At 60.4% G+C, this 57,671-nt stretch carries 46 protein-coding genes (1 of these 46 running past the window's edge); 28 read left to right on the top strand and 18 right to left on the bottom strand.

Translation table 11 applies throughout. The annotated features are described in order from the left end of the window. Positions 1–298: the 3' end of a cytochrome c1 gene (locus U1700_RS09780; RefSeq protein WP_332752399.1), read on the top strand. Its footprint begins 674 nt before the window's first position; the window shows 298 of its 972 coding nt (coding positions 675–972); its start codon lies off the left edge, out of view; it ends in the stop codon at positions 296–298. A gap of 101 nt (positions 299–399) precedes the next feature. Here U1700_RS09780 and U1700_RS09775 read toward each other — a convergent pair whose 3' ends face one another. After that, positions 400–849, bottom strand: a complete 450-nt coding sequence (locus U1700_RS09775; RefSeq protein WP_332752397.1) for a MaoC family dehydratase — start codon at positions 847–849, stop codon at positions 400–402. 96 nt (positions 850–945) lie between these two features. Here U1700_RS09775 and U1700_RS09770 point away from each other — a divergent pair, with 96 nt between their 5' ends. Continuing rightward, entirely contained in the window at positions 946–2,538 is a 1,593-nt protein-coding gene (locus U1700_RS09770) for a M20/M25/M40 family metallo-hydrolase (protein ID WP_332752395.1), read from the top strand. Positions 2,539–2,750: 212 nt separating this feature from the next. Here U1700_RS09770 and ychF read toward each other — a convergent pair whose 3' ends face one another. After that, the gene (gene ychF, locus U1700_RS09765) at positions 2,751–3,851 is read right to left on the bottom strand and encodes a redox-regulated ATPase YchF (protein WP_332752393.1); all 1,101 of its coding nucleotides are present in this window, start codon (positions 3,849–3,851) and stop codon (positions 2,751–2,753) included. A 143-nt stretch (positions 3,852–3,994) separates the two neighbouring features. Between ychF and U1700_RS09760 the strand changes: the two genes are divergently transcribed. After that, a complete protein-coding gene (locus U1700_RS09760) occupies positions 3,995–5,755 on the top strand; it encodes a sensor domain-containing diguanylate cyclase (protein WP_332752391.1) in 1,761 nt (586 codons plus the stop codon). Positions 5,756–5,793: 38 nt separating this feature from the next. On the opposite strand, the gene U1700_RS09755 is transcribed toward U1700_RS09760, so the two are convergent. The 4 genes from U1700_RS09755 to U1700_RS09740 form a co-directional block, all read right to left on the bottom strand. Further along, positions 5,794–6,393, bottom strand: a complete 600-nt coding sequence (locus tag U1700_RS09755; RefSeq protein ID WP_332752389.1) for a TIGR02466 family protein — start codon at positions 6,391–6,393, stop codon at positions 5,794–5,796. A gap of 57 nt (positions 6,394–6,450) precedes the next feature. Beyond that, positions 6,451–7,923: a hypothetical protein gene (locus U1700_RS09750; RefSeq protein ID WP_332752387.1), complete on the bottom strand. Its 1,473-nt coding sequence runs from the start codon at positions 7,921–7,923 to the stop codon at positions 6,451–6,453. A gap of 46 nt (positions 7,924–7,969) precedes the next feature. Beyond that, positions 7,970–8,539: an aminoacyl-tRNA hydrolase gene (gene pth / locus U1700_RS09745; RefSeq protein WP_332752385.1), complete on the bottom strand. Its 570-nt coding sequence runs from the start codon at positions 8,537–8,539 to the stop codon at positions 7,970–7,972. 80 nt (positions 8,540–8,619) lie between these two features. Next, on the bottom strand, positions 8,620–9,279 hold the full coding sequence (locus U1700_RS09740; protein WP_332752383.1) for a 50S ribosomal protein L25/general stress protein Ctc: 660 nt from the start codon (positions 9,277–9,279) through the stop codon (positions 8,620–8,622). A 205-nt stretch (positions 9,280–9,484) separates the two neighbouring features. Between U1700_RS09740 and U1700_RS09735 the strand changes: the two genes are divergently transcribed. The 4 genes from U1700_RS09735 (at position 9,485) to U1700_RS09720 (ending at position 13,391) form a co-directional block, all read left to right on the top strand. After that, complete coding sequence (locus U1700_RS09735) at positions 9,485–11,497, top strand: acetyl/propionyl/methylcrotonyl-CoA carboxylase subunit alpha (RefSeq protein WP_332752381.1); 2,013 nt, start codon at positions 9,485–9,487, stop codon at positions 11,495–11,497. Continuing rightward, the gene (locus tag U1700_RS09730; RefSeq protein WP_332752379.1) at positions 11,494–12,285 is read left to right on the top strand and encodes a phytanoyl-CoA dioxygenase family protein; all 792 of its coding nucleotides are present in this window, start codon (positions 11,494–11,496) and stop codon (positions 12,283–12,285) included. Before U1700_RS09735 ends, U1700_RS09730 begins: the two co-directional genes overlap by 4 nt. A gap of 60 nt (positions 12,286–12,345) precedes the next feature. After that, entirely contained in the window at positions 12,346–12,735 is a 390-nt protein-coding gene (locus tag U1700_RS09725; protein WP_332752985.1) for a VOC family protein, read from the top strand. 65 nt (positions 12,736–12,800) lie between these two features. After that, a complete protein-coding gene (locus tag U1700_RS09720) occupies positions 12,801–13,391 on the top strand; it encodes an NADPH-dependent FMN reductase (protein ID WP_332752377.1) in 591 nt (196 codons plus the stop codon). On the opposite strand, the gene dcd is transcribed toward U1700_RS09720, so the two are convergent. Then, complete coding sequence (gene dcd / locus U1700_RS09715; protein WP_332752375.1) at positions 13,388–13,942, bottom strand: dCTP deaminase; 555 nt, start codon at positions 13,940–13,942, stop codon at positions 13,388–13,390. The genes U1700_RS09720 and dcd overlap by 4 nt on opposite strands. Before the next feature lie 93 nt (positions 13,943–14,035). On the opposite strand from dcd, the gene U1700_RS09710 reads away from it, so the two are divergent. Beyond that, entirely contained in the window at positions 14,036–15,526 is a 1,491-nt protein-coding gene (locus U1700_RS09710; RefSeq protein ID WP_332752373.1) for a replicative DNA helicase, read from the top strand. A 9-nt stretch (positions 15,527–15,535) separates the two neighbouring features. On the opposite strand, the gene astD is transcribed toward U1700_RS09710, so the two are convergent. Further along, positions 15,536–16,957: a succinylglutamate-semialdehyde dehydrogenase gene (astD, locus tag U1700_RS09705; RefSeq protein ID WP_332752984.1), complete on the bottom strand. Its 1,422-nt coding sequence runs from the start codon at positions 16,955–16,957 to the stop codon at positions 15,536–15,538. Positions 16,958–17,001: 44 nt separating this feature from the next. Next, positions 17,002–18,393 carry a protein adenylyltransferase SelO family protein gene (locus tag U1700_RS09700; protein WP_332752371.1) on the bottom strand — a complete coding sequence of 464 codons (1,392 nt, stop codon included), beginning with the start codon at positions 18,391–18,393 and terminating at the stop codon, positions 17,002–17,004. Between the two features lie 39 nt (positions 18,394–18,432). On the opposite strand from U1700_RS09700, the gene U1700_RS09695 reads away from it, so the two are divergent. Continuing rightward, the gene (locus tag U1700_RS09695; RefSeq protein ID WP_332752370.1) at positions 18,433–19,308 is read left to right on the top strand and encodes an alpha/beta fold hydrolase; all 876 of its coding nucleotides are present in this window, start codon (positions 18,433–18,435) and stop codon (positions 19,306–19,308) included. A 176-nt stretch (positions 19,309–19,484) separates the two neighbouring features. On the opposite strand, the gene U1700_RS09690 is transcribed toward U1700_RS09695, so the two are convergent. Continuing rightward, positions 19,485–20,528, bottom strand: a complete 1,044-nt coding sequence (locus U1700_RS09690; RefSeq protein WP_332752368.1) for a rod shape-determining protein — start codon at positions 20,526–20,528, stop codon at positions 19,485–19,487. 1,032 nt (positions 20,529–21,560) lie between these two features. Here U1700_RS09690 and U1700_RS09685 point away from each other — a divergent pair. From U1700_RS09685 to U1700_RS09675, 3 genes are read left to right on the top strand one after another with little or no spacing between them, the layout of a single operon-like run. Then, positions 21,561–22,523 (top strand): HamA C-terminal domain-containing protein, encoded by a 963-nt coding sequence (locus U1700_RS09685; RefSeq protein ID WP_332752366.1) that lies wholly within the window; start codon positions 21,561–21,563, stop codon positions 22,521–22,523. After that, positions 22,520–25,129: a DEAD/DEAH box helicase gene (locus U1700_RS09680; protein WP_332752364.1), complete on the top strand. Its 2,610-nt coding sequence runs from the start codon at positions 22,520–22,522 to the stop codon at positions 25,127–25,129. Before U1700_RS09685 ends, U1700_RS09680 begins: the two co-directional genes overlap by 4 nt. 11 nt (positions 25,130–25,140) lie before the next feature. Then, positions 25,141–25,437 carry a DCL family protein gene (locus U1700_RS09675; protein ID WP_332752362.1) on the top strand — a complete coding sequence of 99 codons (297 nt, stop codon included), beginning with the start codon at positions 25,141–25,143 and terminating at the stop codon, positions 25,435–25,437. A 398-nt stretch (positions 25,438–25,835) separates the two neighbouring features. On the opposite strand, the gene U1700_RS09670 is transcribed toward U1700_RS09675, so the two are convergent. Together U1700_RS09670 and U1700_RS09665 are read right to left on the bottom strand one after the other, a co-directional pair. Next, complete coding sequence (locus U1700_RS09670) at positions 25,836–26,786, bottom strand: hypothetical protein (protein WP_332752360.1); 951 nt, start codon at positions 26,784–26,786, stop codon at positions 25,836–25,838. A 17-nt stretch (positions 26,787–26,803) separates the two neighbouring features. Next, the gene (locus tag U1700_RS09665; RefSeq protein WP_332752358.1) at positions 26,804–26,944 is read right to left on the bottom strand and encodes a hypothetical protein; all 141 of its coding nucleotides are present in this window, start codon (positions 26,942–26,944) and stop codon (positions 26,804–26,806) included. 137 nt (positions 26,945–27,081) lie between these two features. Here U1700_RS09665 and U1700_RS09660 point away from each other — a divergent pair, with 137 nt between their 5' ends. The 5 genes from U1700_RS09660 (at position 27,082) to U1700_RS09640 (ending at position 33,850) form a co-directional block, all read left to right on the top strand. Continuing rightward, positions 27,082–27,738 (top strand): S24 family peptidase, encoded by a 657-nt coding sequence (locus tag U1700_RS09660; protein ID WP_332752356.1) that lies wholly within the window; start codon positions 27,082–27,084, stop codon positions 27,736–27,738. A 182-nt stretch (positions 27,739–27,920) separates the two neighbouring features. Continuing rightward, positions 27,921–28,109, top strand: coding sequence for a hypothetical protein (locus tag U1700_RS09655; protein ID WP_332752354.1), 189 nt, complete (start codon positions 27,921–27,923; stop codon positions 28,107–28,109). A gap of 71 nt (positions 28,110–28,180) precedes the next feature. Next, a complete protein-coding gene (locus U1700_RS09650; RefSeq protein ID WP_332752352.1) occupies positions 28,181–32,524 on the top strand; it encodes an RHS repeat domain-containing protein in 4,344 nt (1,447 codons plus the stop codon). Between the two features lie 638 nt (positions 32,525–33,162). Beyond that, entirely contained in the window at positions 33,163–33,477 is a 315-nt protein-coding gene (locus U1700_RS09645) for a hypothetical protein (protein ID WP_332752350.1), read from the top strand. Positions 33,478–33,550: 73 nt separating this feature from the next. After that, entirely contained in the window at positions 33,551–33,850 is a 300-nt protein-coding gene (locus tag U1700_RS09640; RefSeq protein WP_332752349.1) for a hypothetical protein, read from the top strand. A gap of 526 nt (positions 33,851–34,376) precedes the next feature. Here the strand turns inward: U1700_RS09640 and U1700_RS09635 are convergent. Next, entirely contained in the window at positions 34,377–38,147 is a 3,771-nt protein-coding gene (locus tag U1700_RS09635) for an SIR2 family protein (RefSeq protein ID WP_332752347.1), read from the bottom strand. 446 nt (positions 38,148–38,593) lie between these two features. On the opposite strand from U1700_RS09635, the gene U1700_RS09630 reads away from it, so the two are divergent. Together U1700_RS09630 and U1700_RS09625 are read left to right on the top strand one after the other, a co-directional pair. Continuing rightward, positions 38,594–39,259, top strand: a complete 666-nt coding sequence (locus U1700_RS09630) for a hypothetical protein (RefSeq protein WP_332752346.1) — start codon at positions 38,594–38,596, stop codon at positions 39,257–39,259. Beyond that, complete coding sequence (locus U1700_RS09625; protein WP_332752344.1) at positions 39,249–39,995, top strand: hypothetical protein; 747 nt, start codon at positions 39,249–39,251, stop codon at positions 39,993–39,995. Before U1700_RS09630 ends, U1700_RS09625 begins: the two co-directional genes overlap by 11 nt. A 287-nt stretch (positions 39,996–40,282) precedes the next feature. Here U1700_RS09625 and U1700_RS09620 read toward each other — a convergent pair whose 3' ends face one another. Next, positions 40,283–41,587 (bottom strand): hypothetical protein, encoded by a 1,305-nt coding sequence (locus U1700_RS09620; protein WP_332752342.1) that lies wholly within the window; start codon positions 41,585–41,587, stop codon positions 40,283–40,285. A 285-nt stretch (positions 41,588–41,872) separates the two neighbouring features. Beyond that, positions 41,873–43,396, bottom strand: coding sequence for a Shedu immune nuclease family protein (locus U1700_RS09615; RefSeq protein WP_332752340.1), 1,524 nt, complete (start codon positions 43,394–43,396; stop codon positions 41,873–41,875). Between the two features lie 241 nt (positions 43,397–43,637). Here U1700_RS09615 and U1700_RS09610 point away from each other — a divergent pair, with 241 nt between their 5' ends. The 3 genes from U1700_RS09610 (at position 43,638) to U1700_RS09600 (ending at position 47,333) form a co-directional block, all read left to right on the top strand. After that, positions 43,638–45,236 carry an ATP-dependent nuclease gene (locus tag U1700_RS09610; protein WP_332752339.1) on the top strand — a complete coding sequence of 533 codons (1,599 nt, stop codon included), beginning with the start codon at positions 43,638–43,640 and terminating at the stop codon, positions 45,234–45,236. Positions 45,237–45,294: 58 nt separating this feature from the next. Continuing rightward, a complete protein-coding gene (locus U1700_RS09605) occupies positions 45,295–46,299 on the top strand; it encodes a UvrD-helicase domain-containing protein (RefSeq protein ID WP_332752338.1) in 1,005 nt (334 codons plus the stop codon). A gap of 500 nt (positions 46,300–46,799) precedes the next feature. Next, positions 46,800–47,333, top strand: a complete 534-nt coding sequence (locus tag U1700_RS09600; RefSeq protein ID WP_332752336.1) for a hypothetical protein — start codon at positions 46,800–46,802, stop codon at positions 47,331–47,333. Positions 47,334–47,557: 224 nt separating this feature from the next. On the opposite strand, the gene tcmP is transcribed toward U1700_RS09600, so the two are convergent. Continuing rightward, entirely contained in the window at positions 47,558–48,064 is a 507-nt protein-coding gene (gene tcmP, locus U1700_RS09595) for a three-Cys-motif partner protein TcmP (protein ID WP_332752334.1), read from the bottom strand. Between the two features lie 437 nt (positions 48,065–48,501). Here tcmP and U1700_RS09590 point away from each other — a divergent pair, with 437 nt between their 5' ends. The 5 genes from U1700_RS09590 to U1700_RS09570 all read left to right on the top strand — a co-directional run bounded on the left by U1700_RS09590 (position 48,502) and on the right by U1700_RS09570 (position 54,814). Further along, on the top strand, positions 48,502–50,202 hold the full coding sequence (locus U1700_RS09590) for a serine/threonine protein kinase (RefSeq protein ID WP_332752332.1): 1,701 nt from the start codon (positions 48,502–48,504) through the stop codon (positions 50,200–50,202). After that, a complete protein-coding gene (locus U1700_RS09585) occupies positions 50,199–51,509 on the top strand; it encodes a hypothetical protein (protein ID WP_332752329.1) in 1,311 nt (436 codons plus the stop codon). The genes U1700_RS09590 and U1700_RS09585 overlap by 4 nt, the downstream gene beginning before the upstream one ends. Positions 51,510–51,946: 437 nt before the next feature. Then, entirely contained in the window at positions 51,947–53,413 is a 1,467-nt protein-coding gene (locus U1700_RS09580; protein ID WP_332752327.1) for a DNA modification methylase, read from the top strand. Continuing rightward, on the top strand, positions 53,406–53,819 hold the full coding sequence (locus tag U1700_RS09575; protein WP_332752325.1) for a DUF5681 domain-containing protein: 414 nt from the start codon (positions 53,406–53,408) through the stop codon (positions 53,817–53,819). The genes U1700_RS09580 and U1700_RS09575 overlap by 8 nt, the downstream gene beginning before the upstream one ends. Before the next feature lie 428 nt (positions 53,820–54,247). Then, complete coding sequence (locus U1700_RS09570; protein ID WP_332752323.1) at positions 54,248–54,814, top strand: hypothetical protein; 567 nt, start codon at positions 54,248–54,250, stop codon at positions 54,812–54,814. Between the two features lie 110 nt (positions 54,815–54,924). Here the strand turns inward: U1700_RS09570 and U1700_RS09565 are convergent, their stop codons facing one another. Then, on the bottom strand, positions 54,925–55,467 hold the full coding sequence (locus U1700_RS09565; protein WP_332752321.1) for a hypothetical protein: 543 nt from the start codon (positions 55,465–55,467) through the stop codon (positions 54,925–54,927). 256 nt (positions 55,468–55,723) lie between these two features. On the opposite strand from U1700_RS09565, the gene U1700_RS09560 reads away from it, so the two are divergent. Then, positions 55,724–55,927 carry a helix-turn-helix domain-containing protein gene (locus U1700_RS09560; RefSeq protein WP_332752319.1) on the top strand — a complete coding sequence of 68 codons (204 nt, stop codon included), beginning with the start codon at positions 55,724–55,726 and terminating at the stop codon, positions 55,925–55,927. 864 nt (positions 55,928–56,791) lie between these two features. Here U1700_RS09560 and U1700_RS09555 read toward each other — a convergent pair. Beyond that, a partial coding sequence (locus U1700_RS09555; protein WP_332752317.1) for an RHS repeat-associated core domain-containing protein occupies positions 56,792–57,671 on the bottom strand: 880 nt, incomplete at its 5' end.

Genomic DNA, 57,671 nt, shown 5'->3' with positions numbered 1-57,671 from the left:
CAGCTATGCTGACGGGACCAAGTCGACGGTCGACCAGAATGCCAAGGACGTCGCCGCGTTCCTGACGTGGACCGCCGAGCCCAAGCTCGAGACTCGCCACGCGGTCGGGGTGACGGTGCTGATCTTCCTGCTGATCGCGACCGTGCTGGCTTACATGAGCTACACCGCGATCTGGGCCGACGCGAAGCGCCAGGTGGCGCCGGTGGGGCCGCTCGATCCCGATAATATGGAGAAGCGGGCCGAAGCGCGGGTTGAAGCCGGGATCGCCGGCGGGCCAGAGCCTGGGGCCGGGCACTAAAGGCAAAGAGGGCGGTCGTCATCTCGGGCTTGACCCGGGACCCGCCTGCTTCCTGCGCTTAAGATAAAAAGGCTGGCCCCGGATCAAGTCCGGGGTGACGACTAGGGCGAAGGGCGGCGCTTGATCAGGACGATCGAGGTGAACCGCATCACCTCGACGCCGTCCTGGTTGGTGACAATGGCTTCGGCGCGGAAGCTGCCGAGATCGGGCTTGGAGCGCGATGGGGTCTTGTCGAGGATAGTCGTGCGCGCGGTCAGGCGATCGCCGGGGTAGACCGGCTTTAGCCAACGCAATTGATCGAGCCCAGGGGAGCCGAGCGTCGCGCGGGGTTGTGCCACGCCCTGTGCCACGGTCAGCGCCATGACCATCGACGCGGTGTGCCAGCCGCTCGCCGCAATCTTCCCGAAATGGGTCTTGGCGGCTTCCTCGTCGGACAGATGGAACGGTTGCGGGTCATAGCGGCGCGCAAACTCCAGCACTTCCTCGCGCGTGACGTCGACATGGCCAAGTTGCGTCGTCTGGCCGGGCTCAAGGTCTTCGAAATAGATCATGTCGTCGTGATGCCGTCCGCCGTTGGTCGAAGCAAGGCTTGTCAGACGCGAAGCCCCCTGCTCGATTGCGCGGCGAGACAGACGGGGGAGTATTTCATGCGTGGATGGATGTTGGCCGGGGTCGCGGCGATGATGGCGAGTGGCGCGATGGCCGAGCCGCCCGAGACCGCCCGGATCATCGACGAGGGTCTCAACCGCAGCCAGCTGATGACCAACGCTTCGCAATTGATGGACGGGATCGGCGGGCGGCTGACCAATTCGCCGAGCCTGCGCCGCGCCGAGACATGGGCGATGGGCAAGTTCAGCGGCTATGGGCTGGCCAACGTCCACAAGGAGGCGTTCGACTTTGGCCGCGGGTGGGAATTGATCAGCCGGTCGGGCCGACTGGTCGAGCCGAGATCGCGCCCGCTGATGCTGATCCCGGTGGCGTGGACCGCGCCGACCAATGGCGTGATCAGCGCCCCGATCGTGGTCGCGCCGATGTCGAAGCCGGAAAATTTCGAGGCGTGGAAAGGGAAGCTGGCCGGCAAGATTGTGCTCATCAGCCTGCCGGGGACGACCGATGAGGCCAAGGAAGGCGCGTTCAAGCGCTATTCCGATGGCGATATTCACGACCTCGACAAATATGACCTGCCCAGTTTCGACCCCGACCGGGCGGCCTTGCGCGCCAAGCGTCGCGGGTTCAGCCTGAAGCTCGATGCCTTCCTCAAGGCCGAGGGCGCGGTGGCGTGGATCAAGCGGGGTTATCGCGACAATGGCCTGGTGAGCGGCGAAGGCTATGATTATGCGGTCGGTACGTCGCCGAGCCTGCCCGGGTTCGACATGGCCGGGGAGGATTACCGGCTGCTCGCCCGGCTGGCAGTGACGGGGGCCAACCCGGTAGTCGAACTGTCGAGCAATGTCCGCTTCGACGACAGCGACCGCAACGCGCACAACATCATCGCCGAGATACCGGGGCGCGACGCCAAGGCTGGCTATGTCATGGCCGGGGGCCATTTCGACAGCTGGATCGCGGGCGACGGGGCGAGCGACAATGGCGCGGGCAGCGTGGTAGTGATCGAGGCGGCGCGGATCCTGCGCTCGCTCGGCGTGGCGCCGAAGCGAACGATCCGCTTTGCCTTGTGGGAAGGCGAGGAGCAGGGATTGCTCGGCAGCCGAGCCTATATCGAGCAGCATCTGGCAGCGCGCCCGCTGCCGCCCGGGCTGACCGGAATCGAGGCCTATTCGGCGTGGAGCAATGCTTACCCGATCACCAAGAAGCCCGGCTATGACGCGCTCAAGGCCTATTTCAACATGGACAATGGTTCGGGCAAGCTGCGCGGGCTTTATGCCGAGCAGAATGGTGCCGCTGCGCCATTGTTGAAAGAATGGCTGTCACCGTTCGCGTCGATGGGGGCGGGCAGCGTGGTGACGAGCAAGACCGGGGGCACCGACCATGTGTTTCTCCAGGCAATCGGCATCCAGGGCTATCAGTTCATCCAGGACCCGCTCGATTACGAAAGCCGGGTTCACCATTCCAACCTCGACACGCTCGACCATATGCGGCCCGACGACCTGCGCCAGGCGGCGGTGGTGCTGGCGGGGGTGTTGTGGGCGGCGGCCAACAGCGACAAGGAATTGCCGCGTCCGCCGTTGCCGAGCCGCCCGGTGGTAACCGACCCGTTCAGGGTGGCGGATCCGAACGAGTGAGGTGATCTTCACGGCGAGGGACGACGCGGAGTAAATCCGCGCCGCATTTTGTCTGTGACGCTACGCTGGTTCGGAACCGGCCCACTCCCCCACCCGACCTCCCAAACAGTTTACGCTGTGGGAGGTCGGCCATTTCCCAGAGTGTCCCCCGGACACTCTGTTTCATAGCGGGGAGCGGGCCGGTGCCGTTTTTCGCAAACAAAAACTGTGCTTCAGACGTTAAACTTGAAGTGGAGGACGTCGCCGTCCTTGACGACATACTCCTTGCCTTCCTGACGCAGCTTGCCGGCGTCGCGGGCGCCCGCCTCGCCGTTCAGCGCGACATAGTCGTCATAGGCGATGGTTTCAGCGCGGATGAAGCCGCGTTCGAAGTCGGAGTGGATTTCGCCTGCGGCCTGAGGGGCCTTGCGGCCTTTTTCGAGGGTCCAGGCGTGGGCTTCCTTGGGGCCGACAGTGAAGAAGGTCAGCAGGTGGAGCAGGTCATAGCCGGAGCGGATGACGCGGGCGAGCCCGGTCTCGTGAAGCCCCATCTCCTCAAGGAAGACCAGCCGTTCATCCATTTCCATGGTGACAAGGTCGGCCTCGATCGCCGCCGAGACGACGACAGCGTTGGCACCCTCGGCCTTGGCCTTGGCGAAGACAGCTTCGGACAGGGCATTGCCCGCGGCGGCCTCGTCCTCGTTGACGTTGCAGACATAAAGCACCGGTTTCGCTGTGATCAGCTGGGCCTGGGCGAAAGCGCGTTCTTCCTCTTCGTCCTTTGGGACGGTCAGGCGAGCGGGCTTGCCCTCGCGCAACAGTTCGAGCGCCTGGCCAAGGACCGAGGCGGCAATCTTTGAGTCCTTGTCGCCCTGCTGGCCCTTCTTGATCAGGTTGGGGACTCGTTTTTCGAGGCTTTCCAGGTCGGACAGCAATAATTCGGTCTCGACGATTTCAGCGTCGGCGATCGGATCGACCTTGTTGGCGACGTGCTGAATGTCGTCATTTTCGAAGCAGCGCAGGACGTGGACGATGGCGTCGACTTCGCGGATGTTGCCGAGGAACTGGTTGCCGAGGCCCTCGCCCTGTGACGCGCCCTTCACCAGCCCGGCGATGTCGACAAAGCCGAGCTGGGTGGGGATGATCTTGGCCGAGCCGGCAATCTTGGCCAACCTATCGAGCCGCGCGTCGGGGACCGATACCTGGCCGACGTTGGGCTCGATCGTGCAGAACGGATAATTCGCCGCCTGCGCTGCCTGCGTTTCGGTCAGCGCGTTGAAGAGGGTCGATTTGCCGACGTTGGGCAGGCCGACGATGCCGCATTTGAAACCCATGAAATCCGTCCGTGATGATGGTTGGCGTCTCCCTAGGGGTGGGCGGGCGGGAAGGCCAGTGCAGCAGCGGTTGCCGTTCAATCGCCACCACAACGGACAAAGTGGCAAGACTCCGGCAAAGCCGTGCGCCGTACGCCCCGGGCATGAACTTTGTTCACCGCCTTCGCCCGGTCGCACCGATCGGCATCGCCTACTTCCTTGCGGCGGTCGTGAGCCTGTTTCTGGCCAAGCTCAACAATGGCGTACCGTTCCTGTGGCTTCCCGCATCGATCATGTTCGCGTGCCTGCGGGTCCGCGCTCGGGGTGACTGGGCCCCGACCGTCGTTGTCTGCGCCATCGCCCTGTTCATGGTCAGCGGCTTGCTTGAAGGCCGCTGGCTGATGGCCGGACCAATGACCGCGTTTAACATGACGGAAGGGTTGGCCGGTGCGTGGTTCCTGACTCGTGCGCGGGCATTCCACAATCCTCTGGGCTCGGTCGGGTGGATGCTCGAATTCGTCATCCCAATCGGCCTGATCGCACCCGGTGTGGTTAGCGGTCTGGCGTGGGTGACATGCTATGCATTCGGCATCGATGGGTCGCAAATCGCGCTCCAGCTATTTTGCGGTCACGCGATCGGCAATTTGATGTTTACGCCGCTGACCCGGTTAGTGGCGCGGGATGGTTTTGCCTCGATCCGCGAGGAGCTTCTCCAGCATGGTCTAAGCGAGCTTGTTGGGCTGGTCGCGGCGGTTGCCGTCGTGACAATTGTTGTCTTTTGCCAAAGCGCCACCCCACTGCTGTTCCTGCCGTTCGTACCGATGATCCTGCTGGCCTTTCGCCTTGGATTTCCGGGAAGCGTGATCGGCCTGATGATCATCGCTGCCATCGCCGGCGCATTCACCGTTCACGGCTATGGCCCGGTCAACCTGATGAACGTCGACACCGACCTGCAGATTCATTTTCTGCAATTCTACCTCGTCGCTATCGTCCTGACGGTACTTCCGGTTGCCGCCGATTTGAAGAACCGCACCGACCTCTTGCGGACGCTGCAGCTCAGTGAGCAACGCTATCGCCTGGTGGCAGAATATTCGGACGACATACTGATGCATCTCGAGCTTGATGGCCGGATTCGGTATGTCTCCCCGTCGATCAGCCGAATTACCGGTTTCGAAGCGGCGGACCTGAATGGATCCGTTGCCCGCAACCTTGTTGTACCCGAAGCTCTGGGCGTCGTTCGGCAAGGGCATCTGGCGACGCTTGCCGCCCGCGGCAAGACGCATAGTTACGAATATCTGGCCAAGACCACGACCGGAAAACAGCTATGGCTCGAAACGCGGGGGCGGGCGCTGATCGACGAGAACGGGGTGATCGAGAGCACGCTGTGCATCATTCGCGATGTCACGGCGCGCAAGGAGGCCGAGCGCGAGTTGAGCGATGCCGCGCTGACCGATCCGCTGACCGGGTTGCCCAACCGCAGGTCGTTCGAAGGCGAGGTGAAGAGGCGGGCGGCCGAGGCGGTATCGGGCGAGAGCGATTGCGTCGCGATGTTCGACATTGACCGGTTCAAGCTCGTCAATGATCGTTTCGGTCATGATGCGGGGGACGCGGTGCTCCAGACCTTTGCGCGGGTTCTGCGCAACGTCATTCGCCAAGATGACATCATTGCCAGGCTTGGTGGCGAGGAATTTGCCGTGCTGTTCCCGTGCACCGAAGTGCCTCAGGCGCTGCTGGTGTGCGAGCGACTGCGCGAGGAGATGGGGCAGACGCTGACCGAAGTCGGCAGCCAAATTATCGGAGTCACGGTCAGCGGCGGGGTGTCGATGCTTGGCCCGCGCGGGCTGGAGCATGCGTTGAAGCAGGCCGATCGGGCGCTCTATACGGCCAAGCGCGGGGGACGTGACCAGATGGCGCTGGCGGCGTGACTTGTTGCGAAGAACTGTAGTGCACGCTCACTCGCCAATTACGCGAAGTTGAAACTGACGCTCAGCCGTTCGGCCTTGGCGGTGCCAGGGAGGACTTCGTGGCGCACATAGCTTTCCCACAGCAGCAGCTGGCCGGGGCGCGGGGCAACGGTGACGAACGGGCGCATTTCCTCGGGCGCGTCGGCGCGGCGGGTGGGGGCGGCCATCATCAGGGGGAGGCGCGGATCCTCGAACCGGATCGCGCCGGCACCGGGCGGAACTTCGACGTAGAAAGTGCCCGAAAGGATCGAATGGGGGTGGATGTGGGCGCTGTGGTGGCCGGCGCTTTTCAGGAAATTGACCCACAGGCTGTCGAGCCTTGGCTTGCGCGGCAGGTCGAACGCGAGCGCGTCGGCGAAATGCGCGGCGTGTTTGAGAATGATGCGCGCGAAGTCGGCGAAAACCGGGTCGCGGCGGGGCAGGTCATTGAGCGAGGCGTAGCTGGTATAGCCCTTGTAGCCATGTGTCCGACTCCAGCGGCGCCCGGCCTCGTCGTCGCCTGCGAGCGTGCGGATCGAGTGGGCGAGTTCGGCGAGCAGCGCCGCATCGGCGAGATCGGCTTCGTAGAGCGGGGTGGCGAAGAGCTGGCGGATGGTCATGGACCCGCCGACGCATAGGCGAGCGGTAGCAGTGCGCCTAGCCATCCCGGGCGGCAACTAAAGCCGAACCCATAGTTCGATGTCGTTGGCGACGGCGGCGCGACGATAGTGGACCATTGCGCGCCGAATTCCGGCATCTGTGATGAGCCAGCGGTAATTTGCCTGCTCGACCAGGATGAGGTCGGGCCGTTCGCGCGCAACGTCGGTGCAGAAGGTTGCAAGGTCGGCGGCATACCAGCGGCCAAGGTCGGTCCCGGCCGGGGGTGTAACCCCGCCGCTCCGAGAACGCGCGCCTGCCGCCGCCGTCAATGCAGCATAGGTGCCGACCCAGCGCCCCTCGACGAGCCGCGTTGCGGGGTGGCCGGTGGCGAGCCCGGTGCCAAGCGTGATGATCGACGGGTGCGGCGGGGCAACCTGTTCGATCGCGTCCACCAGGCCCGGGGGTGGGCGAAGGGCGGCGAACTGAACGAACAGCGACGCGGTCATGAACAAGGTCGCCGCAGCAAGGAGGGGGCGGAACGACGGGCGCGACGAGGGCTCGCCGAACAGGATGATGACCGCCACTAGCGCCAGCGCGATTCCGGGCAGGGCATGATTGAAATAGCCCTTGCCCTGGATCAGGCCGGCCACCACGAACCCGGCCGAGCCGCACAGCAGGGTGACGCTGAGCGTCGGCCATGCGCGGGGGGCGAGCGCGCGGGCGACAATTGCGAGCGACAGGGGCGAGAGCAGCATCGCGCTCTGCAGCAGCCGGAGCGGGGTTTCACGCATCGGCAGGTAGAGCTGGCCAAGCATCGGCACGAGCGCAAGATAGGCGTCGGCAAATTTCAACACGGCCAGCGCGTAGAAGGTTACGAGCGCGAAAGCGGTGATTGCGGGTGTCAGGAGGCCGGACAGGGAGCGACTGCGCCACGCTGCCCAGCCTGCCGCAGGGAGGATTACGAGGGCGAAATGTGGCTTGATGATAATCACCATCGCCGCCGCTGCGCCGACGAGGAGGGCTTGCCCCAGCCCGAGCCGACGCCGGTCTGCAACAAGCGAGAGGGCGGTCAAGGCGGGAAGTGCGAAGAGCAGCGCGAAATGCTCTCGCTGGGCGAACAGGCCCGCAGGGAAAACCATGGTCACGAATGCCAGCACGGCGATCAGGGGACGTGGTGCCGGGGGGCGGGACAGGCCACTCGCGAGGCGGGCGGTGCCCCACGTCGAGGCGGTTGCCAGTAACAGCGTGACGATCACCACGACCGCCTCGACCTTCACCGCCAGCATATGCGCCAGCCATACCATCGGCAGATAGAGCCATACCGAGGCCGGCGGGTTTACTTCGATGATGTCGATGTACAGCCGCTTGCCGGCCAATACCTGTTCGCTCGCGGTCAGTAGCCATGAGACGTCGCAATCGAGCGGGATGACCAATGACTGGAGTAACGCCGCCACCACCAGTGCAGTGACGATCACCCCCGTTTGACGGGTGGCCCGGGCCTTGCTTTTAAGCGTATCGGCAAGCGGGAACGGGGCGACTGGCGACAGCATCGGCCCGGTCTAGGTGGGCGAGCCTAAAAAGCTGTTAACCATCGCGTCACTGGTGGAGCCGCAGCGCAACGTCGTTCATGAAGCGGACGTCGTCGCGGTCGGCGAGCCATTCGGCTTCGGCGGCGACGGCGCCGAGCAGGTCGGACAAGGGCTCCATTTCGCTTTTCGCGTAATTGCCAAGCACATAGCCGGTGACGCGATCCTTGTTTCCCGGATGACCGATTCCAATCCGCAAGCGGCGAAAGTCGGGGCCCATCGCGGCGTCGATCGAGCGCAGGCCGTTGTGCCCGGCAAGCCCGCCGCCGGTGCGGACCTTGACCTTCATCGGGGCGAGATCGAGCTCGTCATGGATGGCGGTCAGCGCGTCGATCGGCAACTTGAAGAAGTGCAGCGCGGCCTGAACGCTGTCGCCGCTGTCATTCATGTAGGTTTGTGGTTTCAGCAGCATCACGCGGTTGCGTCCGATGCGGCCTTCGCTGACCAGCGCGCGGAATTTCTTGGTCCACGGGCTGAAATCATAGGTCGCGGCGATAGTGTCGGCGACCATGAAGCCGACGTTGTGGCGGTGGAGCGCATATTGCGTTCCCGGATTGCCGAGGCCGGCCCAGATTTGCATGCCATGGTCCTATAACAAAACCGCCCGCCCTGACATGCAGGACGGGCGGGCTTGATCGATCACGAAGTCGAAGGAGAGGTTCAGGCGTCCTCGCCGCCTTCAGCTTCTTCGCCGACGACGGGCACTTCGCTCGCCGACGGGGCTTCATCGCTGTCGCCTTCCTCGGACTTGAGCGCAGACGGAGCAACAATCGTGGCGATGGTGAAATCGCGGTCGTCGATCGCCGACTTGGCGCCCTTGGGCAAGGTCACGTTGGAGATGTGAATCGAATCGCCGACATCGAGGCCCTTGAGGCTGATGTCGATCTGCTCGGGGATTTCGGCCGCGTCGCAGACGAGTTCGAGATCGTGGCGGACCAGGTTGAGCACGCCGCCACGCTTGATGCCCGGCGAAAGCTCTTCGTCGATGAAGTGGACCGGCACGTTGACGTGCACCTGGCTATGTTCGCCGATGCGCAGGAAATCGACGTGGATCGGACGGCTCGACACGGGGTGGAACTGCACGTCTTTGGGGAGCGTGCGGTGCGGCGTGCCGCCGGCGTCGATCATGATGACCGAGTTCATGAAGTGGCCCGTCGAGAGCATCCGTGCGAGCAATTTTTCCTCGACGTGGATGGACACGGCTTCCTTCTTGTCGCCATAAATTACGGCGGGGACCCGACCGGCGCGGCGAAGTTCACGGGAGGCTCCCTTGCCAGCCCGGTCGCGCGATTCGGCGGGCAGCGTCAGCTGTTCGCTCATTGGATATTCCTTACAGTCATGTTGTCGCCCGCCCCGACGCCTCCAGGGATGGTGTTCGGTGGGCAGGCGGGCCTGTAGCGAAGGGGCGCCGCGAAGGCAAGGCGGAGCCAGGCAAGACGAGGGGGCTGCTTGGCAGGGCCGGGGGTTTCGTGCCACGGCTTTCCGAGGGGGTCCGTACCGGGGCCGATGATTACAGGGACTGCCGATGTTTTCGAAAATCCTGATTGCGAATCGCGGCGAGATTGCGTGCCGGGTGATGCGGACGGCCAAGCGGATGGGGATCAAGACTGTCGCGGTCTACTCCGACGCCGACGCTCGAGCGCCGCATGTGACGATGGCCGATGAGGCGGTCCGGCTGGGGCCGGCGCCGGCGGCGGACAGCTACCTGAAGGCCGATCTGATTATTGCCGCGTGCAAGGCGACTGGGGCCGAGGCGGTTCATCCGGGTTATGGCTTTTTGTCCGAGCGCGAGAGTTTCGCCAAGGCACTGGCCGAGGCAGGGATCACATTCATCGGGCCGCCGCCGGGCGCGATCGCGGCGATGGGTGACAAGATCGAATCGAAGAAGCTGGCCAAGGCCGCCGGGGTCAATGTCGTGCCGGGGTTCCTCGGCGAAATCGAAGATACCGATCATGCCGTGAAGATCGCTGGCGAGATCGGCTATCCGGTGATGATGAAGGCCTCGGCCGGAGGCGGCGGCAAGGGGATGCGGCTGGCGTGGTCCGAACAGGACGTGCGCGAGGGGTTCGAGGCGACCAAGCGCGAGGGGCTGGCGAGCTTTGGTGACGACCGGGTGTTCATCGAGAAGTTCATCGAACAGCCGCGCCATATCGAGATCCAGTTGCTTGGCGACCAGCAAGGCACGATCCTTTACCTGGGCGAGCGCGAATGTTCGATCCAGCGGCGCCACCAGAAAGTGGTCGAGGAAGCGCCATCGCCGTTCGTTTCCCCGCAGATGCGCCAGCGGATGGGCGAGCAGGCAGTCGCGCTGGCCCGCGCGGTGGGCTATTATTCGGCGGGGACGGTCGAGCTGATCGTGTCGGGCGCGGACAAGACCGGGGAGGGGTTCTACTTCCTTGAGATGAATACCCGGCTGCAGGTCGAGCATCCGGTGACCGAGGAGATTACCGGGCTCGACCTGGTCGAGCAGATGATCCGGGTTGCGGCGGGGGAGAGGCTTGGCCTGACGCAGGATGATGTAGTGCTCAATGGCTGGGCGGTCGAAACGCGGGTTTATGCCGAGGATCCCTATCGCGGCTTCTTGCCGAGTACGGGGCGTCTGGTGCGCTATTGCCCGCCTGCCCAGAGCCGGGCCGAAAGCAGCCCGGTCGTGCGCGTCGACGATGGAGTGGCCGAGGGGGGCGAGGTCAGTATGTTCTACGACCCGATGATCGCCAAGCTGGTCACCTGGGCGCCGAGCCGGATCGAAGCGATCGACGCGCAGGTCTCGGCGCTCGACGCGTTCCAGATCGACGGGATCGGCGACAATCTCGATTTTCTGTCGGCCCTGATGCAGCACCCGCGGTTCCGCTCGGGGGAGATCACGACGGGGTTTATCGCCGAGGAATATCCCGACGGCTTCCACGGTGCCCCGGCGAGCGAGGAATTGCTTGAGGATCTCGCTGCGATCGCGGGCTATGTCGCGGCGGCGAGCGAGACTCGCGCGGCGCTGATCGACGGGCAGCTTGGCGGGCCGGTCTATCCCGATGGCGACTATGTCGTTCGCGTGTCGGGAACCGAATTTGCCGTCGCGGTCGAGCCCTATGAGGGCGGGCTGCTAGTCAGCGTCGATGGCGAGGAGGAGGTCGACCTGATCGCCGACTACGTCCCGGGGCAGCGGCTGCTGGTGGCCGATCTCGACGGGCGGCGGCGGATCGTGCGGATCGCGAAGGAAGGGCGCGGGTGGCGATTCACGACGCTGGGTGCGCGGCATCATGTCGAAGTGATGGCGCCGCATGTCGCGGACCTCACCCAGCACATGATCGAGAAGGTAGCGCCCGACATGTCGCGCTTCCTGCTGGCACCGATGCCGGGGCTTCTGACCCGGCTCGAGGTCAAGGCCGGCGACAATGTCGAGGCCGGCCAGCCGATCGCGGTGATCGAGGCAATGAAGATGGAAAATATCCTCCGCGCGACGAAGGCCACTACGATCAAGGCCACCCCGGCAGCGGCAGGCCAAAGCCTGGCCGTCGACGAGGTGATCGTCGAGTTCGAATGATGTTCGATCGGCTCGCAAGCGATGGTTGCCTGGTGTTCGACACGCTGTTCGATCCGGCCCTGATCAAGCGCGCACACGACGAATATGAGCGGCAATATGGCACGTTCGACGTGGATGAATTGCCGCTCCACATGAACGTCGGTGATCGGCGGCTGCACTTGCCGATTGCGCTGACGGGCGCGCTGCTCGATCCGCTGCTCTATGCCAATCCATTGTTGATGATGGCGCTGGGGACGGTGTTCGGCGAGCCCTATCTGATTGACAATGCGACCGTGGTGACCGCGCTTCCGGGCGCCCAGCCCCAGCGATTTCACCGCGATCACCCGGCCCTGTTCGCCGAGCAGGCGGGGCTGGCGGTGACCCTGCCGCCCTATGCGATCACGGTTGCAATCCCGCTGATCGATCTCGACCCGGCCATTGGGACGACCGAATTATATCCCGGAAGCATGGCGCTGAGGCTGGACGACGCGGGTGGTTTTCCCGAATTCGGCAACGCAACACTCCCTTACGTCAAGCGCGGCGGCTGCTTCCTGATGGACTATCGCCTGTGGCACCGCGGGTTGGCCAATATGTCAGACCGACCGCGTCCGATCCTCTACCTGATCTATACGCGCGAGTGGTTTACCGACGTGCGGAATTTCAAGAAGCATGCCCGGCTGCTGGTCAGCCGCGAAGACGCCGAGGCAATTCCGGTGGAGCATCGGCCGCTCTTCCGGCGGTTGGCGGGCAAGGGGCTGCTCGACGTTACGATAAAGGAATTGAAGGCCGAACCGCCCAAGCGCGGTTGAGCTTGGCGAGAAGGGCCTGGCATGGCATCGAAGCGCGAGACAGGAATCAGGGAGAGCGAAATGTACAGCCACATGATGGTCGGGTCGAACGACATTGACCGGTCGAAGAAATTTTATGACGCGCTGTTCACCGCGACCGGCGGGAGCGAAGGGCGGATCGATCCCAAGGGTCGGCTTTTGTATATGAAAGACGGCGGGATGTTCATTGTCACCCCGCCGATCAATGGCGAACCGGCGACCCATGGCAATGGCTCGACGATCGGTTTTGCAGTGACTGGGCCTGAGCAGGCCCATGCGTGGCACGAGGCGGGGGTTGCCGCTGGTGGCACGGCGATCGAGGACCCGCCGGGCAAGCGCAGCGGTGGCGGCATGAACCTGTATCTCGCCTATCTGCGCGATCCCGACGGCAACAAGCTGTGCGCATTGCACCGGCTTCCCGCCGACGCGTAAACGGGCACTAGGCATTTTTACGGCGCGGCTTCATTGAGGGGGTAATCTTTCAAGGAGTCGCGCCCGTGACCAAGCATCGCATCGCCTTTCTCAACGGATCGCTCCGCAAGGATAGTTTACACAAGCGTCTGGGGCTGGCGATCACCGCAGCGACGGCTGGGCGGCTGGACATCGTGGCGATCGAGATTGGTGACTTGCCGCTCTACAACCAGGACAAGGATGGCGACGCGGCGCCCCCGCAATATGCTGCTTTCCGCGAGGCGATCGGCGGCTGCGACGGGCTGTTGTTCGGCAGCCCTGAATATAATCGCGGGATCACCGGGGCGCTCAAAAACGCGATCGACGTGGGCTCGCGCCCTTATGGCAAGAGCGTCTATTCGAAGAAACCCGCCGCGGTGTTTTCTGGCTCGCCCGGGCTGACCGGCGGGTTCGGGTCAAACCATGCGCTGCGCCAGGCATGCGTCTTCCTCGACGTGCCGGTGATGCAGCAGCCCGAAGCCTATTGGGGCATGTTGTCGGACCAGAAGATCGCCGCCGACGGGACGATCAGCGACGAAATGCTCGGAAAGTTCGTCGCCGGATTCGCCCATGCGTTTGCCGACTGGGTCGACCTCATCGCAGCGGGTCGGGCGAAACTTGCGGAGAACCCGGCCTAAAGCTTGGGCAAGGTGACGCCGCGCTGGCCCATATATTTGCCGGCGCGGTCTTTGTAGCTCGTCTCGCAGCGCTCATTGCCTTTGAGGAACAGGAACTGGCAGGCGCCTTCATTGGCGTAGATCTTCGCGGGTAATGGGGTCGTGTTCGAAAATTCGAGCGTAACATGGCCCTCCCATCCGGGCTCGAGCGGAGTGACGTTGACGATGATCCCGCAGCGAGCATAGGTCGACTTGCCAAGGCAGATCACCAGCACATCCTCGGGCACGCGGAAATATTCGACCGTGCGGGCGAGTGCGAAGCTGTTGGGCGGGATGATGCAGCAGTCGGTCTTGCGATCGACGAAGCTGTTGGCCGAAAAATCCTTGGGATCGACGATCACCGAATCGAGGTTGGTGAAAATCTTGAACTCGTCGGCGACGCGCGCGTCATAGCCATAGGACGACAGGCCATAGCTGATGCAGCCATCGCGGCGCTGGGCCTCGACGAACGGTTCGATCATCGCGTTGGTGGTGGCTTGCTCGCGAATCCAGCGGTCGGAAAGAATGCTCATATCGCGGACGTAGCGAACTTACCCACAGGGCATCCACACATATCTCGTCGCAACCCGCTGGAGCCATCGCGGCAAGAGGTGTAAACCGGGCCCATGGCCGAAATCCTCCGTATAGCCGGGTCGCACGACGCCCCCCACGCCCCTGTCCTCCCCGCCAATGTCGAGGCCGAGGCGGCGCTGCTTGGCGCGTTGATGATCGACAACCGAATCTGCGAAGACGTCCAGATCCGCTTGAAGGCGCATCATTTCTTCGAGCCGCTTCACGGGCGGATCTATGACGCGATCCTTCGCCTCAACGACAAGAACATGATCGCCAATCCGGTCACGCTTCGCCCGATGTTCGACGGCGACGAGGCGATGAAGGAAGTCGGCGGACCGGCTTATCTGGCGCAGCTGACCGGATCGGGCGCGGCGGTGATTGGGGCGCGCGACTTTGCCGTGCAGATTTATGACCTCGCGTTGCTGCGGGCGCTGATCGGAGTCGGGCGCGAGATGGTCGAAGGCGCGCTCGATACCAGCGAGGATGTTGCTCCGCTGGCCCAGATCGAACGCGCCGAGACCGAGCTGTACCGCGTTGCCGAAGAGGGTGGGAGCGAGGGCAAGGTCAAGAGCTTCGCCGAAGCGTCGATGGAGTCGATCAAGAATATCGAGCTTGCGCTTCAGAATGGCGGGCATTTGTCGGGTATCACCACCGGCATCGACGGGATCAACGCCAAGATTGGCGGGCTTCACCGATCGGATCTGACGATCCTTGCCGGACGCCCGGGCATGGGCAAAACCAGCCTTGCCACCAACATCGCCTTCTCGGCCGCGCAGCGCTACGCGCGTGACATTGAAGACGGGATCGAACCGGGCAAGTCGGCCGGCGCGGCGGTGGCCTTCTTCAGCCTGGAAATGTCGGCTGACCAGCTGGCGACGCGAATCCTGGCCGAACAGTCGAATATCAGCTCGGAGAATCTGCGCACCGGTCGGATCAGCAAGCAGGAGTTTCAGCAGCTGGCACGGGCGTCGGGCGAGCTGTCGGGGTTGCCGCTGTATATCGACGACACGCCGGGGCTGACGATCGCCGCGCTGCGGACGCGGGCGCGGCGACTGAAGCGACAGAAGAATGTCGGCATGATCGTGGTCGATTATCTGCAACTGCTCCAGGGCAGCGGCAAGGGCAGCAACGATAATCGCGTCCAGGAAATCTCGGAGATCAGCCGCGGGCTGAAGCAGCTCGCCAAGGAATTGCACGTGCCGGTACTGGCGCTGTCGCAGCTCAGTCGCGCGGTCGAGCAACGCGAGGACAAACGGCCCCAGCTGAGCGACCTTCGCGAATCGGGATCGATCGAACAGGATGCCGACATCGTGCTGTTCGTCTATCGCGACGACTATTACCTCGCCGCCAAGCAGCCCTCGGACGACCATCCTGATATCGACTCCTGGCGCGAAGAGATGGCTCGAGTCTATGGCACCGCCGAGCTGATTGTGGCGAAGCAGCGCCACGGTTCGACCGGCAAGATTCGCATGCGCTTCGACGCCCGGGTGACCAAGTTCAGCGATGCGGCGAACGAGGAATATCTGCCCGACATGCGCGATTGAGTAGCGCGTTCAGCGATTCCCCTCGGGGTCCCTGAGCCCTTCGCCGATTGTTGCCCGCGCTATGTCGGCTTCGACGCTCGTCACCGGGTAGGCGCAATAATCGGCGGCGTAATAAGCGCTCGGACGATGATTGCCTGACAGGCCGATGCCACCGAACGGAGCGTTGCTGGGCGCGCCATTGGTCGGGCGGTTCCAGTTGATCACGCCCGAACGGATGTTTGCCCAGAAGCGGTCGTACATTTCGGGCGTGCCGCCGATCAGGCTGGCGGCAAGGCCGAAGCGGGTGGCGTTGGCCTCGTCGATCGCGGCGTCGAAATCCTTGACCCGGATAATCTGGAGCACGGGGCCGAACAACTCCTCATCAAGCCGGTCCTTTGCGTCGGTCATGTCGATCAGCGCGGGGGTTAGATAGGGCCGCTCCTCATAGGCGCGGTCGAGCCGGCGGATGGCCTTGCCGCCCTTCATCATCAGGCCGAGGAAGCGATCCTGGAGGATGTCGGCGGCGATCAGGTCAATCACCGGGCCCATGAACGGCTGGGGGTCGGCGCGGGGTTCGTCGACGATGATCCGGTCGATCAGCCGGGTGATGGCTTCTAGCAGCGGGCCCTCGGTTCCGTCTTCGACGATCAGTCGGCGACAGGCGGTGCAGCGCTGGCCGGCCGACAGATAGGCCGACTGGACGATCATCACCGCTGCGGTCTCGATGTCCTGCACATCCCACGCCACGATGGGATTGTTGCCGCCAAGCTCGAGCGCGATGATCTTGGCCGGCGTTTCGGCGAACTGGCGGGCGAGCGAGGCGCCGGCGCCGGCCGAGCCGGTGAACAGCAGCCCGTCGATGCCGGGGTCGGCGGCAAGCGCCTTGCCCTCGTCGACCCCGCCGATCAGCAGGCGCAGGACACCGTCGGGGACGCCCGCCTCATGCAGGCAATCAACTAGAAACTCGCCGCTAGCCGGGGTTTTTTCCGAAGGCTTGAAAACCACGGCGTTGCCGGCGAGGAGGGCGGGGACGATATGGCCATTGGGCAGGTGCGCGGGGAAATTATAGGGACCGAGCACGGCGAGCACGCCGTGCGGCTTGTGGCGCACCGCGACCTTTGCGCCCAGTGCGCCCTCCATCTTTCGCATCGGCGTGCGCTCGGAGTAGGCGTTGACTGAAATGTCGACCTTGGCGATGACCGAGGCGACTTCGGTCTTGGCTTCCCAGAAGGGCTTGCCGGTTTCGCGCGCGATGAGGTCGGCGAAGACGTCGGCCTTGGCGCGGACGACATTGGCAAAGCGGCGCAGCGTTTCGATCCGGTAGCTGACCGATTGCGCGGCCCAGGCGGGCCAGGCGGCGCGAGCGACGGCAACCTCGACGGCAGCGTCGCCAAGCGGCCCCGACCATAGCTCGAGGCCGGTCGCGGGTTCAGTCGAAATCAGCCTGTCGATGGTCCCTGTCACGGTGAGGGTGCTGGCCTGTTCGTTAACCAAGGTCAAGCTGATGAGTTCTGCACCATGGCCTCGCCCATGCGGCGGATGGCGGCGAGCTTGGCGTGGAACAGGGACCAGTCGTCGTTGGCGGCGATGGGGGCCCAGAGTGCCTCAACCTCCTCGATCGGCATCGAGCAGGGGGCGGGGTCGGACCAATAGTCATGGGTCGGCGGGCGATCACGACCAGCAAGGGCGGCGGCGAGGGCGCGGAAGGGCGGGGCGGAGTAGGCCTCGCCGCCGGGATCGCGGCCGCCGTGCCAGTCAAAGAACAGGCGGTCGATGGTGACGGCTTTCGACTTGAGCGCGGTCAGGAGGACAGCGGCGAGGGCGCGGTCTTCGTCGGGGGTTTTGGGATCGACCCCGAGGCGGGCGACGAGGGCGGCGGTGAGGGCCGCCTGGAAGCGATCGGGCCAGCCAAGGAGAGACGCTTGGACACGGTCAGGATCGCAAATTAAGGCAAGGCAACCAGCAAGTTGCGCCAGGTTCCAGTGGATCGCTTCGGGCTGTTTTCCAAAGGCGTAAAGACCGGTCTCGTCGAAGTAGGCGGCGGTGAAATCCTCGTCCCAATAGGTTGCAAATCGCCACGGACCATAGTCGAAGCTTTCGCCTGAAATTGCGATATTGTCGCTGTTGAGGACCCCGTGGACGAAGCCCGCGGCGAGGTAGGAGGCGGCGAGGCGGGCGGTGGCGGCACAGACGAGGTCGAACAGGCGTTCGGCGTTGGCGGCGGGGTCTTTTGCGGGGTTTTCATTGTAGAGGTTGGCGAGGCAGTAGGCGGTCAATTTGGCGATATTGTCGGTCTCGCCGAGGTAGGCCAATCGTTGGAAGTTGCCGATGCGGATATGGCCGTGACCGAGGCGGGTGAGCACGGCGGAGCGGGTCGGCGACGGCTCATCGCCGCGCCACAATTCTTCGCCGGTTTCGAACAGGGCGAACGTCTTGGAGGTGTTGACCCCGAGCGCTTCGAGCATCTCGGTCGCGAGGATCTCGCGCATCCCGCCCTTGAGGGTCAGGCGACCGTCGGCCCGCCTACTCCACGGGGTTTGCCCCGACCCCTTGGTGGCGAGGTCGAGGAGGCGGTCGGCGGGATCGCGAAGCTGGGCGAAGAGGAAGCCGCGGCCGTCGCCGAGGTTCGGGTTGTAATGGCGAAACTGGTGGCCGTGATAGCGCAGCGCAAGCGGTTGCGGGAGATTGTCGGGCAAGGGCGAGAAGCGCGCGAAATGGGCCACGCGCTCGGCCTGATCGAGCTCGCCGAGCCCGATTTGCGCAGCCCAGCGCGCATTCCAGAAGCGTATGATCGATTTCGGAAAGTCGGCGGGTGCCACGACATCGTAAAATGCGTCGCCCAGGGTCAGGATGGCGGGGTGGGGGCGATAGGCTTGCGAGAGCGGCATTGCCCCGCGATAGATGCTTCACGCGCAAAGAGGAACCACATGGCGACCTATACCGATCGAAGCTGGAACAGTCCCGACGGTCTGCGCCTCCACTATCGCGATTATGACGGGCCGCATGAACGGCCGCCGATCCTGTGCATCCCCGGGCTGACCCGCAACGCGCGCGATTTCGAGCCCGTTGCAGAGCGGTTCGCAGGCAAATGGCGCGTGATCGTGGTCGACTTGCGCGGACGGGGATCAAGCGAACATGATCCGAACCCGGCCAATTATGTGCCGCAGGTCTACGCCGCCGACCTGTTGAAGCTGCTCGACCAGTTGGGCATTGCCGATGCAGTGTTCGTCGGCACCTCGCTTGGCGGGATCGTGACGATGGTCATGGCGAAGCGCGACGTCGAACGGATCGCGGGGGCGCTGCTTAACGATATCGGCCCCGAAATCGATCCGCGCGGGCTGGCGCGGATCGGGTCGCATGTCGGCAAAGCGGTCGACTATGCGGATTTCGCCGAGCTGGCGCGCGACCTTGCGACGCGCAACGGCGATACATTTCCCGATTATACGCCCGAGCAATGGGAGAAGTTCGCGCGCACCCTGGCGAGCGAGCAGGACGGGCGGGTCCGGTTTGATTATGACATGGCAATCGCCGGCGGGTTCGAGGCGAGCCGCAGCGCGCCTCCGGCGGATATCTGGCCCTATTATCGCGCGCTGGCGGGACGCCCGGTAACGCTGTTGCGGGGCGAACTGACCGATTTGCTCGAGGAGAAGGTCGCGCAGCGAATGGCGAGCGAGATTCCCGATGTCGAGCTGGTGACGATCCCCCGGGTCGGCCATGCCCCGGCGCTCGATGAGCCCGAGAGCCTGGCGGCAATCGAGCGATTGCTGGGACGGGTATTGGCGCGGGAAGAAGAGCACGCTTAGCTCTGCGAGTCTTTGTTTCGAAGAACTGTGCCAGCCCGCACCCGCCTTAAGTTTGAACGTCCGGGGGACGTTCAAGGCTTTGGCCCGACCAACCCACACGGTAAACTGATTGGGTTGGTCGGGAGGGGGTGCGGGCTGGCACAGAACCAGCGAAGCGACGCGTAGCGCCAACAAAATCACCTCTGTGTCAGGGCCCCTGCATATTCCGGGTCTTCGAGCGCGCGGCCCGCGCCTAATGCGACGCACATCAGCGGGTTGTCGGCGATGGTCACCTGCAATCCGGTTTCGTCGGCCAGCAGCCCATCGATCTGGGGCAGGAGCGAGCCGCCGCCGGTCATCATGATCCCGCCGTCGATGATGTCGGCAGCGATTTCAGGCGCAGTGTTTTCGAGCGCACGGCGGACCGCCTGCATGATCTGACCGACGGGATCGCGAAGCGCGTCAACCAGCTCGTCCTGGCTGATCTCGATCTCGCGCGGGACACCGCGCGCGACGTCGCGGCCACGGACCAGCGCTCGGCGACTTTCGGTCCCGGCGGGAACGCGCGCGGTGCCGAGTTCCTTCTTGATCTTCTCGGCGGTGGCGTCGCCGATCAGCAGGCCGTGGTTGCGGCGGATCGCCTGCGCGATGGCGTCGTCCATCTTGTCGCCGCCGACGCGGGCCGACATCGAATAGGTCAGTCCCTTGAGCGAAATGACCCCGACCTCGGTCGTGCCGCCACCGATATCGACGACGAGCGAGCCGGTCGGGGTGGTCACTGACAGGCCCGCCCCGATCGCTGCGGCGATGGGTTCAACCAGCAGCGAGACCGAGCTTGCCCCGGCGTTGGAGGCGGCGTCACGGATCGCGCGGCGCTCGACCTGGGTCGACCCCGAAGGCACGCAAATGACGATCTGCGGCCCGCGCGTGAAGCGGCTGTGCCCGCCATTCGCCTTGTGGATGAAATGCTTGATCATCTGCTCGGCGACTTCGAGGTCGGCGATGACGCCGTTGCGAAGCGGACGGATGGTCTTGAGATAGGCGGGGGTCTTGCCCATCATCAGCTTGGCATCGGCGCCGACCGCACGGACCCGGCGAACGCCGTCGTGCATCTCCATCGCGACCACCGAGGGTTCGTTGATCACGATCCCGCGACCGCGCGCATAGACGACGGTATTGGCGGTCCCAAGGTCGATCGCGAGATCGGTCGAGGCAAGCTTGAAGAAATGGCTGAAGGCCATGGAGAAACGTCTTTCCACCCCCATGAATGAGGAGTTTACCCCGGCGGCATGGCGACGGTCAGCGCAACCCCGCCGGCCGCCATTAGCGGCGGTTAAAGACGAGGGGAGGGGTCACTGCGATGAACCGGAGAAAATGGAGGTGGATACAGTTTAGTGATCACTTGTCTCCGACCGCAATTTCCTGCGAACAGGGAAAATACAGGGAAAATCGAAAAAAGAGCGATGAAGGCCGGCGTTCAGCCAGCTATAAGCGACTGATTTTCTGAACCTTCTTCTTCAATTTCCCTGCCTACGGAGCAGGGAAGTTTCTTGCGATAGCAGAGAAGCATATCGAGTCGAGCAGGGGCCTTAAGCCGCATTAGACTAGCCAAGGATGCTTCGACCGGGAGGGCGGCGGCCGACGTCTCGTACGTCGCCGAGTAAGCCCCCGTGACCGGCATAGAGTGGGCCGACTCCCGGCTCCAAGCCGTCGATGCCCTGTTTGACCGACGTGGGGGAAGGCGTTGGGGCTAGGGCTTCCGAGCGGTTAACATACTATTTCTTTCACCACACATCAGCCGTTCCTCCAATCGCGCCGGCAGTAACGAAGCCGACACTGGAAGTGACGACCTCATGATACCGCAAGGTTCGACGGTCGCGCGTTCCGGGTAGCGTCTTCCGAAGGAAAGAAGTAGCGTGATCTCTAGGAGCCGGACGGGATATAGGTCATGACGGCGTCACGAAGCGACTTTACGTGTGGGGGTGCTCTTGGTGAGTAATGCTCTGCCCGCTTCTACGTAACAGGTGCAACGAGGTGGGGTGTCCAATCAGGCGATCGGTGCGGCAACAACGCGCCCAATCTCGGCTGTTGAAGCCGCGTGCCGGGGAACCCCTAAGCAGACCATCGTTCAGCCTGACTCGATATCCGCTAGTGGTGGGATTACGGCTCGGCCGCTTGATAGTGCGCGGGCTCGATCCAAAAGCCCTGTAGACGCCATCCGTTGAAGGTCCTAATCTCAGCGATTGGCCCGTCCGGACGCGATGGGTTGAGAGGTGGGGGTCTCTCTGTCGAACATTACCGCGACTGATCTTGCTTCTACGCTGACTGGCGATCCGGAAGCTCTCGACGTCCATCTTACCTTGGTCGAGAGCGACGTCTCGATCAAAGGTCATGCAATCAAGGTTCACTGCTATTGCCTGACCGTGGATGGAAATGGGCGCGTTCAACCGCATCGACTGGCGGAATTCATGCGCAACGCCGTCGTTGACTATGCCATCCCCCGCTCGAAGGTTGCCGAAGCGAAGGCCCGGGACCTCAGGTTCAACAGCACCGCCGCCGTCGCCGAACTCGTCGAGCGCGCTAAGCGCTCGTTCACCGATCTTGCACGGAGTGGCGAAGGCGGCGAGATGCTGCTCTTCCTGCTGGCCGAGCGCTTCCTTAAGTTACCCCAGATCCTCTGCAAAATGGATCTCAAGACCGACACCAGAATGCACTATCACGGCGCAGACGGCGTCTATGCTGGCGTTTCGCCCGACGGCATTCTGAAGCTCTACTGGGGCGAGTCAAAAGTCTACAAGAAGGTTGCGGCCGCGCTCAGCGATTGCTTGGCGTCCTTGGCACCGTTTCTCGTTGAGCCCGACCACGAAGGTGCCGATCGCGAGCGCGATCTGATCCTCCTGAGCGACAAGGCCGACCTCAGCGATCCAGAGCTGACCGGCGCCCTCAAGCGCTATTTCGATCGCTCATCGGTGATGTCGGCCCGCGTCCAATATTGCGGCGTGGCGCTCGTGGGCTTCGACGCGCCCTTCTACCCGGCCGATAATGTCAAGGCGATTGCGGACGACATAGCTGATGGCGCTCGCAAGGCGCTGACCGACTGGAGCGACAACATTGGTAAGCGCCTGGTGGCTGAGAAATTAAGCGACATAGAAATTCAGCTGTTCTGCATCCCGATGCCCTCAGCCGAGGGCTTCCGGAGCGCTTTTCTGACGGCGATGGGGATCGCCACCGCATGAGTTTGAGCGACTTGCAGTCCTGGCTGCGCACCGATGGGATACGCGAGGATCTCGACGCGATCACCCGCATGACCGTGCGCACGGAGATCGACAATCTCCAGCTCGAAGAGACCGATCCCGAAATTGATTGGCCTCGCCTGTTGCTTGCTGGCAGCGTTCTGGCCCGTTCGACCGAGCGCATTGATCAGGACGCGGCCCTCCGGATCGCAACGGGGGCCATTGCATTTACCGGTGAGCCGCGGATCAGGGACGCGGGCGCGGTGCTCTTGGGCAAGCTATCCAACTTTCGTGCTGTTGAGCTCGCGAGCAAGCGCGGCTTGCTGGAAGACGGGCTTGAAGAACGTCTCGGCGTCGCGCTGCGTTTAGAGGCACAGCGACGTGAGATGGAGCGATCAATCCTGGTCGAATCAAGCGGGGCATGGCTCCAAGTTAACGACTTCCAGGAGCGCTTCTGGACCAATGCCAGCCGGCCCAACTGGTTGTCTGCGTCGGCCCCGACGGCATCAGGAAAGACGTTCCTGGTCCTTCAATGGCTTGTCGATCAGATGCGGATCGGTACGGCGCGCCTTGCTATTTATCTCGCCCCGACTCGCGCGCTCGTGTCAGAGATCGAGATCAGCCTGTTGTCCCTACTCGGTAAGGACGGCCCGGTCGACGTGTCGTCGCTCCCGCTGCGCGAGAAGTTCGACTCCGCCCGCTCGGGCGGCAAGAGCCTGATCCTGGTGTTCACCCAAGAGCGTCTGCACCTGCTCGCCAATCTGCTCGGCGTTGATTTCTCTACTGACCTGCTCATCGTCGATGAGGCGCACAAAATCGGCGACAATCAGCGCGGCGTGATCCTTCAGGACGCGATCGAGCGCGCGACCCGGGCAAACCCTAAGCTTAAGATAGTTTTTATTAGCCCTGCAACCCAGAACCCCGAAGCACTTTTGGCCGATGCGCCCGTCGGCGTGAACACGGTGTCGGTCGACAGCGACACGCCGACCGTTCTCCAGAATGTAATTTTCGCGGACCAAGTGCCGCGCAAACCGAAGCTCTGGGCGCTGGCCGTCCGGCACCATGAAGCCTTGCTGTCGGTCGGGACGCTCGAGCTTTCCAGCGGGCCAAGCGGGCCCCGGAAGCAGCTCGCCTTCATAGCGGCCGCCGCAGGGCAGCGCGGCGGCACTTTGGTCTATGCGAACGGCGCGGCGGAGTCGGAGAGCGTCGCCGATCTCATCAGCCAGCTGCTGCCCAAGCCGGTCACCATCGAACCCGAGCTCGCCGCCCTGGCCGATCTCGCGCGCAAGGGCGTGCATCCGCAGTTTAGTCTAGCCCCCTTGGTCGAGCGCGGCGTCGCCTTCCACTTTGGCAATATGCCCTCCCTAATCCGGCTCGAGATCGAGCGACTGTTCCGATCAGGCAAGATCCGCTTTCTGGTCTGCACGTCGACGCTCATCGAAGGCGTCAATCTCTCCTGTCGCACGATCGTCCTCCGTGGTCCGCGCAAAGGGAAGGGGCATCCGATGGAGCCCCACGACTTCTGGAACCTGGCAGGGCGGGCCGGGCGCTGGGGAGACGAGTTCCAAGGAAACATCATCTGCATCAGTCCAGGGGACAGAACGGCGTGGCCAACGGGCGTGCCCTATCGCGCGCGCTATCCGATCAAACGCGAAAGCGATGCCGTCCTCGAACTTGGCGACGATTTGACCAAGTATCTGTTCAACCGCGACAATGCCGACTTGTCGGCGCTCGGTCGGTCGGATCAATTTGAGCAGGTCGGAGCGTATTTGTTGACTACCTATTTGCGCCTCGGCTCGATAACGACCGCCAGTCTTGCTAAACGCCATGATAAGGTAACCCTTGAAAAGCTGGATAAGGCCCTCAAAATCCTCGCCGCACAGATCGACATCGACGTTGACTTGGCCGAGCGACACCCCGGCGTAAGCCCTATCGGCCTGCAACACTTGCTCAACGAGTTTCGCGAGTACCAAGGTAATATCGAAAACCTGCTGCCGGCCGAGATTGCGAGCGTCGATAGCTATGATCGGTTCGTCGCGATCCTGGGCAGGATTCATACGCACATGTTCCCCGCATTCGGTCCCGAGAATGTCAATCGGCTCTACGCGCTCGTCATCGTCAATTGGCTCCAGGGTCTGTCATTGGCGAACATGATCCGGAGGAACGTCGAATGGCATATTAGTGCCGGCAGGCGCTATCGCTTGCCGGCACTGATCCGGGACACGATGGATCTCGTCGAGCAGATCGCACGCTTTAAGGCGCCCAAATATCTGTCAGCGTACATGGACGTGCTGCACCTCCACCTCCGCCAGATCGGCCGCGAGGATCTAATCGACCAGGAACTCGACATCGGCACACAGCTCGAATTCGGGGTATCGTCGCGGACTTTGCTGTCTCTGATGGAGCTCGGCCTATCCCGCATGAGCGCGGTTGCCTTGTACGAGAAAATCGCCAGGGACAATCTTAGCAAAGCGGAGTGCATTGATTGGATAACCGAGCGTCGCGGCCGTCTCGAGACGCTGGAGATCCCGCTCATCATTGTCCGGGAAGTGCGCGAGCGTTTGCTCCTGGCCGATGACCAAGGTTCCGAGGTGCACAGCCAGGGATAAGGAACTACGCCATGCCTGCGAAGCCCATCGATCTAGGACCTATGAATTTCGTCAAACGAGGTGATGCCGTCTCCTACCTCAACGAGATGCTCTATCGCTACGACCTTGGCGACAAAGTCGGCGCGGCAGACGCGGAGATCCTGCGCGCAGCACTCGACCGCCATCCCGCGGCTGCGGCCAAGGTCGGTAGCGGCATCACTCATTTCAGCGTTCGCACCGCAGAATTTGGCACCCGTTGCTTCTGGGTGAACCGTCCCGACGGCAGCACCGAAAAATTCTCGCACACAGCTTGCATCTACGGAACCTGATCGCCTTCCTTTGGCTCGACCGATCGACGCAGGCCAACCTAGAGCTGTCTTCCCTCCAGTCAAAGCCTCGCGAATGTTAGCCATCCGAATGAATTGGTTCTTCTTGACTCGGCAGCGAGCTGAACGAACGTCCTCTTCTTTGCTCTGGTTGCCCGAAAGCTGCCGGTCCGTTTTCGGCCCAACTGCAGACATTAGCAGCACCAAGATGTTTATTTTAGGAGTGCGCCGGTGCAGCATCGGCTCGGTCGAAAAACGGTCAACCGGACACCGCGGTTGCGCGCCGTCTCGACCCTACTTCGTGCGTTCAGTCGCCAGGGTCATTCTCCTTATCCGAGTGGCTAGTGCTGCGATTTATCGGAGTTGCACTTTCGCTAAAGCGTTTCATTGCGACGCGGCGCCTACCACGCCCGAGCGCTCAGCTCGGCCAGTGTTTCACTTAGTTCGCCAATATATACGAGCGTTACCTGATCTTTATGGCGGCAGCCCTCCCGCTTGCTCCTCTCGCATGCCGCCGTAAACTTAACCCGAAGCTGTGTGTATAAGCCTTCGCCGCCATCGCTCTGCGGCATCGCCAGCATCACGGTAGCTTGCCCGTTGGCGGCGAAGGGCATGGCTTGGCCCACAGTCACCGGTCCCTGCCCCGCCCGTGATAGCGCGACCATCGGCGGTTCCGAGCAGGCTGAAGATACGAGCACCTCGCAGCCGAGGTTCGTAAGCAGCAATCGATCGCCATCGATTGTTACGGACCCGCTCCGTTCCCCTTGCGCTTCTAGTGCGAGCTCGCGCGGTTTACTTTCGACCGCTTTCATCGTCGCGACCCGGATCGCAATGAACAGGTCTCGGCCATCGATGCTAAACGTTCGCGTCCGATCGTTGGTGGTCGAGCCTTGGATTTTGGTCTGGCCATACACGATCGTGCGTGCGTTGAGCCCGACGTCGCCGTCGGATGTCACCGTCACGCCGCCGGCTTTGAGCGCTGCGACGATGCGGGGCTCGCCGGGAGGTCCGGATAGTTTGCTGACGTCCTTGACGCGAATGATCGTCAGCTCGGTGAAGTGGGCGGTAAAATGATCGCGAACGTGGGGATCAATACCAAGTAGCGAGAACAGGCCGGTCGACAGGCTGAGCTGCAAATTCTTGTCGATGTTGATGCCGTTGAGGCTGCGTACGGTCTCGAGATTGTCGGCGGTGGCTCCCTCACCGGTCGGTCCGTAGCCTTGGACCCACAGCGCGCCGACCGGGACGTCGGGTCTGGGCGAACGGATCGCGGCAAACCCGTCGAACGCCGCATGCGGATCGGGGACGAACCTGTCGGCGCCAATAGCGGGAGCGCTCGCTGCGAGCAGCAACGCGGCGATGCAGCCTCTCATATTCCTCTTCGCTTGGCGCGGTCGAGATAACGCAGCACCTTGCTGATAGTTGCCTGGCGCGGCTCGCGCCCTGAGCGCAGGTCGAACACGAAGCGCGGGTCGCCGACGCTCTCGCGCCCGAACCGGGTCGGTGGCATGCGAGCTGCACGCAGATGTTTCTCGACCCTATCCAGCAACATAATCCGCTTCCGACTCGCCTTAAACTGCGTTGCCCATTTGTTCTCATATGAAATCCTACTTGTCTAGTCTCATCCTAGTCATTATAGGATGATTTATGAAACAAGATGACGCTCGCACCAATCTCGAACGGCTGATCCGGGAACGGCGCGAGGACTATGCAAATCTGTCGCGGCTGCTCGGCCGGAACGCTGCTTACATCCAGCAGTATATTAAACGCGGGGCGCCGCGCGAGTTGGCCGAGCGTGACCGCAAAACGCTTGCTCGTTACTTCGGCGTTGACGAGGAGCTGCTAGGTGGTCCTTCCCCGCTGAGCGAGGACAATGCACCAAGCAAGCTCATTGCCATCCCGCGCTATAATGTCAGCGCGTCGGCGGGCTCGGGTGCGCTCGACGGCAGCGAGCGCCCTATCGCCCACATCGGTTTTGAGCCGCTATGGCTTGAGCGCCTCTCGCGAGCCCGTCCACGTGACCTTTCCATCATCCAGGTCGAAGGCGACTCGATGTTCCCGACGCTTGGCGACGGCGATGATATCATGGTCGATCGCTCGGCCGCGCTGCGCAAGGTTCAGGACGGCATCTACGTCCTTCGCCGCGACGATACGCTGCTGGTCAAGCGGATCACCGTTCATCCTACAGATACGACGATTACTATCTCCTCAGACAACCCGACTTACGCCCGCTGGCCCGACTGCCGGCCTGAGGATGTTACGATCATTGGGCGAGTGATCTGGGCGGGACGCAGCATTCGCTAGCTGCGAATAGGACAAGTCCTACAAAATAGATGCCTCTGGTCGATTGTTGGATAAGTCCTATCGATCGTGACCTATTCTTCCATCTGTCCCGGCGGAATGGGAAGAGTGCTCTCCCTTCTCACTCGCGTTCCGCCGGGCACTTCGAGGTTCCCATGCGGCGATCCGCACTTCTCATTGGACTGGTGTTGGCAGGCAGTCCTGCAGTTGCGACCGAAACCATATCGTACAGCTATGACGCTCGAGGCCGCCTGATCCGGGTCGCCCGCACCGGCACCGTCAATAACGGTGTCAGTACGAGCTACCAGATGGACAAGGCCGACAACCGGACGGCCAAGACGACGACCGGGTCGCCCAACCCCGGACCGCCGTGATCTGAGCCGCGCCTCGCGCGCTTCCTTTTCTGCCGCTCGCGGCACGCCAATATTTGCATCGGAAAAATATCATGACCTCGACCTCCATCGGGCGCCGCCTTCGCGTGCGCCGCGCTCTGCTCAGCTTGACCACCGTCCTCAGCCTTGGAATTGGTGCTCCGGCGCTCGCCCAGCTCGCGGCGCCGGTTCCCGTTCGCCAAGCGCTGGACGCCAATGGCGTCGACCTGTTCAACGGCACGCTGCGCTTGACCGCGCCGGCGCTGTCGATGGGTCAGGGGGATCCGCAGGGCCTTGTCTACGCCATGTTCAACAACGGGAGTGGCTGGACCGACAATGTCACCGCCGCACTCAACCTCTCGGGCACCACGATGATCGTCAATCTTGGCGGAAAGACCGATACCTTCACGGTGTCGGGGACGATCTATCTGCCGACCGAAGGCAATGGCGCGACGTTGATCTACAACTCGACGACGAACGTCTACACCTACACCGCGGCCGACGGTACGGTCATCCACTTCGACAAGAACCGTGCGACCAACTCGCCCTACTACTCCAACGCCGGGCGCGCCACGGACCTGCTTCGCCCCTCAGGCGTCAAGCTCGTCTACAGCTACTCGCCGATGGACTATTGCCGGACATGGAAGCCAGGCGGCAATGGCAGCATCTGCACATCCACGGGCACGATCTACATCCTCAACACAATCCGCAATAGCTACGGTTATCAAATCAGCCTTCAACATCCCAATACCGAGTACATTTACGATTCGACCACGCCCGAGATCCAACCCAACTTCGCGATGGTATCGAAGGTTACCGGCGCAACGATGACCAATCTTGCAGTGGCGTCGGGCGCAAGCACCCCAACCGAGACCCTTGACGACACTCCCATCGGCGGCGTTCCATATTTCTCGGTCACCGATCCCATGGGCCGCGTCACCAAATATCGCATGACCTCAGGCCTCCTCAGCGGCATCACACGTCCGGCCAGCACGTCCGAAGATGTGACCATCGGCTACACCTCGGGCCTTGTGTCGAGCATCGCCACCCCGGCAGGTACGACCAGCTATGCTAGGAGCGACGCTTCGGGCGTCCGCACCGTCACGGTCACCGATCCGCTCAGTCACGCGACCGTCTACACTTTCGATATCGCCTCCCAGCGCATGACGGGAGTGACCGACCCCAATGGACATGCGACCGGCGCGACCTACGACACCAGTGGCCGGCTCACTCGCGTCACTCGTCCCGAGAGCAATTATACCCAGGTCACCTATGACGCCCGCGGCAATATTACCGAGAACCGCACTGTCGCGAAGTCCGGTTCGGGGCTTTCCGACATCGTCTCGACGGCGGGCTACGATATTAGCTGCGCCAACACGATCACCTGCAACCGGCCCAACTGGACCAAGGATGCCAAGGGCAACCAGACTGACTATGCGTATGAGGCTACCCACGGCGACCTGCTGAGCGTCACCTTGCCCGCGCCGACGACGGGTGCGGTACGACCCCAGACCCGGCTGAGCTACTCGACCCTCCAGGCCTACTTCAAGAACAGCAGCGGATCGATCGTCGCGTCGGGCGAACCGGTCACGCGGCTGACCGGAACCTCGGCTTGCCAGACCGCCTCGAGCTGCACCGGTACAGCCGACGAGGTGAAGGCAAGTGTCAGTTATGGTCCGCAGACGACCGGTGTTGGCAATAATCTGCTTCCCGTTTCGGCGAGTAAGGGGTCGGGCGACGGCGCGCTGACCGCGACCACTGCCTACGCATACGACGATGTTGGCAATCTTCTGACCGTCGATGGCCCGCTTGCCGGCACGGCCGACACGACCCGCTATCGCTACGATGCCGGCCGTGCGCTAATCGGCACCGTATCGGCGGATCCAGACGGAGCGGGCCCGCTGAAGAACCGCGCCAGGCGGACGATAATCGACGCGCGGGGGCTGGTCACCCGGGTCGAGAATGGGACAGTCAACAGTCAGTCCGATGCCGACTGGACCGGGTTCGCCGCAGCCGATGCGGTCGACGCGACCTATGACACGTCGCTGCGGCCCGCGACCGCGAAACTGAGCTCGGGCGCTACCGACTATGCGTTGACCCAGACCAGCTATGACGCTGCCGGCCAGGTGCAATGCGTGGCACAGCGCATGAACACGGCGGTCTACGCCTCACTGCCGGCCTCGGCCTGCACGCTCGGGACCAGCGGAAGCTTCGGGTCGGATCAGATCGCCAAGACCCTCTACGACAATGCCGGGCAGGTGACCCAGGTGCGGGTGGCGTTCGGGACCGCCGACGAGGCCCCTGAGCGGACGCTCGCTTATTCCAACAATGGCCAGCTCATCTCGCTCACCGATGGTGAGACCAACAAGACTAGTTACGTTTATGACGGGTTCGACCGTTTGGCACAGACCCTATATCCCAGCCCAACCAAGGGTGCGGGAACGAGCAATGCGAGCGATTTTGAGCAGCTGAGTTACGATGCCAACAGCAGCGTCATTTCACGCCGCCTGCGCGATGCGACCAGCATTGCCTTCACGTTCGACGCGCTCAACCGCCTGACGTCCAAGGACTTGCCGGGCACCGAGCCCGACGTAACCTATGCCTATGACAGTTTGGGCCGGATGATATCGGCGAGCCAGGCCGGCAATGCCTTGTCGTTCACCTATGACGCGCTCGGCCGTAACCTCACCCAGGTCGGTCCCCAGGGCACGGTCAGCGCGGTGTTCGACCTTGCCGGGCGACGGACCCAGCTGACCTATCCGGGCAGCGGGCTTTATGTGAACAGCGATTTTCTTGTGACCGGCGAGACCAGCGCGATCCGCGAGAATGGGGCGACCAGCGGGGTCGGAGTGCTCGCGACGTTCGCCTTTGACAACCTCGGCCGCCGCACGAGCCTCATCCGCGGCAACGGCACGGTGACCAGCTACACATTCGATCCGGTATCGCGTCTGGCCTCACTCGGCCACGATCTTGCCGGGACCACCAACGACGTCTCGACGACGTTCAGCTACTCGCCAGCGAGCCAGATCATGAGCCTGTCGAAGACGAACGATCTTTACGCCTGGACCGGACATGGCTTGGGAACGACGGGGACAGTGACCAACGGGCATAACCAGCTCGCCACGGTCGGAGGCACCAGCGCGGTGGATGATGCGCGGGGCAACCTCACTACTGATCCGACGACGGGCAAGACCTACAGCTACTCGTCCGAGAATCTGCTGACCTCGGCCAGCGGTGGCGTGTCTCTTTCCTACGACCCGGCGCTTAGGCTCTACCAGATAGCGGGCGCCGCGACGACACGGTTCGCGTATGACGGGGCCGATGTCATCGCCGAATATGATGGCAGCAGCAGTCTGCTGCGCCGCTATATCCATGGCCCGGGCGTGGACGAGCCGCTGGTGCAGTACGAAGGCAGCGGGATGACCGATCGCCGCTTCCTTCACGCCGACGAACGTGGCAGCATCGTTGCAACCAGTGACTCGAGTGGAAACATGTTGTCGGTCAATCGCTACGACGAATATGGCAAGCCGCAGGCGACCAACGTCGGGCGGTTCCAGTACACTGGTCAAAAGTGGATCCCTGAACTCGGGCTCTACGACTACAAGGCGCGAATGTATGCTCCGCACCTTGGAAGGTTCATGCAAAGCGACCCGATGGGGTATGGCGACGGGCCAAACTCGTATGGTTACACCCGCGGGGACCCAGCCAATGGGAAGGACCCTAGCGGGACGCTCATGGCGTGCACAGGTTCAATTGTTCAAACCGTGGATTGTTCGGGTGTCCCATTTCTGTCGAGCAACGGAATTGATACTGCCGCGGCACGTATGCAACAGGAGATGGGACTATCTTCTGCTCTACCTGGTGCCTCCGCCGGAATCGTAAGCGGTGTTTTAGATTGCATAGAAACACCTGGGTGTGTTTCTGCAACTCTAGCCGTAGCATCCCTTAATTTGTCTGACGCAATTTCGCCGCAAAATAATCGGTTAGGACTAGTCCTAGTTTCGGCAACAAGAGCACCTCCAGGCCTGGGAGGCGGCCCGTTCAAGTTCGCTGACTCTTTCCAACAAGGTGGATTTCCGTTCTACGGAATTCGGATAAATGGAAATGGGCTAACCGACACATTGAGCTTTACGCGCGGTCTAGCGTTGAGCAGCGCCAAATATATCAATGCAGTTCCACGAAGTGCTCAGCCGGTTATGGTTTATACCCCTGGCCTCGTGGGAGGTGGTGATGGCATCGGTTTGGACTCAAGGAACAAATTCTACTATATCTTCCTAAATGCCTCAAATCAGTATATTGGCATTCGCGAGGATGTAGGAACTAGCTTCCAGCCACCACATTTCAACTCCGGCTTGGCAGGAAGCTTGCGCTATCCAAGCCAAGACTTGAACAATCACAGCTATTTCGGTGCACCATGAACAACGTCAACGCCAGCAAGTCCGTAGCATGGGAACGGCATACTATTCCTATAAACGACGGTCGCAGTAGAATGATAGATAAAGTCTTGGCCTCAGTTAGTACGGGCCCCGGATGCTTGGTTGTTATCAACGTTGAGGATGATCAGGCAAAGACATCCTCAACGTGTATGACGGAGTTTTTAGATCGAACCTTCGGAGGCTTGTCGATATTTGCCGAGGCGACGATATCAGGCGGCACCATCTTTTTTGATGGTTTGAACGCTCATGAAAAGGTTGGTTGTGACCTTCTTACGGCTTTGGTACGCTCTCAATTGCTCTTCGTCATGGTTTTTGGCGCCCGTGGTGCCAGAGATGTGGCTGTGGGTTGGGGAGACATCTACGCGGGTCGACGAACTGAGGTTGGCGGCGGCTTAAGACCGGGAGAGGTCGCTGTTCTGCGCGCTAATCTAAGGTCGCAAGACACATTTGAACTGTGTGTAGTTAAGCCAGTCTCGGGAATTCCGGGGGCACTACGGGGGCACTAAAGGTCATCAGTCGATCCTCTGCGCACGCCAAGCCGACCGAGGATTATCCCGCTGATCCAATTGTTTCCGCACAAATTCAACTACGACGACCTGTCGGCTATAGACGGGAGCTTCGTGCTCGACGGCGAGACGTATCTGTTCGAAGCCAAGTGGCAGGGCGAACAGACTGCGGCGAAGGACCTCCGGGACTTCGAGGGGAAGTTAAGCGAGAAAGCGTTCTGGGCTCGCGGCCTGTTCGTTAGCCATAGCGGCTTCAGCAAGGATGGCCTGTTTTCCTTCGGGCGCGGCAAGCGAACCATCTGCATGTCGGACCTCGACCTCTACGAGATGCTGGACCGCGGCCTGCCCCTCAATCAGGTAATCGAACGAAAGGTTAGGCGCGCCGCCGAAAATGGCCGACCGCACACTTCGGTTGCGGATCTGTTCTAGCGTCATGGGGCGTTTGCGCCGTCGCGGCCGCGTCGCTATCTGACCGCCGAACCACCGAAGGCAAGCGCAGCACATGGCCGTACAGTCCGAGCGAGACCCGAAGATCAGCCTGCGCTTCTACGTGACCGTCCCAGAAGGGCAGATCGGGCCAGTCGCTCTTAATCAGATGCAGCTCAATATCTCAGTCGCGGAAAAGCTGCTCGCCAGAATGAAGAAACGCATGGCGGACGACGGCGCGAATACCTCCTCAGCCATTCCGCGAAGCTCAAAGGTCTGTTGCCGCCGCACACGCATGGCGACTTCAAACCGTGCCACATCAAGCGTGCCGCAGCAGGTGGGGTGCCGGCGCATTACCGGGTCGACCTGCGAATGACGTTCAACAACCCAACTGCTGCGCAGGCCTTCGCGAAGGCGCTCAATATTCCGTGAGCTGTTTGGCTTTCCAGGTCGTTATCGCGCCGAACCCGCGGACGCCCTCGGCCGAGTACTTTTGCTGGAGCTGGTAGAGGCGGGCATCACTCAGGCCGTGAAACTACATGGCGAGATGGAAATACGTGTAGAGGCGACGGTGATCGGCCTACTGCTCTACGTTGGCGGAACACGGCCGCCTACCGATGCGGAGACGGCAACAGCAGACGTTGTTGAAACGGCCCAGAAGGCACGAGTCTCTTAAGCGCCCAACTTCAGTCGTCGAACCGTCATGGCCGAAAACCCGAAAGCCGACACTCACGATCTGGGCTGCATATCTCAGGAAGATAAATCGGGCTCTAATTCCCCCGTGAGAAGTCTAACGATGGCGTGCTCTTAAGTGCGGCTGGGCCATTCCCGGGCGCTGGATCGCTACGCGGGAATGGCGGAAGGCGATCAGTCGCCATCTATCACGTTCGACAACGCCGGGTTTAGACCGTCAGCTCATACAGGCGTCGCCACGCCATTGTACGACGCAGCTTCGGATCAGCTTCGGCGATTACGTCCAGCGTTTTGCCCAACTCATAGGGCATCTGAGACCTGTCCTCAGCGATCAGCGCGTCAAGAAGAAGCAGCGTCTCCGCCGGAAATTTCCGAGCAAAATCGTCCGTGCCTTGCTCTGCCTCCTTAGAGAGTCGGTAGGTTATCATGTCCAGATGGGCCACCGGGCGAAGGAGGCCCACAACAGTTCGAACCACATCAGGAAAACTATCGCCCGATTGCTCGACCAAACGCGCAAAGCTGCGAGACACGGTTTCGGTCCGGAACTTCACTTGACGCGGCCAAGCTTGCTCAATGAAAGGTTTGACGAACGTGTCCCAAGTGCCTTGCTCAGACGCGATATTTGCAAGCATCCATAATGCGTCGCCGCGCCCTTTGTCATCGATGGCAACCAGAACATCTCGCGCTTCCTTGAAAGAAACTGGCGGACCGCCGTCATTTTCCGGCCTCGTGAGAATCACCATTTTTTGAACCCAATGCCGCTTATCAGATTCATCGGGCTCCCATGTTGGTTCGCCCTTCAGCATAGCAAGCAGATCAGGACAGAGAATTCTCAGCGTCCTTGTGGAAGGCCAATTAGGGTTAGCGCCAAATCCATGCCAAACCGCCTCAGACAACGGATGACATATTGCAAACATTGGTCGAAGAACACGATCCGACCATTCTGGGAACCAGTAATCTAGCCACGGAAAATGCGTTGCCACTACGCAAGCCGCGTGCCCGCCCCCGTCCCCAGTAGCGCCGAACAGCACTTCCAAACGTTCACCTACCCCGTCAGGCATCTGCCCTTGCTTGGTGGCGGTGCTAGGCATAAGTTTCCAAAGTGCCTCGGCCAGTCGACCTATTGGGCCATTGATTGCCTTGCTGACAGACACCTCGGAGCGATCCTGAACCACTCCACCAATGGTGGTATGCCCTACACCGCTCGCGGTGACGTTCGGGCTCGCCGTAACATAGCTCGCGATGACTTTATCAAAGGCGGCTAGTGCGCAGGCGCGATCTGCGTCCGCTAGATCTTTCAAGTATTTCTCAAACCATCTGGGGACATAATGTCTGAGCGATTCCAAGGCATCGGCGGGAAGCTCCGCAACCGTGTGAGCAGCAAGCCAGCGCAATCTTAACGAGTGACCGTCGGGCCAATTGGACAGCAACGCCTCCCAGAAACTTAATGGAGCCTCTCCCCTTCTCAGCGCGAAACGAAGCGCGGCAAGCGCGCGAAAGGGCCGTGACATAACGAGGCCTTCAAACGGACGAAAATCCTGCAGCTCGCCGTGACGACTCTCTGTCTTGGCCCTAGCCTCATCGAGAATTCTGCCGATCGGAGCGGCTTCGATCCCACGTGTGTCGGTAACGCGCTCGACCATCCCGCCACGTGAATCGAGCGAGCGGTCGGCGCCTCGCGCCCAGTCGTCCGACCAACTTGGATCGACGCGGCTTAGCGCAATCAACGCTTTTTCTGTGACTGGCGTCAACGCACAGGCATTCAGTTCAAGCCACTTGAGCCTTTCAGCAGAATGCACGGATTTGCGGCGTCGGAAGTCAGACGCCTTCTCATCTTCCCACCGCTCCGGGCCTTTCGCAATTCTCCGCTCGATTGATCGACGCTGCCTGCTCGTGAAATCAACCCACCGCGCTCGCAACGTGTAGAGCAGTTCCCTTTGGCCGTATGGATCCCAGAAGATCCGATCATCAACATCTGACAGAAGTGCAGCGACTTTGCTCGCCGGAACAACCTCCGGGGACATTGCCGCGTAAATTGACAGTTTACCAAAGAAGAATGTGTCGTTGATCGGCCATTGCGTGAGCTCGAGCGCAGCCGCCTCGGGATCCACATTGACCAATCGATCAAATAAGTCTCGAATCCACAGGAAATGGAGCGTCTTTCGCCCGTGAAACGATTCCCCACGTTCCCCGGTGGGATGAAGCGTTGGCGTTTGCCACCAATCAGTGCCTATCTCATCGAGGAGGTTAGATGCGGTGAGAAGGCTACGCCGCACCACCGCAATGACCGCCGCAAGCTGATTGTCGGGAATCTCGAGTTCTTCATTGTGCCGGTCCAGCACTCTGACGTTCACATGAACGAGACGCCGGAGACGCAGGTCTTCCCAGCTTTCGTCGATAGGGTAGCTGCGTCCAAACCGCTCGCGACTGAACTTGACGTGCGGCTGGGAAACACGCTCAAAGAATCTCAGAGAAGCCCCCGACCAGCCCTCCCTGCCCACCATCGATCGAAAGTCGAACCATCCGTATTCGCGGTTGAAACTTCCGCCTTGATCGCAGCTTTCGAGATATAGACGCCAAAAAGTCCCGGCCTCTGGCGGAATGTCAGCTTCGCGCTGATCCAGTCGCCGAGAAACGAACCAAAGCATGTTGGGGTTTAACTGCTTCCAACCCGCGGCCCACCAAACAGCAACCGGTTGATGCATCACACCACCAAACCATCTGGCGAGATGGTGGAGTCTCTCGGGAAGTGGATTTGCCCACTGTGCATCCCACCCCCTCAATCCGGTCCTCTCGGGAAAGCTGGCGTCCCCGTTCTTCCAATCGAGCGGATTAAAGCCAGGAATCACTTGCTGTGCGTTACCCTCTCTGGGAGGACGAGGAAGGTCATCATCGAGGCCGTATAAGTCGAGCGGATCGATTTCGTCATCATCGTCCCACGACCATTTCCTTGGTTCGGCATAACGAACATTGGCATCAAAAACGCATATCCATTCCGCAGATGGTGCCGGCTGCGCATCGGCAAAGAGCTTCGCTCCCTGTTTACTGCTTACCAATTCAACGACTTGTCCCCGCTCATGCGGAGCGAGCTCAATTGGCCGCTTCTGGGCGATCCCGATTACCTCATCGTTCCATCCTTCGGGATTCCTGACCGCTTCTGCCCACGCGGAAAGCGTATTCCAAAGCCCAGCGTGATCATCACTTTTCGAATAGCAGACCGGAGTCACGCCCCTGTCTTGCCATTCTTCCTCCGCGTCGCCCTCATCGCCTTGGGTAAATGCGTAAATGGGTGAGTCATAGCTGACGCCATCGGCTGCATTCAGGCCTTCCAGCAGGTAGCGCATCGGCGGGTCTTCTGCGCGATAGCCAAGCAGAACAATGGTGTACCGTTCACGCAGGGCTTTCACAAAACGCGTTGCCCAGCCCTCGGACAGATAGGCCCGACCAAAATCCGCGCTGCTAATGACGTAACCGGATGCAACGCCCACCTCCGGCTTGCGAAGCCGACCGTGAAGGTAAACTACACCATCTATAGAGGGTTGCAGCGACAGGTCAGGCAAGGCTGGTGGGACGACCCTTGGGATACGTTTCTCGACCGCTTCAAACAGGAAATCAAAGTTCGTCGTAACTAGCTGAGGGCGCCCATCCGCCCCCCTAGAGAGATCGAGAATTGTCCGATGGCAGGATAGATCGGGCTTTCTGGCGACTTTCAGCGCAGAGTAAATTTCTCGATCAACCTCCGATTGGCCAAACTCCCTGACCAGTAAGCTAAATACGCGATCTGAACTGTCTCCGCGCTCCATGGCGTCCCGCGCCTTTTCAGCACCTAATTTGGCTACGACCTTTTGAGTGAGCCCAGCGAAATCAGGAAGCCCAGCGCGGCGGGAAATTCCAGCGCCGCAGAAAAAAATGACGTTTCCCTCATTTCGCTGTGTCAGCAGGTGAGGTGGGATAACGGGGCCATCGTGTAAGAAGCGCATCCCTGTCCACTATCCGATATAGACACTTTTTCCCATTCCATACCGCTATTCGTGAACGGTTACCGGGATCGCTTCCCGACCAATCAAATGGCGTAGAAATAGCAAGTTTTTATCGCCGTCACCGCGAACGACCGCTCGGGCGGCCGGCATTCCTGAAAGCGGTCAGTCCGCAACCGGCCCAGGTCCGGTCATGTTAGCATCGCGCCCATTTCTCGCCGTTTAGCCGATGAATTGTTGATCCCGATAGCCGTCGTTCGTTTAAGTCTCACATAGTTGGGCCTGTCGCTTGTTCGCTAGCTCAACGCTACAGTTCCATCATGAGCGAACCTGAAGCACCCCCTATCACGTTGGCCATCTCCTTGGTGGAAGGGGTAGAAGCTACAGTGTGCTCCGCGTTGGGGATCGCTCGGCTGCGACATCGCTCTGCGTTTCGAGCAATACACGGCTTGGACAAGATAGACGTCCCGGACATCGTCTACGGAGTTGTCTCACGAAACTGGGCACTGGGGCGAGCGATCGAGAACAGAAATAGGTCACGCCAGAACTGGCGCTGGACGCTTCAGCCGCAGATCGGTGCGGCCAACCGCAGTGCCGAAGTCGTGTTGGAACGAACGATCGCGAGTGCCTGCGCAGGCACCGGACGCTTGGACTGGGCAAACCAGGTTCCGGTTGCGTCAGGGCTTGTAAGGGGTGCCGCAGACGGCCGACGTGCTATCGACCTCATTCAGCGACGCGCGCCCGACAGATACGAGATCATCGAACTGAAGATCGCAAGCGACACGCCGCTCTATGCCACCGTCGAGCTTCTCGGATACGCCAGTCTTTGGTTGCTTGCCCGCCAAGACCCGCCCGACACTGAGCCTGACATCCTGAAGGTCGATGATATCGATCTGCGCGTGCTGGCGCCGCCTGCGTTCTATGCGCCATTCAATCTTGTTGAGCTGGAGGAATCAGTGGACCGAGGCGTGCGACTGCTCGGCGAAAAGCATCAGGCGCGCCTGACTTTTGCGTTCGACGTGCTACCGGCGAGCCTAGTTGAGGGGCCGCTACCTAACGGGTCGGAGCTCCTGAAAGAGGTTGCGGCGCGCGCGCCGCTTCATCGTGTTAGCTGAAGCCTTCCTCCCAGGCGTGCCAGCCAGCCACGTGCTGCACCGGCTCGAGATGGCTGGCGGAAATGAAGTTGCTTCTGGCAAATTGGTGCATCCTGAGAGTTCGGCAGCACTTGCGGTCAACGCTTTCGGCTGGTTCATCGAGCGACCGGCGGCTTTCCCGCCGCTGCCCGGTTGTGCGCATGCCGGCGCTGCTGAACAAGTCGAGGTCGAATATTGCGCGCGCTTCCCATGGGCCGCGGGGCGCCATCCGTGGCTTGATGCCGCGATCATGACGGCGTCACACTTGATAGGCGTTGAGTCAAAGCGCTTCGAACCGTTCCGCGATGCCAAGATGGTGTCATTCTCGAATTCATACCGCCGGCCCGTCTGGGGTGAGCATATGCAACGGTATGGTGCGATGCGTGACGCCCTATCTTCTGGCGCAATCCGTTTCGAGCACCTTGATGCGGCTCAATTGGTCAAGCATGCCTATGGTCTCGTTACCGAGGGACCTCGCGTTAGCCGACGCCCAATTCTTTCATATCTTTTCGCCGAGCCTGCCACACGCGGCGACGTCGTGATCCCAAGTGACGCCCATGTGCGTCACCGTGACGAGATTGCCAGGTTTGCCGCGGCAGTCGCTGGTGACGAAGTTGAGTTCGTTGCCGCGAGTTATCGCGAATGGCTGAATCATTGGCCTGAAGGCACGGTGCTCATCGAGCATAAAAATCAGCTTTGTCGCGTTTTCCAGATCTGATCGTTGTCTTTCACGACGCGATGCGCCGGCCGCTTCGCGTCCAGTTGCGGCCGACCAAAGGCGCGTTGGACCGACCCGAAAGCGGTCACTCGTTGCTGCGAAATGGCTTTTCTGGGTCGGTTTAACCTAGAGCTAACTGACGGCTTCCGGGATCGATGCCGATGAGTGCGTCGAAGGAGTTCCGTTGCCTCGCGTTGAGGGCGTAAAGCGCCGCCTAGATATCATCGGGCGCGCTGCCACGATCAGTCCGCGGCTGCTGTCACGTCGCGTTAGTCGCTCCCGTCGTCCTAATCGCCATTCCAATCGTCTACGGGCTCAGCATTATTATCGTGGTCGTCATCCCTGTCGGACTCATTGTCGATCCAACCACACTCTTCCATGAACTCCCACGCCCTAAACCAGCTTGAGATGGCATCGATGCGCAAGGTTGGCGCATCGAGATCGGCGCCCGCAGCGATCTCGCGGTAGAGTTCGTCGAGATAGGCGACATAGGCCTCGCGAAAGAGCCCGGTCGGCCTGAAGCCGATATTGTGCGTGTAAACGACTTCGCCCGGCGTGCTGACAATCCCTTCCCAGGTCGGAAACTCCATCTCGGTTTCGATAGGATTGGTGATCGCTTGGCGCAGCGCACGCATGCCGACGTCGCTGAGCCGGCCATCGAACCCGAGCTGCGGCATCTCGAGGAATGCCGCGCGCTGATCTTCCGGGAACTGGCCGATCAGTGTCGCGGTCCGGTCGGGCACGGCGAAGATGAACGGATTAAGCGCGCAGACGAACAGCGTGTTGGCGTAATAGAGATCCATCTCCGCCCAGCGCTTGCGCATGAAGCAGAAGCCATGGAGCCCTTCGGCTTCCATTTGCTGTGCGACATAGCTGCTGATCGCCGACAGATTTCCGACAGTGATTTCGGACGGGTTTTCACCCGAAGGGGCGCTGTCGATCCAGCCGGGGACATTGTGGAAGGAGATCGCCGCGCAGGCCATCGCTCGATGCGATAGCAGATGGTTCGCGACGGTCTGGAAGGTATCGTCGCTGGGCAGAAACACTTCGAGCGACAGCGTCGCGATGTCGTCGCCGTCGAACCGCGGCTGATAGACGATGATGTCGCGCTCGTTGATCAGCAGGTCGTAGAGATAGGCCTGGGTGGTGATCTTCACCGCCAGCGGCGCGACCAGCACATTGATGATGTCTTTGCGGCCCGATAGCTGGAAAGCGCCAGCGACATAGTTGGAATAGGCGAGGAGCTCGGAAAACGCGTTGCGCTCGGCCGGCCCCTTCACCTTCAGCTCGAGGATGAACAGCCCGTCCTCATCCGTGCCGATGAGGTCCAGCTCCATCGGCGTGGTGTGGTCGGTTGGCAACTTGACTTTGCTGCCGACGAATTCGCCGTAGCGGATGAGGTTATGCATTCGCTCGATCCGCCGCAGTGCCTTGGCCTTGAGCACCCGCCAGAGCTCGAACGGCACGCCTTCATGTGTGAGCGGCGCGCCGGATTGCGAGGCTTCGAAGACAGCTGGGCCCGGGTCGACGATCACCGCCTCAAGGCCGACCTCGTAGAGCAGGGCGTGGACGGCATCTTCATCGAACGGCATTGGCAGTCCTTCCCCCGCCGCGCACTTGCCAGCGCTGGCCACGCGCTGGCGCCCAGGATGCTTCGTAGCGCGCCGAATCATCGCCCAAAGCGACATCTACAATATCGTCGGCGCGATCAAGAAGCGCTGGCTCAACAGCGCGATATCGTGCTGGTCGTGACCGAAAATTTCGAGGATGTTCGCAAGCTCATCCGCGAATTGCTGCCGTAGATCCGTATGATCGAGCAGACGATCAGCGCTACCTGCGCTGCGGGAGCTGGCTTTTATAGCTCTGGGTAGGGGCGGCTACGATCGGCGGCGCAAGCGGGCGGCACCTAGCTTGCGGCGCTTGGGCTTTTTGATCGTGACGGTCGGTACCGCCAGCTTGGTCGCGTCGGGATCATTCAGAAGGTCGCGCAAGGTAATTAGCTTTCGCAGCAACTCGTCAAAGGTCAGCACAAGCACCCCGGCCAGGCCGCCCCGATACAGTTCAAACGATTTCTGGGCGTTGGGCTCGTTCGGCGTGGTGCCGGCAATGACCACGCATTGTACGGCATAGGTTTCGGGCGGCGGTCCGTTGGCGGGTGTGTCGCTACCGGCGTTCCGGCGATGATCGTCAGCGAGCTGAGAATTATTCCGCTGAAGCTGCCAGCGCTGGTCGAGCACCTGCGCGACCGCGCCGCTCAGCTCTTGGCTCGGCGCATAGATGCCGCCGCGATATTCGCGCTTGGCGAGAAGGTCGGTCTGCGGCGTCTTGATCTCGATGATCGAGAGATTGCCGGTGCTCGCCGCACGCATGAGGAAATCCGAGCGCTTGTCGCCCGCTCCGCCATAGCTTCGGCCACCGACGGTCGCCTGGCCTTGGAAGAGTAACACCGGCACCCCGAAGGCGAGGCGCAGGATGAAAGCATTTCTGGTCAGGAACCGCTGCCAATCCTCCTCGCCATGGCTCTCTGCAATTCGCGAGCGCACATGCGCAATCATCGCCTCGAGCGTAACGGTTTCGACCGCTTCGGTGAGTTTGAGCAACTGCGCTGGTTCACGCTCGCCGACCTCGCGGATCATGCCGGCTGTCGCCTCGACCAGTATGTCGGCATCGGACGGCGATAGCGTGAGGCCGTGCTTAAGTCCGTCACCGACCGCCTGGACCACCGCATCCGGCCGATAGGGCCGTCCGATTAGCGGATAGGTTTCGGCGTCGATCGGGGTCAGCAATTTGTCGTGGAGCCGCGCGGCCTTCTCGATCCTTGCGGCGCCGAGCGCCTTGTCATGCACCCGACCGATCTCGCGCCGCACCGTGTCGAAGAGCGCATAGGGCGTGCGGTAGCTCTTCTTCTCGATCGCGGCTTCGCCCTTGGCGCCTTTGACGATATGAAGATCGGTGACGCCGAGCTTCTCGATCGTCTCGACGATCAGGCGAACGTCATAGGTGAGGCCGAGCCCATGATAGGGATCGCGGACGAACCCGGCCTGCAAGTTGGCGAGATAGGTTTCGACGTCGGTGAGCTCGTTGGCTTCGAACATGAAACCGAAATTCTCGAGCGTGATCGTCGCGAGCCTGTCGTATTTAGGCAGGAGGAAATTGGGGCTCGCGGCATCGAGGTTGCGCGGGTGTAGGACGACGCGCTCGCCATCGCGGTCGCCTTCGATCAGCATCACCGGAATAGTGGGCGCAGCGAACTTGTTGTTGCGCTGGGTGGCAAGGACGACCGCCTGCGGTGCTGGCGTGTAGCCCACCTGCCAATGCGCGCCCTTTCGCTGAGTCGTGAAGTGAAGCGCAGCACCGTCGTTGGCGGTGGCAACGAAGCCCGGTGCAAATCGTCTCGCCATGCACGCCCTCCCTTTTTTCTGTCCGATCCAAAGCAAATTGCCCTTGTCGGCGACCAATAGCTGCGGTGCCGGCCTCAAGGCGCCGCTAGGCAGCCCGAACGCAGAGACAAGGTCATATCGGACGAAGGCACCTTTCTCCATCCTGCCCTCAATCTTACGGTGGCATGACATCGGACCCGATCAGGCTATTCTACCTGTGTGCCCGTCGGTATGTCGTCGATCTGAAGGGGGGATTTCTTGCGTGTTCATCCAACGAGTTGTTATCGAAAACTATCGCTGTCTGAAAAGCGCGGATGTCATATTCAACGACCGCATGAACGTGATTGTCGGCAACAACGAATGCGGGAAATCGACCCTGCTTGAGGCGATCAATCTGGCGCTCACCGGCCAGCTAAATGGACGACCGCTCCAGATCGAGCTGCATCCTTATCTCTTTAACGTCGATCTCGTTCTTGAATATTTCGAGAAGCGAAAGCAGGGCCAGAGCCCCGAACCCCCGCGCATTCTCATTGAGCTTTACTTCGCGGACGACACAGCGCTCGCCAAGTTCAAGGGGGACAACAATACCCTCGGTCAGGATCTCCCCGGCGTATCGCTGGCCATCGAACTCAATCCCGCGATGGCCGACGAATTTGCCCAATATGTGTCCGACCCATCCGAAATTCGCACGGTGCCGATCGAATATTACTGCATCCGCTGGCGCGGGTTCCACGACTCCGACATTCTCAACGCGCGCGAAATACCGCTTAACGTTAGCCTGATCGATGCGAGCACGATCAGGAATAATGCTGCCGCCAGCCGTTATATCGTGGACATCGTGAAAGAGAGCCTCAATCCCAAAGAGAAGGTCGATCTGGCGCTCACCTACCGGCTCATGAAGCACCGCTTTCTCGAACAGCCTAAGGTCCAGACGATCAATGACGCTCTCGCCACGAAGAAGGGCAAGATCAGCGACAAAGTCATCTCGCTATCCTTGGACACGTCTGCCCGCGCGACCTGGGAAGCGGGCATCATGCCACATTTGGATGACATTCCCCTGCCATTGGTGGGCAAGGGCGAGCAGAATTCCGTCAAGATCAAACTGGCAATGGAGACATCCGCCAAGTCACACATCATGTTGATCGAGGAGGCTGAGAACCACCTTTCCTATTCGAGCCTCAATGAGCTGATCGGCCATATCGCCGACAACGCCGGCGATCGGCAGATTTTGATCACCACTCACAGCAGCTTTGTTCTCAACAAGCTCGGCGTGGAGACGGTTCTTCTCTTCCAACGTGGGAAGGGCGTGCGGCTCAATGAGTTGAAGGATGGCACGACCCGCGACTATTTTATGAAGCTGCCGGGACACGACACGCTCCGCCTCATTCTGTCAAAACGTACCATACTGGTAGAGGGGCCATCAGACGAGTTAATCGTCCAGCGCGCGTACCAGAGAAAGCACGGCAAAATGCCGCTCGAGAACGGCGTCGATGTCATTTCGGTCAATTCGCTAGCCTTCAAACGCTTTCTGGAAATCGCTGTCCTGCTCAAGAAGTCCACCGACGTTGTGACGGACAATGATGGAAACATCGGCGCGCTCAAAAAGAAGTACGCGGACTATCTCGGGTCAGAGGTCATCTCCATCCAATACGACGACGACGTGGCAGCCAATACCCTTGAGCCGCAGCTCATGAAAAAGAACGGATTGAACGTCATCAACGACGTGCTTGGCAAAGCCTTTCCCGACGAACAGAGTGCGATCGATTTCATGACCGAGCACAAGGCCGTGACCGCCCTGAGGTTTTTCGAGACTACCGTCGAATGGGCTGCGCCGGATTATATCGACCGTGCCGTCCGTTAGCCGCGTCTTAATTTCAGCGGCGGGCGGCGGGAAGACAACCCGCGTTGTAGATCAGGCCTTGGCGTCCGATCACGGGATCACAGCGCTCATCACCTACACCCGCAGCAACGTGCGCGAGATCCAGCTCAAAGCTTACGAGCGAGTTGCTGCCATCCCGTCGCACATCGAGGTCCTTTCTTGGTACACGTTCCTGCTGCGCGAGTTGGCTCGGCCTTATCGATCCGCCATGCACAAGCGACGAATCGAGGGCATCCACTGGGTTGAAGGAACGTCGGCGCAGTTCGTCCCCGAGTTCAAAACGAGCGCGCACTATTTTCTCGGCGGTGAGCGCATCTATTCCGACAAAATCGCCAAATTTATCTGCGAGTGCGACCGGAAATCGGGCGGTGCCATCATGCGCCGCCTCAAACAGCGTTTTAGTCATATCATCATTGATGAGGTGCAGGATATGGCGGGTTATGATCTCGACGTTCTGGAGTTGATCCTCAAATCGGATATCCCAGTCACGCTCGTGGGGGATCACCGGCAGGCCATTCTCTCGACCAACAATTCTCCCAAACACAAGAAATTTGCTGGCCCTGCAATCATTCGAAAATTCGAGATTTGGAAGACGGCCGGTCTCGTCTCGATCGAATATGAAACCCACACCCATCGCTGCAATCAGGCGATCGCGGATCTTGGCGACAGTTTCTTCCCGAATGAACCGAAAACGGTTTCGAGGAACGATGTCATCACCGACCATGACGGGGTGTTTCTCGTGGCGAGTGCCGACGTTGACGAGTACGTGAAGCACTTCTCCCCGCAGGTGCTTCGCCATAATGTGAAAACCTTATGCGGCCCGCACGACGCCTTGAATTTCGGCGAGGCAAAAGGGCTGACTTTTCCTCGTGTTCTTATCTTTCCACATGGCGGTGCGAAATCGTGGCTGGCATCAGGCAAGCTCAGCTTCGTCGAGAAGTCGGCAGCGCGTATGTATGTCGCGGCGACGCGCGCCCGCTACAGCGTCGCTTTCGTCTTTGACGGGAAAACCTGCGCCATTCCTGCAATACGGTGGACACCATGACGACCGAGAAAACACTTTCCAAGACCCTCGCCGAACAGGTTGATGAGCGGGCGCGCGCATTTGACGCGTCGCGGAAACGGTATCTCGCTGTGCTCCCTCAAACGCCTTCGTTGTCCAATGATACAAAGAAGCACGTCGCCAAACGCGTGCCGCCGAAGACGTTAGCCGAACCATGTCAATCCAGCCCCAATGCCGGATACTTACATTGTAGCATCAAAACCAGTCCTGCCGCTTCCGGCCCAATTTTGTCAGATCGATGATCGTGCGATCTGCATCGCAATAAGTACTCACTTCCGACCCGTTGCGGACGCGAACATTGTGCCGCTAAGGTTAGCACACTGAGTGGAGGGTTTATGCCCAGGTACCGGTCTGACCCCGCCCGGAAGGCCGTCCTAGACAGTATCATGGCGGAGACCTCGCGGGCGAAAAAAGCGTAGCGCGACGGTCAGTGGGTAACGTACCTCATCCGAGACCCTCGCTATCTAGATAAGCGCGGCAACGTGGGGACGCCGATTTACGTTGGCCAAACGAATGACCTTCCTGAGCGCATCCTGAGTCGATTTGTGAAATGCGAGAAAGAGGCTGCAGGAAAGAGGACGGACGGCATCGAACGTCGTATCGCAAGCCTTCTCCACTCGGGCTTCGTCGCCAGCTACCAAGTTTTAGACTATCAACTGACGCATCTAACCTCGCTAATTTCTGAAACCAATTGGGCTAGGAAATGCTGGAACTCAGGCTACCACCTAGCCAATCGCGCCGAACTGCAAAATGCCGGCGGGCCGCCCATCGGTCGCGGCGATGTTTTACGGAGTTGGATGCTCAAGTTTAGCCTCACCGAAGCCATCGCCGATGATGTTCGCATCTCCATCGCTTGCGAGGCCTGCAGTGCGGCGCTTCCAATTCCTCTTACGAAAATCTCGGAGCTCGAAAAGCCTGCAATTACCATTAGCGAACTCGGCAGAGTTTGGCGCTCCGAGGAATGCACCTTCTGTACTATCGTTGGAAAACGCCGGGTTCGCGTCTGGGTTGAGTGACGCTGTTTGGGGAGGGTAGATCCACAGTGCCCGTAATGGGTCGCACGTGATCGCTCGACGAGCAGTTATACGAACGTCTCACTTGCTCACCCGGTCGCCCAAAAGGAGACGGTCCGCTGTCGGCCCAACTCCTGCCGTTCCTTTGTGCTCCCAGTTGCCGCCGCTCAATCGGTTTAATCGCCGATGCCGAGATTTGCCGTTCGCGTATTTAGGTCTCGAGCCCGTTACACGCAATCCGGGTCGCGAGTTCCGCTTCGTCCGCCATACTTCTTGATTTGCGCAGCGACGCCCTTCTCGATCAGCGTTATCGCTTGAGGATTCGGGTTGCCGCTGAGGAGGAACAGCGAAAACTTACGTAACTTGTGTCGGGTGAGGATGGGGATCGGCTCCGATACGAAACCAAAGATTGTCTGAAGGCGCTCCGCCGCGAACCGCTCGACCTTGTCGGGATCAGCCACCCGACTGAACGTGGCCGCGTCCGCAAATTCGAACAGGTTGGTCGGTGTGGGCCGGAGCGCGTAGAACCTCTCCTCCCAATCCAGCGTGCCGAAGACCTCGTTCAACGCGGCCCGCTTGCTCGGGTCAAGTGCGGCATGATCGTGGCTCAGCTGGCGAAGCTCTGCATGCAAAGGGAACAGATACCAGACGTCCGCACGACTCGTCGCAGCTAGGAATCGCAGCGTGTCCCATCGGACAGACATGCCGTAGGGGTCGAGGAAAGCGGGCGGCATAGCAGTTGTCGCAACCGGCCGTGATTTTCGTGCAGCCGGTAACAGGGTTCCACGTCGCGTCCGTTCACTTGATCGCGCTGTTATCAGCCATAAAGTACGTCCCTAGAACGAACCATGAATCTGCCACATCGGGAGTCGCGCCGCAATGATTTTCCGCAGCGACGTCCCGTCGCGGCTCGGATGGCCGCTTTGCGAAGTTCAGTCCAAAGAACGTCAGGTGCATCCCAGCCCAGTGCAGGTCGCGCGGTAGCTACGTGCCTAGCCTCCGACATTGTTATGCTCGAACCGATAGCTGGATAGCAGTCGTTCTTCCATTGCCCCCGCATCGTCGATCCCGCGGTAACCGGACAATCTTAAAAGGGATCCTTCATTTCTTATATTGTTCGGCCGACACGTAATCAGTCGCGTTACTGCCCGCGGTGCGGTAGCGCCAGACCATGAACGAGACGGTTTCGCCGTGGATCGACGCTTCGGGTTGGAAGATGCGGTGGGAGACAATCGACAAGCTGCCTGGTGGTGGTCAGGGCGACGCATTCCGCGCTCGGCGCCTCGTGGACGGTCAACTTGGCTTTCTCAAGACGATCAAATCGCGCAAGGATCCTGAGCGACGAGCGCGCTTCTTCCGCGAAGCCAGCGCCTACGACAGCTTCGGCGTCGACGGCATTCCGCGCCTTATCGAAAGCAATGCGCACCGCCATGCGGATGCGAGCATTATTCCCTATCTTGTCACTGAATTCGTCGAAGGGCCGACGTTACGGGAGTGGCGAGACAGCCAATGGATCGTGTCGGTCGAGATGGCCATCACGGTCACGGCGCGCCTACTCGACATACTCCACGCCTGCCATGCCAAAGCCTGCGTCCATCGCGACGTGAAGCCCGACAATATCATCCTGGGGGGTGGCGACCCGGCGCGCGTTTGGCTGCTCGATTTTGGCATTAGCTACCATAACCTCGCTGATGTCGATTTCAGCACCGAACATTGGCAGGAAGTCGGCAATCGATTCTTACGGCTGCCCGAACTTTCGGCAGGAAGCCGATTAAAGCAGGATCCGAGGTCGGACATCTCCTTCGCGGCGGGCATCCTCTTCTATCTCCTGACCGGGAACCATCCCGATGTCCTCGAAGATAGTGAGGGCCGTTTGCCGCACCAGCGGTTAGCCGCGCTTGCGAAGCTGCAGCAGGTCGCGTCATCCCAACTCCTGCGGCTGCTCGCTCTGTTCGATGAGGCATTTGCCACGAAGTTGGTCGACCGCTTCGCCACCGTGCGCGCCATGCAGGACCGGATGGAGAGAATGATGCAGGACCAACCCGCTGACGGCTCGGCTGAAGCGGACCTAGCCGCGTTGAGAGAGGTGCTCGACACGACGGTCAACCGCCGCCAGACTGATACGATCGTCAAGCTAAGCGACGGTTTGAAGCGGGTGCAGCAAGTCTTCAACGAGGTTCAGCAATCGATCGGCGGCAGCTTGTCTATCGCTCAGACCGGTTGGACCGTCACCGGCGACATTGGCCAGAACACGTTAGTCTGGACGCGGCAGGGATCGAGCGATTGCATCCTGTCGGTCACCTGTGAGATCGTTCCAACCGGCGAGGAGCTGCTTGTCCGCATGGCGGGCGAGACCGTCTTTAGGACCGAACTCGCTCAACCCAACTATAACGAGAACTTTACCGGTATCGTCCGTGGATGGCTCGCGGCCCGGCTCCGCGCAACGCTCAGCGACCCCCATACCGTTGTGCCCGAAGCGGACATTTTTAGGGAGATTAAGCCGCTCGGGTCTCTTGAAGCCGCGGCGAGCGAGGCCGCGCGTCGGAATTTGCTGATCTTGGCTTTCGTCTATGATCCGACACAGCCGGAAAGGGGAAAGCTGCGATGGTCGCTCGACTACTTCCTGCGGAACCGCGGCACGCGCGACATGATGAACGGTACGTTCGTGACGGCGCTCGTACCCTTGGCGGCGATCACCGCGAAATCCGACATCCTTTACGAAAAATCTATGGAGCAGGCTCGCTGGGTGGTTCTCGATCAAGGGCTGAAACCGCTCGAACAAGACGTGATCTATGCCAACCCGCAAGAAGCTGAGCGGGTCGTCGGCGAATTGGCGGCACGTTACGCGACAGGAGAGGCGAGACCAGCATGATCTACCCGAGACGCGCCCTGCAGCGCCGTCTCAATGAGCTTCGCAATGTTCTCGATGAAGGGGTAGTCGATAAACTCGCGGCCCGTCTCAATCGGGCTGGCAAAGACCGCACTGCGGCGATGTGGGAGGTGGTCGTCCTGCACGGTCTGTCGAAATGCGGCACCCTTCACCATGAAGTGGCGCTGGCGTCCGGGCGGAGGCCCGATATCGGTTTCGAGCGAACTGCCCTGCGGTTCATTGCCGATGTGACAGCGGTATCCGACGATGGTCTGGACAAGGACAATCCTTATCGGGAACTGCGCGACCTGATCGAAAGCGCCAAGAGGAAGCTCAATCTGCCCATTGGCGGCCTTGATCTAACTGTCAGGGCCAAGCATAATTACACAAAACGCGGTATTCACACCGTGCTAATGCTGCCGCCGCGTGCGAAATTGCAGGAATTCGTCCGCAAGACGATCGTCCCGCGCTTGCGCGAGCAGATTGACGTCGGAATGCAGGTGCTCCGCCTAGCTATCGACGATGATGATATCGGTCTCGACATTACGATCGATCCGGCCAAATCGCCTTACAGCTCAGGCAGCTTCGCGGCCTATGACGTGCCCAAAATCAAGGATCGCAACCCGCTCTATCGGGCGCTTAAGAACAAGGCCGACCAGCTCCAGGGCGCAGGTGAGCTCACTGGAGTAATCGTTGGCGATGGCGGTTGCGTCGCGCTTTCCGGCCGATCGGCAAATTGGGACGAGGTGTCGACAAGGAAGATTACCGCCGAGTTCTTCCGGCAATTCTCCTCAGTCGATTTCGTCCTGCTCTTAAGCATTCGCGAGACACGAAGCGGCTGGGGTCCCATCCCGCAGCTGGTTCGCCGAAACGATGCCAGCCTGCATGTTCGGGACGGGTGCGCCGCTGGCCCCGCGCTGGACAACGTGTTCCGCACGCTAGCCGAGCATTTCCCTAAGCCCGCGATGATGCCTGTCAATGGCGCACTTAGGGCCCGCGAAGACGGGTATTACGTCGGCCATCACGGAGGATATAAAATGTCTGGATCGAAGGTGCAGATCGGCCTGCGCGAATTTACGGAGATCTTCGCTGGGCTGCGGACCCTTCAGGACAACGGCGCCAAGAATGTCGAGGCCGCGCGCAAGCTCTGCCGAGAGCCGAACCGGGTGCAGGCGACAATCGTGCGTAATCTGCTGGAAGGCCGGCTGCCGTCATCGATAGAGATCATCAAGACCGACGAGGATCACAATGACGACTGGGTCGAGATCCATTTCGGCGAGATTGACCCCGCGATTGCGCCCCTTCGTTAGCGTGGTCGATTGCTCGGTGTGGCGGCAGAAGGGCATGGAAAAGCCATGCACTTCTCGCCCACTTTCGGTCAGTGCCTCTTGGTGTAGCCGGAGCGCCCGGCTCCTCGTTGTGAAGACATAAGCTCCACGGTCACGCGGAAATTCTCAACTTCGCAAATCGACCGCAGACCCCCCCTCTTGACCGCGTATGTTTGCTTGAGTCACAATTGTTGCGACTCGAGGCGACGGTCACTTAGGTGCCCGAGTCAGTCGTGAGATCTGCCGGGGACGGACAAGAGATCTCGCCCTCACCGGGGACGGGCGGGGTAGACCACCGAAGCCGCGATCGCGAACGAGATAGGACGCGACGGAATCCCAACAAACACTGCCGTCCGGCAGGTGACGTGGTTCGCCTTTTTTGGCCCCTCGTCGCTGCGCTGCGGCTGATGGAGGCACTCATGTTGCATACCGATAATAATGCTGAGCCGGCGGCGCCCGGCAATGCTCCCGACAATGGTCTGGCCACGCATCCCAATCGGCGTCCCGGAGCATCTGCACGACTCTCGGGACGAGATGAAAGTGCAAGTTCATTTGGATCAGGTAATAATGATGGAATGAAATCCGATTGGTGGAATACCAACAAGCTCTGGCAGTCCGAAAAAGACCCCCGCCGCTACAGCGAGAAAGAGATAAAAAAGGCCGAAGCGATCCTTCGGCGATTTGGGGTTCGCGTGCCGCTGATAATTTCGGCGGACGGCTGCGTCTTGTCGCATTTCATTATCGTGATCGCGGCAAAGCGGTTGGGTATCGAGCAGCTGCCGATAATCTACGCCGACGATCTGTCCGAGGCGGAACGCAAAGCATTATCTGTAGCCCTCAACCGCCTTTACGAACTTGGAAAGTTCGATTCGCAACTGTTAGGTGAGCTATTGCTCGATCTTGAGGTCACTTTGCCTGATCTTGGGATCGAGGCACTCGGCATCGAGCAGACAGAGGCAGACTTTGCCATCGTGGCGTTTGAAGCGCCGGCCAAGTCCGAAGAGCAGCCGCTGGTACTCAACACGACCCCGGTCTCCAAAATTGGCGACCTTTGGATCGCGGATGGTCATACCGTCCTGTGCGGCGATGCGACGAAGCCCGAGTCTTATATGGCATTGCTGCAATGTAGGCGTGCAGACGCAGTGTTCACGGATCACCCCTACGGTTGCGGTATTCAGGGGTTCGTGACGACCCGCAATCACAGGAAGTTCGTCGGGGCTTCGGGCGAAAATGACGATAAGAAATTGAAAACGTTCTTCGACGAATCCTGTCAAGCTATCGGTGCGCACGTGAAGCCGGGGGCAGTAATCTATCTGTGCATTGACTGGCGATCGCTCCACATCCTGCAGCCTGCCGCGATGAGCGTGTTCGGCCCTCTGCTCAATTTTGCGGTGTGGGTTAAAGATCGGGCGGGGATGGGCAGTTTTCTGAGGTCCCAACACGAACTGGTGCTGATCTTCACTAGCCCGGGCGCCCCCCATCGTAACAACGTCCAGTTGGGAAGCAAGGGTAGGCACCGAACAAATTGTTGGCAATATCCTTCGGCCATGAGTGCAGCGGTTCGCGATCCGGAGGGCGACCTACTCGATGGGCATCCGACACCCAAGAACCGGGTGATGATCGCCGATGCCATCCTCGACTGCACAAAGCGTGGCGAGATTGTGCTCGATCCATTCTTGGGGTCGGGATCAACGCTTATTGCTGCCGAGACAACGGGGAGGGCGTGCCGGGGCATGGATCTCGACCCGCTATACGTCGACCTGGCAATCCGCCGCTGGCAAAACTGGACGGGCAAATCGGCCGTTCATGCTGTCACCGGTCGCAATTTCGATGACGTTGCCCACGACGCTAAGGCGGCCGGGCAGGGGGAGACCGACCATGACTGATGATCCGAAGGCATACACGGTGGGCTTTCGCCGGCCACCGGAGCATTCGCGGTTCAAGCCCGGACAATCCGGCAATCCAGCCGGCCGCAAGAACCGGCGTAAGATGAGGGAGGCCGAGATTGTCGCGATGGTGCGCGATGAGCCGATCGAAATCATGCTGAAAGGCAAGAAGGTCAAAGTCTCCATGTTCGAGGCAACCCTTCGACGGACTTATCAATGTGTCTTGACCAAAGGCAGCGTGCGGGAGCTCGAAAAGCTACTGGAACTTTGTGCCAAATTTGGCGCTCTGCCGGCGGATTTTCAGGCGGAGGAGGCCCGGAGGGGTGCCGAGTCCGTAATGCAAAAGATAAGAACCATTTTCGACCGAACCGTCCCTGATGATGACGAGGACGTCGTGTTGGTTTGAAGGAAAACGGTAGCGGAGCGGTGATGCGACCGTGGCCTATCTCACGGCCTGCGGTGCTAAGCCTACTTGTTTGCTGCTTTAACGCTCCGCGCCGGTCATGCAAGTCTCGCTGGCGGCGACGGTCGGCCTCACACGAGCGAAGGCCCTATCACGGCAGCGCGCACAATGACTTTTCCTCTTTTTCGGTTGCTCGTCGCAATCAGTAAAGCGGAATTCTAGGATGAAATTGTGAGTGAAGTTTTCAGGCGTTGAGGTCCGCTATGGTGTGTGCACTGGAGCCTGCGCCACACTAGCGCAGCCGGTCGCTTTGAGGGCAAAATAAGCCCGTCTGTCGACGATAATTTTACCGACGATAAGTGACATTCAACTTGACTTGCCGTGACGTATGCGGCGGTTGTTGCGTCACTCTTCGTCGACAGGACGACTCGATGGACGCGTTCGAGCAACTTGCTGCGGATATTTTTTGGAATGAGGGTTATTGGGTCCGCACGAGCGTCAAAGTTGACCTCACACGAGAGGACAAGGAGCGGATTGGAAAGCTTTCATCGCCGCGGTGGGAGATTGACCTGCTCGCCTATCAGCCAGTCAAAAATGAATTGCTGGCGCTCGAGTGCAAAAGCTATCTGGATTCCGGCGGTGTAATTGCTGCCCACTTCACTGCGGGTCACAAGCTGGCGGGTCGGTATAAGCTCTTCCATGATGAGCAGCTTCGCACGACGGTGCTGCGTCGCCTGTTGGCTCAATCTAGTGCTCGAGGCCTGTGTCCTGCCGATGCCCAGGTGAGGCTTGGTTTGGTCCATGGCCATGTCACCAGCCATAACGAACGCTTGCTTCAGGCTATCTTCACGCGTGCGGAGGGGCTGCGATTTCCGCCTGCGTGGATGCGCGAACGCGTAGTGCGCTTGGCAGAAGGTGGATATGAAAACAGTACGGCTGCAGTTGTCGCCAAAATGCTTCTCAAAGGCGCTGTGATAAGCCAGCCCGCGAACGCGTAGTAATCTGGGCTCATGAAGTTACTGGCGGCAGTCTCCGCCTCAGAATTCCCAGGCGCGCGACTGCGCAATCATATGATTAACCGCAGATATTACTTGATGGCATCGAAAGGTCAGATTTCGACCGCGGCGGCGACTTGGCCGATTTTCGCTAGGTAGGAAATCAAAGGCGCTGCGATCCCGTCAAAAGCCAGAATTTGGGCCGCCAGCGGAGTTTCTCTGCGTTCGATTATATAGCTTCGCAGGTAGCAGGACTCATACATCACGGGGTTGCCGAGTTTTCGAGCGCCAGCCTCGACTGGAAACCGGCCGGGGACGATTGAGCCGGTCGCTGGCAGGACGTTTACCGGTAGTACCGAATTTTCGATAATTCGCCATTCGGGGTTTTCTCGAAAGAGTTGTTCAGTTCGACGGATGAGCGTTTCCACCAGGTCAGCCTGGGCGGCGTCGAGGCTTGGCCATCCGTCAATCGAAAGCAACTCCTCCCAAGAGTCGTCGTAGGAAAAGGAGCTCTCCAGCGTGAAAGACCCGAAATCTTTTCCATTCAGAATGCGATGCAATTCAGCAATTCCACGGACGATTGGCTTTTTAAGGGAAAGGATCCGCTCACCTTTCCAATGCGGATTTAACGTGACCATTCGAAGCACTTCTTGCATCTTAAGCTATCGCCTTTGCAGTGAGTTGATGGTTGTTTCCAAGCGGCGGGAAGTCGCCTGACTGCCTCGATTGCTCGTCTTCGGACTGAGATGGATCCAGCCTGAGGCTTTCGCGCGCACGAGAGTGATTATGCTCCTGGATTTAAGCCGTGCTCTCGATGGCAGGGGCACAAGCGCTCCGGTCGCCGAACCAGTCAAGTTTAATGTCACTGATCGTCTGTAGATTGATGATCGACAGCGGCCTCATTGCCACAGCGTGGAAATTCGCAAGCGTCTTGGATCCAACCTAAAGCGGCTTCGCCTTGAAAAGGGTTGGAGTCAGGAGGATTTCGCTGATCGCGCAGGCATTCACCGTACTTATGTCAGCGACATCGAGCGCGCCGCAAGAAACCCAACCATTTCGGTTGTCGAGAAGCTCGCCAAACCCTTGCGCGTCAGTCCGGCAACACTTCTAGAGTAGCCTGGCCTTGTCGGTTATGAAATTCGCCCACGACATGGCTCCGCCTTGGCAAGCGCGGCAAGCCTCCGAGAAATCCAACTCCAAAAGCTGGGTATGGACTGTGGCGCAGAGCTGAGCCCAATGTGCGAAAACAGGTGCAGGGAGGCGTTGTGAGTCAGGCGGATATCGAGCTAATTGGAAGGCTATGCGTTATGGCTGGATGTTTAATGGAAGACGCCAGCGTGAACGCTGTGTCCCAACTTGCAGGCGGATCAAAAGAACGTCATCGTCGTCTGGCGGACCTTACGCTCTTCGGTCGTGACATCTCAGTTCTTCTTGAAGCGGCAGATGTTGTGCATCGCCGCACGGGGGACGCGATCGGTTAGATTCCGATACGACGTTGATGCGGTTATTCAGGCCCGCGAGTGCGGCGTTCAAAGAGCGTAGGTGATATTAACAAACGATAATTGCGAAGAAGCTAGAATACCCATTCCACGGGAAGGAGATCTGCATTCCACACAACGCCCTGTATCATATTCTTGTCATCGTATTCGACGAAGATCTGCCCATAATACAGAAATTTACGAACATCAAAAGAGGCATGATAGTTACCGTTTGAGCACCCGCTAATGGTCCTATAGCTCCCTTCGCATAAACCCTTCCCGTAATACTTAATCGAAGTCGAGTGAATGGTGAGTTTGGTATTAAGTTTCGTCCCGACCCGAAAGCCGAACTGCTCTCCCTCAACAATGTTCCCATAGAACCAGCGATCCGTTCTGAGCGGTATCGGCAGATTTCGATGTGACGCTAATCGATACGCCACCAACATTAAAGCAATGGTCAGCATGATAGCCCACGTTGCTCGTGGCCGTGCCACTGAAGCACTCACTTGCATGAGCCCGTCCTCACGCAATTCAGGTAGGAGTCAAGGCCCGGATTGGGGCGCGGCGCGCCTCCGTTCGGCCAACCCGGTGTGATGCCGTTGGGCAAAGGAATCTTTTGGCTAGTTCCCGGTTTGGCACCATCAATGACCGTTGCAGCAGCAGTGTTACTCGACGCACTAGTTACCGAGTAAGGCGTGCTGCCAGGATTGTCGGTTGAGCCGAGGGTTTTGTCTAAAGCTTGCCCTGCCCGGCGCACATCAGCGTCGGTTAAATCAAACTGGTTCAAGTTAGTACGGAGAGTTACATCTTTTCCGGTTCGAGCCGCTTCTGCATCTGCTCGATTCGTGGGTGAGTCAGGATCTCTTCGGGTTTCCACGAGCCGTCCCTTGTCACAGGTCATGCAACTAACCTTCTCTGGTCCGTAAGAGAAGCGGTCCGTGATTTGGCGCTTTTCATTAGTTATAGTAACGAAACAGTGATTTCCTACGCCAAAAACACTGCGACAAACAACCTGCGAATCTCGCCCCGTGGGATCGGTCCCATCGATCGGATCGTTTCCGACGTAAGCGTAGAGGTTGATCTGGTCCTTGTATCCGATGGGGTCGGTCTGCAGGAACCGGCCGAGGGTAGGCGAGTAGATGCGGGCCTTGTAATAGTACATGCCGAGCTCGGCGAGCCAGGCCTGCCCGGTGTACTGGAACCGACCCTGGTTGGCGCTGCCCGGGATGCCGTACTCGTCGTAGCTGTTGAGGGTGGTACCGGCTCCGCTGCCGTCGGTAACCGCGACGATCGAGCCCTGGTGATTGGCGTGAAGCCAGCGCGTGCTCGTGCCACTGTACCAGACGAGCGGGTCGTCAGCTGCGGCATTGGAGCCGTGGACA

This window comes from Sphingomonas sp. RB1R13 (assembly GCF_036663775.1).
GTDB lineage: Bacteria > Pseudomonadota > Alphaproteobacteria > Sphingomonadales > Sphingomonadaceae > Sphingomicrobium.
Note: the sequence above shows the minus strand (reverse complement) of the source record. Positions and strands in the feature narration are given on the sequence as shown.

Bases quoted from the DNA above. Each gene is read 5' to 3' on its own strand.
- U1700_RS09775 (WP_332752397.1), bottom strand. From the start codon at position 849: ATGATCTATTTCGAAGACCTTGAGCCCGGCCAGACGACGCAACTTGGC.
- U1700_RS09770 (WP_332752395.1), top strand. From the start codon at position 946: ATGCGTGGATGGATGTTGGCCGGGGTCGCGGCGATGATGGCGAGTGGC.
- ychF (WP_332752393.1), bottom strand. From the start codon at position 3,851: ATGGGTTTCAAATGCGGCATCGTCGGCCTGCCCAACGTCGGCAAATCG.
- U1700_RS09760 (WP_332752391.1), top strand. From the start codon at position 3,995: ATGAACTTTGTTCACCGCCTTCGCCCGGTCGCACCGATCGGCATCGCC.
- U1700_RS09755 (WP_332752389.1), bottom strand. From the start codon at position 6,393: ATGACCATCCGCCAGCTCTTCGCCACCCCGCTCTACGAAGCCGATCTC.
- U1700_RS09750 (WP_332752387.1), bottom strand. From the start codon at position 7,923: ATGCTGTCGCCAGTCGCCCCGTTCCCGCTTGCCGATACGCTTAAAAGC.
- pth (WP_332752385.1), bottom strand. From the start codon at position 8,539: ATGCAAATCTGGGCCGGCCTCGGCAATCCGGGAACGCAATATGCGCTC.
- U1700_RS09740 (WP_332752383.1), bottom strand. From the start codon at position 9,279: ATGAGCGAACAGCTGACGCTGCCCGCCGAATCGCGCGACCGGGCTGGC.
- U1700_RS09735 (WP_332752381.1), top strand. From the start codon at position 9,485: ATGTTTTCGAAAATCCTGATTGCGAATCGCGGCGAGATTGCGTGCCGG.
- U1700_RS09730 (WP_332752379.1), top strand. From the start codon at position 11,494: ATGATGTTCGATCGGCTCGCAAGCGATGGTTGCCTGGTGTTCGACACG.
- U1700_RS09725 (WP_332752985.1), top strand. From the start codon at position 12,346: ATGTACAGCCACATGATGGTCGGGTCGAACGACATTGACCGGTCGAAG.
- dcd (WP_332752375.1), bottom strand. From the start codon at position 13,942: ATGAGCATTCTTTCCGACCGCTGGATTCGCGAGCAAGCCACCACCAAC.
- U1700_RS09710 (WP_332752373.1), top strand. From the start codon at position 14,036: ATGGCCGAAATCCTCCGTATAGCCGGGTCGCACGACGCCCCCCACGCC.
- U1700_RS09700 (WP_332752371.1), bottom strand. From the start codon at position 18,393: ATGCCGCTCTCGCAAGCCTATCGCCCCCACCCCGCCATCCTGACCCTG.
- U1700_RS09695 (WP_332752370.1), top strand. From the start codon at position 18,433: ATGGCGACCTATACCGATCGAAGCTGGAACAGTCCCGACGGTCTGCGC.
- U1700_RS09690 (WP_332752368.1), bottom strand. From the start codon at position 20,528: ATGGCCTTCAGCCATTTCTTCAAGCTTGCCTCGACCGATCTCGCGATC.
- U1700_RS09680 (WP_332752364.1), top strand. From the start codon at position 22,520: ATGAGTTTGAGCGACTTGCAGTCCTGGCTGCGCACCGATGGGATACGC.
- U1700_RS09675 (WP_332752362.1), top strand. From the start codon at position 25,141: ATGCCTGCGAAGCCCATCGATCTAGGACCTATGAATTTCGTCAAACGA.
- U1700_RS09665 (WP_332752358.1), bottom strand. From the start codon at position 26,944: ATGCCACCGACCCGGTTCGGGCGCGAGAGCGTCGGCGACCCGCGCTTC.
- U1700_RS09660 (WP_332752356.1), top strand. From the start codon at position 27,082: ATGAAACAAGATGACGCTCGCACCAATCTCGAACGGCTGATCCGGGAA.
- U1700_RS09650 (WP_332752352.1), top strand. From the start codon at position 28,181: ATGACCTCGACCTCCATCGGGCGCCGCCTTCGCGTGCGCCGCGCTCTG.
- U1700_RS09640 (WP_332752349.1), top strand. From the start codon at position 33,551: ATGGCCGTACAGTCCGAGCGAGACCCGAAGATCAGCCTGCGCTTCTAC.
- U1700_RS09635 (WP_332752347.1), bottom strand. From the start codon at position 38,147: ATGCGCTTCTTACACGATGGCCCCGTTATCCCACCTCACCTGCTGACA.
- U1700_RS09620 (WP_332752342.1), bottom strand. From the start codon at position 41,587: ATGCCGTTCGATGAAGATGCCGTCCACGCCCTGCTCTACGAGGTCGGC.
- U1700_RS09615 (WP_332752340.1), bottom strand. From the start codon at position 43,396: ATGGCGAGACGATTTGCACCGGGCTTCGTTGCCACCGCCAACGACGGT.
- tcmP (WP_332752334.1), bottom strand. From the start codon at position 48,064: ATGCCGCCCGCTTTCCTCGACCCCTACGGCATGTCTGTCCGATGGGAC.
- U1700_RS09590 (WP_332752332.1), top strand. From the start codon at position 48,502: ATGAACGAGACGGTTTCGCCGTGGATCGACGCTTCGGGTTGGAAGATG.
- U1700_RS09585 (WP_332752329.1), top strand. From the start codon at position 50,199: ATGATCTACCCGAGACGCGCCCTGCAGCGCCGTCTCAATGAGCTTCGC.
- U1700_RS09580 (WP_332752327.1), top strand. From the start codon at position 51,947: ATGTTGCATACCGATAATAATGCTGAGCCGGCGGCGCCCGGCAATGCT.
- U1700_RS09575 (WP_332752325.1), top strand. From the start codon at position 53,406: ATGACTGATGATCCGAAGGCATACACGGTGGGCTTTCGCCGGCCACCG.
- U1700_RS09570 (WP_332752323.1), top strand. From the start codon at position 54,248: ATGGACGCGTTCGAGCAACTTGCTGCGGATATTTTTTGGAATGAGGGT.
- U1700_RS09565 (WP_332752321.1), bottom strand. From the start codon at position 55,467: ATGCAAGAAGTGCTTCGAATGGTCACGTTAAATCCGCATTGGAAAGGT.